This is a genomic window from Providencia sp. PROV032 (assembly GCF_028484875.1).
Taxonomy (GTDB): domain Bacteria; phylum Pseudomonadota; class Gammaproteobacteria; order Enterobacterales; family Enterobacteriaceae; genus Providencia; species Providencia rettgeri_E.
The window spans coordinates 173,015-230,685 of record NZ_JAMPSX010000006.1 but is presented as its reverse complement, the minus strand read 5'-3'; the positions used below and the strand labels follow the sequence as shown (position 1 = coordinate 230,685).

General features: G+C 40.9%; 56 protein-coding genes and 1 tRNA gene (2 of these 57 running past the window's edge). 38 read left to right on the top strand and 19 right to left on the bottom strand.

Going from position 1 to position 57,671, the window contains the following annotated elements; genetic code table 11:
- A protein-coding gene (ychF, locus tag PSF42_RS07475) for a redox-regulated ATPase YchF (protein WP_272679743.1) crosses the window boundary here: on the bottom strand, positions 1-247 show its start. 845 nt of this gene lie to the left of the window's left edge; only the first 247 of its 1,092 coding nucleotides appear in the window; the start codon lies at positions 245-247; its stop codon lies off the left edge, out of view.
- 102 nt (positions 248-349) lie between these two features.
- Positions 350-940, bottom strand: coding sequence for an aminoacyl-tRNA hydrolase (gene pth / locus PSF42_RS07470; protein WP_125891044.1), 591 nt, complete (start codon positions 938-940; stop codon positions 350-352).
- A gap of 299 nt (positions 941-1,239) precedes the next feature.
- Here pth and ychH point away from each other — a divergent pair, with 299 nt between their 5' ends.
- Positions 1,240-1,512 carry a stress-induced protein YchH gene (gene ychH / locus PSF42_RS07465; protein WP_125891045.1) on the top strand — a complete coding sequence of 91 codons (273 nt, stop codon included), beginning with the start codon at positions 1,240-1,242 and terminating at the stop codon, positions 1,510-1,512.
- A 290-nt stretch (positions 1,513-1,802) separates the two neighbouring features.
- On the opposite strand, the gene prs is transcribed toward ychH, so the two are convergent.
- The 3 genes from prs to lolB are packed head-to-tail and all read right to left on the bottom strand — an operon-like array spanning position 1,803 to position 4,335.
- Positions 1,803-2,750, bottom strand: coding sequence for a ribose-phosphate diphosphokinase (gene prs / locus PSF42_RS07460; protein WP_004910604.1), 948 nt, complete (start codon positions 2,748-2,750; stop codon positions 1,803-1,805).
- Between the two features lie 56 nt (positions 2,751-2,806).
- Positions 2,807-3,682: a 4-(cytidine 5'-diphospho)-2-C-methyl-D-erythritol kinase gene (ispE, locus tag PSF42_RS07455; protein WP_272679742.1), complete on the bottom strand. Its 876-nt coding sequence runs from the start codon at positions 3,680-3,682 to the stop codon at positions 2,807-2,809.
- The gene (lolB, locus tag PSF42_RS07450; RefSeq protein ID WP_125891047.1) at positions 3,679-4,335 is read right to left on the bottom strand and encodes a lipoprotein insertase outer membrane protein LolB; all 657 of its coding nucleotides are present in this window, start codon (positions 4,333-4,335) and stop codon (positions 3,679-3,681) included. Before lolB ends, ispE begins: the two co-directional genes overlap by 4 nt.
- Before the next feature lie 622 nt (positions 4,336-4,957).
- On the opposite strand from lolB, the gene hemA reads away from it, so the two are divergent.
- From hemA to PSF42_RS07415, 7 genes are read left to right on the top strand one after another with little or no spacing between them, the layout of a single operon-like run.
- On the top strand, positions 4,958-6,220 hold the full coding sequence (gene hemA, locus PSF42_RS07445) for a glutamyl-tRNA reductase (RefSeq protein ID WP_272679741.1): 1,263 nt from the start codon (positions 4,958-4,960) through the stop codon (positions 6,218-6,220).
- Between the two features lie 31 nt (positions 6,221-6,251).
- The gene (gene prfA / locus PSF42_RS07440) at positions 6,252-7,334 is read left to right on the top strand and encodes a peptide chain release factor 1 (protein WP_125891049.1); all 1,083 of its coding nucleotides are present in this window, start codon (positions 6,252-6,254) and stop codon (positions 7,332-7,334) included.
- Complete coding sequence (gene prmC, locus PSF42_RS07435) at positions 7,334-8,167, top strand: peptide chain release factor N(5)-glutamine methyltransferase (RefSeq protein ID WP_125891050.1); 834 nt, start codon at positions 7,334-7,336, stop codon at positions 8,165-8,167. Before prfA ends, prmC begins: the two co-directional genes overlap by 1 nt.
- A 22-nt stretch (positions 8,168-8,189) precedes the next feature.
- Positions 8,190-8,999: an invasion regulator SirB1 gene (gene sirB1 / locus PSF42_RS07430; protein ID WP_125891051.1), complete on the top strand. Its 810-nt coding sequence runs from the start codon at positions 8,190-8,192 to the stop codon at positions 8,997-8,999.
- A 46-nt stretch (positions 9,000-9,045) separates the two neighbouring features.
- The gene (gene kdsA, locus PSF42_RS07425; protein WP_004255137.1) at positions 9,046-9,900 is read left to right on the top strand and encodes a 3-deoxy-8-phosphooctulonate synthase; all 855 of its coding nucleotides are present in this window, start codon (positions 9,046-9,048) and stop codon (positions 9,898-9,900) included.
- 12 nt (positions 9,901-9,912) lie between these two features.
- Positions 9,913-10,815, top strand: coding sequence for a TIGR01212 family radical SAM protein (locus PSF42_RS07420; RefSeq protein ID WP_125891052.1), 903 nt, complete (start codon positions 9,913-9,915; stop codon positions 10,813-10,815).
- Positions 10,816-10,835: 20 nt separating this feature from the next.
- Entirely contained in the window at positions 10,836-11,570 is a 735-nt protein-coding gene (locus PSF42_RS07415) for a tetratricopeptide repeat protein (RefSeq protein ID WP_272679740.1), read from the top strand.
- 50 nt (positions 11,571-11,620) lie between these two features.
- Here PSF42_RS07415 and dauA read toward each other — a convergent pair whose 3' ends face one another.
- Both dauA and PSF42_RS07405 read right to left on the bottom strand, forming a co-directional pair.
- Positions 11,621-13,351: a C4-dicarboxylic acid transporter DauA gene (gene dauA, locus PSF42_RS07410; RefSeq protein ID WP_125891054.1), complete on the bottom strand. Its 1,731-nt coding sequence runs from the start codon at positions 13,349-13,351 to the stop codon at positions 11,621-11,623.
- 386 nt (positions 13,352-13,737) lie between these two features.
- Positions 13,738-14,541: a helix-turn-helix domain-containing protein gene (locus PSF42_RS07405; RefSeq protein WP_213912801.1), complete on the bottom strand. Its 804-nt coding sequence runs from the start codon at positions 14,539-14,541 to the stop codon at positions 13,738-13,740.
- Between the two features lie 153 nt (positions 14,542-14,694).
- On the opposite strand from PSF42_RS07405, the gene PSF42_RS07400 reads away from it, so the two are divergent.
- The 5 genes from PSF42_RS07400 (at position 14,695) to PSF42_RS07380 (ending at position 20,887) form a co-directional block, all read left to right on the top strand.
- Entirely contained in the window at positions 14,695-15,645 is a 951-nt protein-coding gene (locus tag PSF42_RS07400; RefSeq protein WP_125891056.1) for a 4-hydroxyproline epimerase, read from the top strand.
- Positions 15,646-15,654: 9 nt separating this feature from the next.
- Positions 15,655-16,902, top strand: coding sequence for an NAD(P)/FAD-dependent oxidoreductase (locus PSF42_RS07395; protein ID WP_272679739.1), 1,248 nt, complete (start codon positions 15,655-15,657; stop codon positions 16,900-16,902).
- Positions 16,903-16,919: 17 nt separating this feature from the next.
- Positions 16,920-17,786 carry a 4-hydroxy-tetrahydrodipicolinate synthase gene (dapA, locus tag PSF42_RS07390; RefSeq protein ID WP_272679738.1) on the top strand — a complete coding sequence of 289 codons (867 nt, stop codon included), beginning with the start codon at positions 16,920-16,922 and terminating at the stop codon, positions 17,784-17,786.
- Between the two features lie 8 nt (positions 17,787-17,794).
- Positions 17,795-19,279 (top strand): aldehyde dehydrogenase, encoded by a 1,485-nt coding sequence (locus tag PSF42_RS07385; protein ID WP_272679737.1) that lies wholly within the window; start codon positions 17,795-17,797, stop codon positions 19,277-19,279.
- A gap of 87 nt (positions 19,280-19,366) precedes the next feature.
- Positions 19,367-20,887, top strand: coding sequence for an alanine/glycine:cation symporter family protein (locus PSF42_RS07380; RefSeq protein WP_272679736.1), 1,521 nt, complete (start codon positions 19,367-19,369; stop codon positions 20,885-20,887).
- An 8-nt stretch (positions 20,888-20,895) separates the two neighbouring features.
- Here the strand turns inward: PSF42_RS07380 and PSF42_RS07375 are convergent.
- Positions 20,896-20,983: transfer RNA gene (locus PSF42_RS07375), tRNA-Ser, on the bottom strand.
- A 338-nt stretch (positions 20,984-21,321) separates the two neighbouring features.
- Between PSF42_RS07375 and ghrA the strand changes: the two genes are divergently transcribed.
- Positions 21,322-22,263, top strand: coding sequence for a glyoxylate/hydroxypyruvate reductase GhrA (gene ghrA / locus PSF42_RS07370; RefSeq protein WP_213912798.1), 942 nt, complete (start codon positions 21,322-21,324; stop codon positions 22,261-22,263).
- Between the two features lie 136 nt (positions 22,264-22,399).
- Positions 22,400-22,951: a TorD/DmsD family molecular chaperone gene (locus PSF42_RS07365; protein WP_248468368.1), complete on the top strand. Its 552-nt coding sequence runs from the start codon at positions 22,400-22,402 to the stop codon at positions 22,949-22,951.
- A gap of 153 nt (positions 22,952-23,104) precedes the next feature.
- On the opposite strand, the gene PSF42_RS07360 is transcribed toward PSF42_RS07365, so the two are convergent.
- Positions 23,105-23,665 (bottom strand): lipoprotein, encoded by a 561-nt coding sequence (locus PSF42_RS07360; protein ID WP_213912796.1) that lies wholly within the window; start codon positions 23,663-23,665, stop codon positions 23,105-23,107.
- Between the two features lie 38 nt (positions 23,666-23,703).
- Positions 23,704-24,909, bottom strand: a complete 1,206-nt coding sequence (gene mdtH, locus PSF42_RS07355; protein WP_248468369.1) for a multidrug efflux MFS transporter MdtH — start codon at positions 24,907-24,909, stop codon at positions 23,704-23,706.
- A gap of 323 nt (positions 24,910-25,232) precedes the next feature.
- Here mdtH and rimJ point away from each other — a divergent pair, with 323 nt between their 5' ends.
- From rimJ to PSF42_RS07340, 3 genes are all read left to right on the top strand, one after another.
- Positions 25,233-25,820, top strand: a complete 588-nt coding sequence (gene rimJ / locus PSF42_RS07350; RefSeq protein ID WP_272679735.1) for a ribosomal protein S5-alanine N-acetyltransferase — start codon at positions 25,233-25,235, stop codon at positions 25,818-25,820.
- 83 nt (positions 25,821-25,903) lie between these two features.
- Positions 25,904-27,442 carry a murein biosynthesis integral membrane protein MurJ gene (gene murJ / locus PSF42_RS07345; protein WP_272679734.1) on the top strand — a complete coding sequence of 513 codons (1,539 nt, stop codon included), beginning with the start codon at positions 25,904-25,906 and terminating at the stop codon, positions 27,440-27,442.
- Positions 27,443-27,617: 175 nt separating this feature from the next.
- Positions 27,618-28,103 carry a helix-turn-helix transcriptional regulator gene (locus PSF42_RS07340; protein ID WP_272679733.1) on the top strand — a complete coding sequence of 162 codons (486 nt, stop codon included), beginning with the start codon at positions 27,618-27,620 and terminating at the stop codon, positions 28,101-28,103.
- A 20-nt stretch (positions 28,104-28,123) separates the two neighbouring features.
- Here the strand turns inward: PSF42_RS07340 and argS are convergent, their stop codons facing one another.
- Positions 28,124-29,854 (bottom strand): arginine--tRNA ligase, encoded by a 1,731-nt coding sequence (gene argS / locus PSF42_RS07335; protein WP_125891067.1) that lies wholly within the window; start codon positions 29,852-29,854, stop codon positions 28,124-28,126.
- Positions 29,855-30,022: 168 nt separating this feature from the next.
- Here argS and PSF42_RS07330 point away from each other — a divergent pair, with 168 nt between their 5' ends.
- The 5 genes from PSF42_RS07330 (at position 30,023) to PSF42_RS07310 (ending at position 35,640) form a co-directional block, all read left to right on the top strand.
- Complete coding sequence (locus PSF42_RS07330; protein ID WP_272679732.1) at positions 30,023-30,577, top strand: VOC family protein; 555 nt, start codon at positions 30,023-30,025, stop codon at positions 30,575-30,577.
- Positions 30,578-30,758: 181 nt separating this feature from the next.
- Positions 30,759-31,520 carry a copper homeostasis protein CutC gene (gene cutC / locus PSF42_RS07325; RefSeq protein WP_125891069.1) on the top strand — a complete coding sequence of 254 codons (762 nt, stop codon included), beginning with the start codon at positions 30,759-30,761 and terminating at the stop codon, positions 31,518-31,520.
- Between the two features lie 290 nt (positions 31,521-31,810).
- Positions 31,811-34,234, top strand: a complete 2,424-nt coding sequence (locus PSF42_RS07320; protein ID WP_213912793.1) for a DMSO/selenate family reductase complex A subunit — start codon at positions 31,811-31,813, stop codon at positions 34,232-34,234.
- Positions 34,235-34,244: 10 nt separating this feature from the next.
- Positions 34,245-34,862: a DMSO/selenate family reductase complex B subunit gene (locus tag PSF42_RS07315; RefSeq protein ID WP_125891071.1), complete on the top strand. Its 618-nt coding sequence runs from the start codon at positions 34,245-34,247 to the stop codon at positions 34,860-34,862.
- 1 nt (position 34,863) lies between these two features.
- Complete coding sequence (locus PSF42_RS07310) at positions 34,864-35,640, top strand: dimethyl sulfoxide reductase anchor subunit family protein (RefSeq protein ID WP_248468372.1); 777 nt, start codon at positions 34,864-34,866, stop codon at positions 35,638-35,640.
- A 61-nt stretch (positions 35,641-35,701) separates the two neighbouring features.
- Here the strand turns inward: PSF42_RS07310 and cmoB are convergent, their stop codons facing one another.
- The 5 genes from cmoB to PSF42_RS07285 form a co-directional block, all read right to left on the bottom strand.
- The gene (gene cmoB / locus PSF42_RS07305; RefSeq protein ID WP_213912791.1) at positions 35,702-36,673 is read right to left on the bottom strand and encodes a tRNA 5-methoxyuridine(34)/uridine 5-oxyacetic acid(34) synthase CmoB; all 972 of its coding nucleotides are present in this window, start codon (positions 36,671-36,673) and stop codon (positions 35,702-35,704) included.
- Positions 36,674-36,675: 2 nt separating this feature from the next.
- Positions 36,676-37,425: a carboxy-S-adenosyl-L-methionine synthase CmoA gene (gene cmoA, locus PSF42_RS07300; RefSeq protein WP_125891074.1), complete on the bottom strand. Its 750-nt coding sequence runs from the start codon at positions 37,423-37,425 to the stop codon at positions 36,676-36,678.
- A gap of 131 nt (positions 37,426-37,556) precedes the next feature.
- On the bottom strand, positions 37,557-37,955 hold the full coding sequence (locus PSF42_RS07295) for an MAPEG family protein (protein ID WP_125891075.1): 399 nt from the start codon (positions 37,953-37,955) through the stop codon (positions 37,557-37,559).
- A gap of 149 nt (positions 37,956-38,104) precedes the next feature.
- A complete protein-coding gene (locus PSF42_RS07290) occupies positions 38,105-38,509 on the bottom strand; it encodes an NUDIX hydrolase (RefSeq protein WP_272679731.1) in 405 nt (134 codons plus the stop codon).
- Between the two features lie 108 nt (positions 38,510-38,617).
- Positions 38,618-38,941, bottom strand: a complete 324-nt coding sequence (locus PSF42_RS07285) for a DUF4377 domain-containing protein (protein WP_272679730.1) — start codon at positions 38,939-38,941, stop codon at positions 38,618-38,620.
- A gap of 509 nt (positions 38,942-39,450) precedes the next feature.
- Here PSF42_RS07285 and aspS point away from each other — a divergent pair.
- The 6 genes from aspS (at position 39,451) to ruvB (ending at position 45,028) form a co-directional block, all read left to right on the top strand.
- The gene (gene aspS, locus PSF42_RS07280; protein ID WP_272679729.1) at positions 39,451-41,220 is read left to right on the top strand and encodes an aspartate--tRNA ligase; all 1,770 of its coding nucleotides are present in this window, start codon (positions 39,451-39,453) and stop codon (positions 41,218-41,220) included.
- Positions 41,221-41,225: 5 nt separating this feature from the next.
- Entirely contained in the window at positions 41,226-41,657 is a 432-nt protein-coding gene (nudB, locus tag PSF42_RS07275) for a dihydroneopterin triphosphate diphosphatase (RefSeq protein WP_125891079.1), read from the top strand.
- A 30-nt stretch (positions 41,658-41,687) separates the two neighbouring features.
- Positions 41,688-42,431 (top strand): YebC/PmpR family DNA-binding transcriptional regulator, encoded by a 744-nt coding sequence (locus PSF42_RS07270; RefSeq protein WP_125891080.1) that lies wholly within the window; start codon positions 41,688-41,690, stop codon positions 42,429-42,431.
- 268 nt (positions 42,432-42,699) lie between these two features.
- Entirely contained in the window at positions 42,700-43,221 is a 522-nt protein-coding gene (gene ruvC, locus PSF42_RS07265; RefSeq protein ID WP_125891081.1) for a crossover junction endodeoxyribonuclease RuvC, read from the top strand.
- A 162-nt stretch (positions 43,222-43,383) separates the two neighbouring features.
- On the top strand, positions 43,384-44,001 hold the full coding sequence (gene ruvA / locus PSF42_RS07260) for a Holliday junction branch migration protein RuvA (protein ID WP_272679728.1): 618 nt from the start codon (positions 43,384-43,386) through the stop codon (positions 43,999-44,001).
- 16 nt (positions 44,002-44,017) lie between these two features.
- On the top strand, positions 44,018-45,028 hold the full coding sequence (gene ruvB / locus PSF42_RS07255; protein ID WP_125891082.1) for a Holliday junction branch migration DNA helicase RuvB: 1,011 nt from the start codon (positions 44,018-44,020) through the stop codon (positions 45,026-45,028).
- Positions 45,029-45,129: 101 nt separating this feature from the next.
- On the opposite strand, the gene znuB is transcribed toward ruvB, so the two are convergent.
- Both znuB and znuC read right to left on the bottom strand, forming a co-directional pair.
- The gene (gene znuB, locus PSF42_RS07250) at positions 45,130-45,915 is read right to left on the bottom strand and encodes a zinc ABC transporter permease subunit ZnuB (protein WP_213912787.1); all 786 of its coding nucleotides are present in this window, start codon (positions 45,913-45,915) and stop codon (positions 45,130-45,132) included.
- On the bottom strand, positions 45,908-46,675 hold the full coding sequence (gene znuC / locus PSF42_RS07245) for a zinc ABC transporter ATP-binding protein ZnuC (protein WP_004910688.1): 768 nt from the start codon (positions 46,673-46,675) through the stop codon (positions 45,908-45,910). Before znuC ends, znuB begins: the two co-directional genes overlap by 8 nt.
- Positions 46,676-46,751: 76 nt before the next feature.
- On the opposite strand from znuC, the gene znuA reads away from it, so the two are divergent.
- From znuA to PSF42_RS07200, 9 genes are all read left to right on the top strand, one after another.
- On the top strand, positions 46,752-47,711 hold the full coding sequence (znuA, locus tag PSF42_RS07240; RefSeq protein ID WP_125891084.1) for a zinc ABC transporter substrate-binding protein ZnuA: 960 nt from the start codon (positions 46,752-46,754) through the stop codon (positions 47,709-47,711).
- A gap of 20 nt (positions 47,712-47,731) precedes the next feature.
- Entirely contained in the window at positions 47,732-49,072 is a 1,341-nt protein-coding gene (mepM, locus tag PSF42_RS07235; protein ID WP_125891085.1) for a murein DD-endopeptidase MepM, read from the top strand.
- A gap of 115 nt (positions 49,073-49,187) precedes the next feature.
- Positions 49,188-50,162, top strand: a complete 975-nt coding sequence (gene lpxM / locus PSF42_RS07230) for a lauroyl-Kdo(2)-lipid IV(A) myristoyltransferase (protein ID WP_272679727.1) — start codon at positions 49,188-49,190, stop codon at positions 50,160-50,162.
- A 441-nt stretch (positions 50,163-50,603) separates the two neighbouring features.
- Entirely contained in the window at positions 50,604-51,461 is an 858-nt protein-coding gene (locus PSF42_RS07225) for a LysR family transcriptional regulator (RefSeq protein WP_125891087.1), read from the top strand.
- 171 nt (positions 51,462-51,632) lie between these two features.
- Complete coding sequence (locus PSF42_RS07220; RefSeq protein WP_125891088.1) at positions 51,633-52,154, top strand: fimbrial protein; 522 nt, start codon at positions 51,633-51,635, stop codon at positions 52,152-52,154.
- 57 nt (positions 52,155-52,211) lie between these two features.
- A complete protein-coding gene (locus PSF42_RS07215) occupies positions 52,212-52,883 on the top strand; it encodes a fimbrial biogenesis chaperone (protein WP_272679726.1) in 672 nt (223 codons plus the stop codon).
- Position 52,884: 1 nt separating this feature from the next.
- Positions 52,885-55,371, top strand: a complete 2,487-nt coding sequence (locus tag PSF42_RS07210) for a fimbria/pilus outer membrane usher protein (protein ID WP_272679725.1) — start codon at positions 52,885-52,887, stop codon at positions 55,369-55,371.
- 8 nt (positions 55,372-55,379) lie between these two features.
- On the top strand, positions 55,380-56,402 hold the full coding sequence (locus PSF42_RS07205; protein WP_272679724.1) for a fimbrial protein: 1,023 nt from the start codon (positions 55,380-55,382) through the stop codon (positions 56,400-56,402).
- 155 nt (positions 56,403-56,557) lie between these two features.
- Positions 56,558-56,986 (top strand): DUF7832 domain-containing protein, encoded by a 429-nt coding sequence (locus PSF42_RS07200; RefSeq protein WP_272679723.1) that lies wholly within the window; start codon positions 56,558-56,560, stop codon positions 56,984-56,986.
- Positions 56,987-57,038: 52 nt separating this feature from the next.
- Here the strand turns inward: PSF42_RS07200 and pyk are convergent, their stop codons facing one another.
- On the bottom strand, positions 57,039-57,671 hold the final stretch of the coding sequence (gene pyk, locus PSF42_RS07195) for a pyruvate kinase (protein ID WP_125894851.1). Its footprint extends 810 nt past the window's final position; 633 of the gene's 1,443 nt are visible here — the last part of the coding sequence; its start codon lies beyond the right edge, outside the window; it ends in the stop codon at positions 57,039-57,041.

Below are 57,671 nucleotides of genomic sequence, written 5' to 3'. Positions count from 1 at the left end.
CTTTGGAGGCGCCTTTTACTAAGCCCGCGATATCCACGAACTCCATGGTCGTTGGTAAAATACGCTGTGGCTTCACAATCTCAGCTAATTGATCAAGACGTGGGTCTGGCATTGGCACAACACCCGTGTTTGGTTCAATCGTACAGAAAGGGAAGTTGGCTGCTTCGATGCCGGCTTTGGTCAATGCATTAAATAGAGTGGATTTACCCACGTTAGGCAGACCAACGATACCGCATTTAAAACCCATATGTTTCTCACCTTAATAGCAAGGGGCAGCCACGTGCTGCACCCAGTGTTTAGAAATTGGCGCTGATTATACACAAAAAGTTGATTCGGATGAAATGAACTCTTATGTGGTTGCTTTAAAACCATGTAAACGATTAATGGCCTTGTCCATACCCTCTTGTAGAAGAATATCTGTACACCTAGCGGCTTCATCAATCGCATCATCAATGAGTTTTTGTTCAGATAAAGGTGGTTTTCCCAAAACAAAGCCAACGACTTTGTTTTTATCACCAGGGTGGCCAATGCCAATGCGTAAACGATAAAAATTCGGGTTATTGGCGAATTTACTTTGAATATCTTTCAAACCATTATGACCGCCATTACTGCCACCTAACTTCATTTTAGCCACACCAGGTGGTAAATCGAGCTCATCATGGGCGACTAAAATTTCATCGAGATTGATGCGATAAAAATTGGCGATAGCGGCGACAGATTTACCACTTAGGTTCATAAATGTGGTTGGAACCAACAGTCGAATGTCATTACCGCCCATATTAATGCGTGCGGTATAACCAAAAAATTTAGCTTCTTCTTTCAGTGGCTGATTATGGCGCTCAGCCAATAAATCAACATACCATGCACCGGCATTGTGGCGCGTTTGTGCATATTCAGCACCCGGGTTGGCAAGTCCAACAATTAACTTAATTTTGCTCACGGTGGTGATTTCACTATCAGTTATGAAAATAATGCCCTAGTTTACCTTGTGAAATGCAGGATGTACAAAATTGTAATAGATAAAATCACCATGATTATAATTGCCATAAAAACTATTCGGGTTTTCTGATTTTTTGATGAAAAGCACTTTTTGTGTAGATATTCTTGCCAACTTCCTTCCTTGTGATGCTCATCGCAAAAAATTTTACTTAATGCACTATAATCATTACATAAATATAAAGTACGACCGAATTTATTTACACATGCTTACTTATCAGTTTACTGGTACTGGAGGTATATATGAAACGGAAAAACGCATATATTCTTGGTAATGTCTTTATGGGGATCGGAATGGTGTTGATGATCGGGAGTATCGGTGTCAACTTATTCTCTCATATCGTTAACTTAGGCCTTTCAGAACTTATCACTAATGGTTCCTTATTCGGCATTTTTATTGGTGCGATGGTATGGTTAGTGGGAGCTAGGATCGGCGGCCGTGAAAAAGTTGCAGACCGTTACTGGCAGTTAAAACAACATTATCATTCACGCAGAGATAATCACCGCTATCCATAAATAATCTAGAGCAATTAATTGTTGATAATGGTGGACGAGTTTGATAATTAGGCATTAAGAGGAGTAAAACTCATAAGAGTTTTGCTCTTCTGTCGAGAATGCTGTGAGTTTTTTAGATGGTTATTTTTATGCCATGATAAGCTGAAAATTATCGATTGGTTGGCTATAAAGTATAAAAATAGGTATTTATCTTTGTAATCATAAAGCCCCTGCAAATGTTATTGCAGGGGCTTATATTTTTATTGTGACTTTTTCATCACGATTGCACGCTAAAACTCAATACTAGAGAATTAGTGCTCAAACATTGCCGAAATTGACTCTTCGTTGCTGATACGACGGATAGCTTCAGCTAACATACCTGAAAGTGTTAAGGTACGAACATTGCTCAGCGCCTTGATTTCAGGAGAAAGAGGAATAGTGTCACAAACAATGACTTCATCAATGACTGAATTTTTGATGTTGTCTACAGCATTACCTGAGAAAATCGGGTGTGTTGCGTATGCAAATACACGTTTTGCACCACGTTCTTTCAGCGCTTCAGCTGCTTTGCACAGAGTACCACCGGTATCAATCATATCGTCCACTAAGATGCAATCACGGCCTGAAACATCACCAATGATATGCATAACTTGAGAAACGTTCGCACGTGGGCGACGTTTGTCAATAATAGCCATATCAGTGTCGTTCAGGAGTTTTGCGATAGCTCTAGCACGTACCACGCCGCCGATGTCTGGAGATACAACAATTGGGTTTTCCAAATTCTTCTGCAACATATCTTCCAGAAGAATAGGGCTACCAAATACATTATCCACAGGAACATCAAAGAAGCCCTGGATCTGCTCTGCGTGTAAATCGACAGTGAGCACACGGTCTACACCTACACTTGACAGAAAATCGGCAACAACTTTAGCGGTGATTGGTACACGGGCAGAACGTACGCGACGATCCTGTCTTGCGTAACCGAAGTAAGGGATAACAGCGGTAATACGACCAGCAGATGCACGGCGTAGGGCATCGACCATAACAACCAGTTCCATCAGGTTATCATTGGTTGGTGCACAAGTTGACTGGATGATAAAAATATCACCACCGCGGACATTTTCATTAATTTGAACACTGACTTCGCCGTCGCTAAAACGACCAACAGCCGCGTCTCCAAGATTAGTGTAAAGGCGGTTAGCAACACGTTGTGCTAGTTCCGGTGTAGCGTTACCAGCAAAAAGCTTCATATCGGGCACGAGAAAAACCTCAGGCTTGCGTCCAGAGAGATATTGTTGACCAACAGCGACAAGGCTTATTGGTGCAATACACGGGTTATCCCAGCGCGGAACTTGTGCAGTGGGGAAACGTTAACGCCTTGAGCGACGAACCCTTGCACCCACGATGGGGCTTTATTTAACACCTGCAGGGCATCCGCTTGTGTTTCAAATTCAGAAAAAACACATGCGCCTGTTCCTGTAAGGCGAGACGGAGCATATTCTAACAGCCAAGAAACAAGCTGTTCAACCTCACGAAAACGTTTTCTTGCGATTGGTTCGCAGTCATTTGCGTACGGAGCCAGTAATAATGCGGCTAGAGAGAGTTTTGGAGAATTTCGATTTAATTGTGGATCTGTGAAGATCATCGGGGTTGATATTTCAATTCCGGGATGAGCGACCAGATACCATTTCTCTATAGGGGAAGCTTTGGTTAAAATATCGCCAACCCCTTCGGCGAAAGCAGCATGCCCGTGAACAAACACAGGGACATCTGCACCTAATGATGCGCCTAATTGCGCAAGGACTTCATCAGAAAGCTGTGTGTTCCAATGTTCGTTAAGCGCAATTAAGGTGGTTGCTGCGTTTGATGAGCCCCCACCAATACCACCGCCCATGGGTAATATTTTATGGATATGGATATCAGCACCTAATGGGGCTCTGTGCTGTAAGGTCTCACGGCAATAGGACTGTAATAATTTAGCTGCGCGTAAAATTAGGTTTTTCTCGGGGGGAACCCCTTGCATATTGGTCAATAAATTTAACTGGTCATCATCACGTGTTGTGATGGTGATTTCATCGCCATAATCAACAAATTGAAATAGAGTTTGTAACTCATGATAACCATCAGGGCGTTGGCCTGTGATGTATAAAAAAAGATTTAATTTTGCCGGAGAAGGCCATGTTAACGTCATTTTTTCAGTGTCCAACTATCCATTTTCAATTTGATAAGCCTGTCCCCTTGGCGTAACTCAAGGTAATTCGGCAGCATTGGTGTTGTTTTGCTGTCATAGGAAATATAGTTGAGTTGCCATGTTTCACCATTACTTTTAAAGGTGACACTTTTTAGCAGGTGATTTTCATCTAAGGTGAAATCAGTAGCACGCCCAGGGGAGCCTGTTAACCATGCGGTTAGGTCATCAATTGGAATTTCCATACCAGTGAGCTGATAAATAAGTTCGCTTGGTACGTCACTCATATGAGTTTGGCCATCTTTAGTGGTGAGTCGAGCTAAATCAGGTTCAACGGTCAGTTCAAGTTCGCGGGAGCCTAACGGATTAGTTAACAATAAACGGTATTTTTCTGGCGTATATTGTTGCCAAAAAAACTTAGCGTACGTTTTTGTCTCCCCTCCATTATAGGCAAAGGAGCCACGTGTCTGGTAGTCACGTAACTGACTCAATTCTTGTTGATGTGCTTTCCACTTAGCATCGGATGCGGAGCTGGTTCCTTTAGTGGTTGTTTGTGACGTTGTCACGCAGGCGGTTAGCAAGACACATGAAAGTGGCAATAGGCGAAAAAAATGTTTATTTATGTGCATAAAGGGCAAAGTTTGAGTTAATTGCATATCAAATCTCAAAGTTGTATTGGGCGCTGATAGCAGTCTCTAATTGAGTTACTTGCATTTAAAGATGTTCAGTTTAGCGCATTAAGGCCATCAGAGTCATTTATTGCACCAGATGATATACCTTGCGGATAAAAACCTGTAAATGATTTACCGTTTGTATACAAATAACATAGTGTATTGACAGGGGAGATGGTTCCCAAAAAATGTTATTAGGCCAATCCAGTTTGGTCTCATGTGACGTTAAGTTATCAGGATAGACTTCACCCGTCACCATTTGCTTTCTGTGCGAAATAATAGCATCCTCTATGCATCTTATCGCAGTTAATTTATTATAGTTAATAATGATATGGCTGATAATCAGTTTTATATAACATAGATAAACGATAAAATTATGTTCGGTTTTGATTGATAAAATCGTCATTACGTCTATTTTTTCGGTTTATTTTTTGGCGTGGGTCATCTTTCTGAAGGATAGGCTTATGCAAACCGTAGAAAGAGAGACGCGGATCATCTACAATAGAACAATATAAATAACAATATTACTTAATCGGTGGGAAAGACCCATTAAATAATATTGAAAATAATTAGCACTGTAAGCAATGTGAGTAAGTCGTAAAGCACAATGACCTTATTAGCCTTAGGCATCAACCATAAAACAGCACCAGTAGCCCTGCGTGAGCGGGTAACATTTGGTCCTGAAAAAATTGACCATGCACTTGAGGAGCTTCTCAAACAGCCTCAAGTTAATGGTGGTGTTGTGCTGTCTACCTGTAATAGAACTGAGCTTTATTTGAGCCTTGAATCACAAGAGCGAGCTCAAGAACAGCTAGTAAAATGGTTGTGTGATTTTCATGGTATAACCCAAAAAGATTTACAGCCAAGTTTATATTGGCACCAAGACGACCAGGCTGTTAGTCACCTAATGCGTGTGGCGAGTGGTTTGGATTCCTTGGTTCTGGGTGAACCGCAAATATTAGGGCAAGTAAAAAAGGCATTTGCACTTTCGCAAGGTAACCATTCGTTATCGAGCGAACTTGAACGCCTTTTCCAAAAATCGTTTTCTGTTGCAAAGCGTGTGCGTACAGAAACCGATATTGGTGCAAATGCCGTTTCCGTAGCATTTGCGGCTTGTACGCTTGCTCGTCAAATATTTGAATCACTTAAGCATTTAAATATTTTGTTAGTTGGCGCAGGGGAAACTATTGAACTTGTGGCTCGTCATTTGCGTGAACACGGCGTACAAAAAATGATGATAGCGAACCGAACACGTGAGCGAGCGGAGCTATTGGCCAATGAGGTCAATGCGCAAGTCATTTCGTTATCGGATATTGATAATCGTTTAGCTGAAGCGGATATTGTCATCAGTTCAACGGCGAGTCCTTTACCTATCATTGGGAAAGGGATGGTCGAGCGTGCAATGAAAGTACGTCGTAGTAAGCCGATGTTATTAATTGATATTGCCGTTCCTCGTGATATCGAACAAGATGTTGAAAAATTAAGAGATGTTTATCTCTATACTGTGGATGATTTAGAGTCTATCATCGCACAGAACCTTGCTCAGCGAAAAGCCGCAGCCGTTGAAGCTGAATACATTGTTGAGCAAGAAAGTAGCCACTTTATGGATTGGTTGCGCTCACAAGCGGCAGTGTCTACAATTCGCGATTACAGAGAACAAGCTGAGGCCATTCGGGCAAACATGGCTGAAAAGGCTTTGACGGCTATCCGTCAAGGTACAGATCCTGAGCAAGTGATCATGCAATTATCGCAACAATTAACCAACCGCCTTATTCACGCTCCAACTAAATCTTTGCAGCAAGCTGCAGGAAATGGCGATATTGAGCGTCTAAATCTACTTAGGGACAGCTTAGGGCTGGACCATCAATAACCACATTTTAATCATAGGTCTTATATAACGAATGAAGCCTTCTATTGTCGCAAAACTAGAAGCATTACAAGAACGCTACGAAGAAATTGAAGCGCACCTTGCTGATGCAGGGGTAATCTCCGATCAAGACCGTTTTCGTGCTTTATCAAAAGAATATGCTCAATTATCTGATGTTGCTAAATGTTTTAGCGCGTGGCGCACAGTACAGGATGACATCGAAACAGCTGAAATGTTGTTAGACGATCCTGAAATGAAAGAAATGGCTCAAGAAGAGCTAAAAGAAGCTAAAGCGCGCAATGAAGAGCTTGAACAGCAATTACAATTGTTGCTGTTGCCGAAAGATCCTGATGATGAATATAACTGTTTCGTTGAAATCCGTGCAGGAGCAGGGGGAGACGAAGCAGCAATTTTTGCGGGTGATTTATTCCGTATGTACAGCCGTTATGCGGAAAACAACCGTTGGCGTGTTGAACTCATGAGCACGAGTGATGGTGAACATGGCGGTTTTAAAGAAGTTATCGCGAAAATTTCGGGTGATAGCGTTTATGGACGCTTAAAATTTGAGTCGGGCGGCCATCGTGTTCAACGTGTTCCTGAAACTGAATCTCAAGGTCGTATTCATACATCTGCTTGTACTGTGGCGATTTTGCCTGAGCTACCGGAAGCTGAGTTGCCTGAAATCAGCCCTGCGGACTTACGTATTGATACCTTCCGTTCATCAGGCGCGGGTGGTCAGCACGTTAACACCACCGATTCTGCAATTCGTATTACCCATATACCAACCGGTATCGTTGTTGAGTGCCAAGATGAGCGTTCACAGCATAAAAATAAAGCAAAAGCGATGTCTGTATTAGGTGCACGTATTCGCCAAGCTGAAATGGATAAACGTCAAGCCGCAGAGGCTTCTGAGCGCCGTAATCTTTTAGGTTCTGGTGACCGTTCTGACCGTATTCGTACCTATAATTTCCCTCAAGGCCGAGTGACCGATCACCGTATTAACTTGACGTTATACCGTTTGGATGAAGTAATGGAAGGAAAACTGGATTCTCTTATCCAACCTATCATCAACGAATATCAGGCAGACCAACTTTCTGCGTTGTCTGAGCAGGAATAATGCAGTATACCGAATGGGTCAAGCAGGCAGCTAATCGGCTGTCTGCAAGTGACAGCGCGAAGCGAGATGCTGAAATTTTACTGGAACATGTCACAGGCCGTAGTCGTACCTATCTTTTTGCATTTGGGGAGACAGAGCTCAACGTCGAAGAATTCCAACAGGCTGAATTACTTTTGCAACGCCGTGAGAAAGGTGAGCCTATCGCCTATATTGTCGGTGAACGTGAGTTCTGGTCCCTTCCTCTTTATGTCTCTCCTGCAACATTAATACCTCGACCAGATACAGAATGTATTGTTGAACAAGCCTTATCTCGGTTAACAGAGCAAAAAAATCACATTTTAGATTTAGGCACTGGGACAGGGGCGATTGCATTAGCCTTAGCATCGGAAATGCCGAAAAGTCAGGTTATTGGTGTGGATTTTAATCCTGATGCGGTTGCTTTAGCACAACGAAATCAACAGCGTTTGAATATTTCCAATGTCAATTTTATACAAAGTAATTGGTTTGCTTCACTATCAATTCAACAATTTGATATGATTATCAGTAATCCACCTTATATTGATGAAAATGATATTCACCTCAGTGAAGGTGATGTGCGATTTGAGCCGTTAACCGCTCTGGTGGCTAAGGATGAAGGCTTGGCCGATCTAATTTACATCATTAAAGAATCCAGAAAATATCTTAAAAATCAAGGGTGGCTGCTTCTTGAGCATGGCTGGACACAAGGTCTTGCGGTGCGTGATTTATTTAAAGTACATGGGTACACCAAAATTGAGACCTGTCTTGATTATGGTGGAAGAGAGCGAATTTCACTCGGTCAATGGAATGGTTAAGTGGCATAGCACTGGGAATGTAATGAAAACCATAGCGAATATAGAATTTAATCAACTCCCTTTAAGTGAAGGGATCATGACTGTTTCACAATGTATCCGTCATGATTTCCCGCTGATGAAAGTGCAAGCTCAGTTAGACGGCTTAGTCTCATCAGCCAAGTCTTGTATCGATTTAACCGCTGATAACGAAACAAAAATTCAGCAGTTAACCTCACTTTTTTACCAAGAATGGTCATTTGGCCCAGCTGAAGGTATTTATCTGTTATCAGATATGCTATGGCTAGACAAAGTACTGTCATCTAAGCAAGGTACGCCAGTGACACTCGGAGCCATCTTTTTGTATGTTGCCGAGCGCCTTGATATTGCGATTTATCCCGCTATTTTTCCTACACAATTATTATTTATCAGTGAAAGAAATGATGGCAGCCAATGGGTAATTAACCCTGTAAATGGTGAGTCTTTGTCATTACACACATTAAATTTATGGCTCAAAGGAACCGTTGATCCTTTTTCTGAATTTTACCATGACCAATTGGATGTCGCAGAAAACAGCGTTGTCATCCGTAAAATTTTTGACACATTGAAAGCGTCATTAATGGAAGAGAAAAAGATGGAATTAGCGCTGCGAGTTTGTGAAACGCTTCTGACGCTTGACCCTGAAGACCCTTACGAAATTCGTGATCGAGGGTTAATTCTTGCACATTTAGACTGTAATCATGTGGCGTTAAGTGATCTCAATTACTTTATTGAGCACTGCCCAGAAGACCCGGTTTCTGAAATGATTAAAATACAAATTTATTCGTTGGATAATCATCCAATCGTATTACATTAATTAACATACAGGCCAATGTCCCTGTTTCAATATTAAAGGTAAGAGTATGCAGCAGAAAGTAGTCAATATTGGTGATATCAATGTCGCGAACGACTTGCCGTTTGTGTTATTTGGTGGAATGAATGTATTAGAATCTCGCGATATGGCGATGAAAGTGTGTGAGCATTATGTCACTGTGACCCAAAAGTTGGGGATCCCTTACGTTTTTAAAGCATCATTTGATAAAGCAAACCGCTCATCAATCCACTCTTACCGTGGCCCAGGTCTTGAAGAAGGAATGAAAATTTTTCAAGAGTTGAAACAAACATTTGGCGTAAAAATCATTACAGATGTTCATGAGCCAGCACAGGCGGCTCCTGTTGCCGAAGTTGTTGATGTTATTCAATTACCGGCTTTCTTGGCTCGCCAAACAGATTTAGTTGCAGCCATGGCTAAAACAGACGCAGTAATTAATATCAAAAAACCTCAGTTTATCAGCCCAGGACAAATGGGAAATATCGTTGAGAAATTTATCGAAGGTGGGAACGATAAAATTATTCTTTGCGATCGCGGTGCAAACTTTGGTTATGACAACCTCGTTGTAGATATGCTTGGTTTTAATGTCATGGTTCAAGCATCAAAAGGCTGTCCTGTCATTTTCGATGTGACCCATGCACTGCAATGCCGCGACCCGTTCGGCGCAGCATCTGGTGGTCGTCGTGGCCAAGTTGCTGAATTGGCAAGAGCTGGAATGGCGGTTGGAATTGCCGGGTTATTCCTTGAAGCGCATCCAGACCCAGACAACGCACGTTGCGATGGCCCATCAGCACTGCCATTAGATAAGCTGGAACCATTCTTAAAGCAAATGAAAGCAATCGACGAAGTTGTAAAAAGCTTCCCTGAGTTAGATACGAGTCGCTAAGTTAGGCGGCTTATGCAACTCACTGAAGTCGTTTCTATGTTCGGCGCTGATTTGCAGCGCCGATATGGTGAAAAGATTTATAAAATTACCTTACATGGTGGTTTTAATTGCCCAAACCGTGATGGCACCCTCGGGCGAGGAGGCTGCACTTTTTGTAATGTGGCTTCTTTTGCTGATGAAAGTCAGTCATCTCAAACTATTAGTGAACAAATTCACCAACAGATCACCCGAATTTCCCGCGCAAAACGTTATTTAGCTTATTTCCAAGCCTATACCAGCACGTATGCCGAAGTGAGCCTATTAAAACAACTTTATGAAGAAGCCTTACTGCAAGCCGATATTATTGGTTTATGTGTAGGTACGCGTCCTGACTGTGTTCCTGATTCAGTGTTATCTTTGCTAAGCCAATATCAACAGCAAGGCTATGAAATATGGCTTGAGCTAGGTTTACAAAGTGCTCATGATAAAACGCTACATCGTATTAATCGCGGTCATGGTTTTGATGCATACCAACAAACAACGCAAAAAGCCCGCAGCCTTGGGCTAAAAGTGTGTACACATTTGATTTGCGGGTTACCCGGTGAAAATGCCCAAATGAATATGCAAACACTTGATAAAGTCCTTGAGTGCGGAACGGATGGCATCAAACTTCACCCTTTACATATTGTCGAAGGTAGTGTGATGGCCAAAAGTTGGCGAGCAGGACGTTTGGCAACGCTTTCTCTGGATGAATATACTGAAATTGCGGGTGAAATGGTGCGCCATACTCCGACTGACATTGTCTACCACCGTATCAGTGCCAGTGCAAGAAAGCCAACTTTGCTCGCCCCGAACTGGTGTGAAAATCATTGGGTGGGAATGAATAATTTATATCAATATTTCCTAAAATGGGGAGGGCAAGGCTCCGCGCTTTGACTTCTTTAATGAGAACAACTATGAAATCAAATTCTTATAAAGCTATTATCGTTTCATCTCTAATTACGCTTTCTTTTCAAGCCATAGCTCAACTTGATATTACTCCTGAAGATAAACAAAAATTTGTACAAACTCACCAAAAAGCAGTCAAGAAAGATGCCCTTGCTCAGTATCAACTTGCTCAAATGTATTTTTCCGGTTTAGGTGTCCTACAAAATCTTAACAGTGCGCGTTTATGGGCAAATGAAGCGGCAAAAAACGGTAATGGGGATGGTTATGCATTATTGGCGGATATCAATCTATTAAGTGATAGTTACTTTTCGCAGGAATTGGCTGATGCCCGTAAATACGCGACAAAAGCGGTTGAAATGGGCAGTACGCGTGGAAAAATCAGTTTAGCAGAGTCATTGATAAACCCAATTGCAGGCAAAACGGATTATCAACAATCGATAGAACTTCTTAATGAAGTTAATGCGTTAAATAACCCAGATTATTTCATTGCGCCTGTTTTGCTTGGTGTTATCTATTTAGATGGTAAAGGCGTTGCAAAAGACGAAAAGCAAGCACAGCAATGGTTTGATAAAGCAAATGAGATGACTTATCCGGGCTATGCAGAGTGGATGGCTGCATTTAAATTTTCTGAAGATAACACAGGAACAGTCACCATCGACCAAGCGAAAGCAAAAAAATTAAGAGAAATAGCCTGCGAAAAAGGAAAAAATGCAGGGAATGAGATGTTTTGTTTCAGTGAGTGATAGCTAAACCGCCATGCTATTTCACATGGCGGTTTGCTTTGACACCTAAGTTAAGGTGTTGTTGGTTTTTCTGTATCGATAGCTCCCGCCTGTTCGATAGCTTTAACGGCTTCAAGTGCATGATCTATTGAGTTATAAAAACTTAGCACGCCTTCAATAGGTGTCACTTTCGCTCTTGCCAATGTTTTTAATGGCTGGAATGGGATGTCACAAATTAAGATATGGGTATCTTGGCGTACGGCATCTATGAATTTTTCGAAAGCTTCTAAGCCCCCCGCATCCAACACAGGCACTGCGTCCCATTGCATAATAATCGTTTTATAGCCTGCGCTTTTGACACGTAATTCATCAAAAATACGCTCTGCCGCTGCGAAAAATAATGGGCCGTTAATTCTTACAACTAAGCGGCTTTGTTCTTCATCTGTTTCTGGTAGTTGCGTTGAACGGGTCATATTGGCAATACGACGCATAAATAATAAAGATGCGAGAACAATACCGACAGTGATGGCAATAACCATATCAAATAGAACGGTTAAGGACATGCACAGCATTAATACAATAATGTCATCTTTTGGCGCACGTTTAATCAGGTAAACGACTTTGCCTGCTGCACTCATGTTCCAAGCCACAATCAATAGTAATGCAGACATAGCGGCTAATGGTAGATAAGATAGCATTGGTGCAAGAACTAATAATGTAAGTATCACCAGTATTGAGTGAATAATTGCAGAAATAGGGGATGTTGCACCTGCACGAACGTTAGCTGCAGAGCGGGCTATTGCAGCAGTTGCGGTGATCCCACCAAAAAAAGGCGCCGCAATATTCCCCACACCTTGGCCAATAAGTTCACTATTGGAATGGTGCTTGGTTCCTGTCATGTTGTCTAATACTACGGCACATAACAGTGACTCAATTGCACCAAGTACCGCCATAGAAAATGCTGCAGGCATTAATGCGGTGATCATCGCCCAGTTAATTGGTGCACTTCCGGGGAGTTCCCACGGCAAAATAAATTGCGGTAGGATAGGGGGAATACCATTACCTTCAGTACCATCAGGTAATAAATAGCTAAATTCAGAGCCGATTGTCGCGACTTCCATGCCAAATAATGAAAGTACCCACATAACGAAAGTCCCGACAATAAGAGCGGGTAAATGACCGGGAAGTTTTAATTTTAATTTAGGCCAGAAAATAAGTACCAAAAGGGTTGAAAGCCCAATTAGTGTGTCACTGTATTGAAACGTGGGGAAGGTATTGCCAATAGCAATGAGCTTATCAACATAGTTTTCTGGGACATGCGCCATTTGCAAGCCAAAGAAATCTTTAATCTGCATAGTGGCAATGGTGATAGCAATTCCCGACGTAAAGCCTAGAGTGACAGAAACGGGGATGTATTCAATAAACTTACCAAAGCGAGCAAACCCCATTGCAAGGAGTATGACACCGGACATCAGCGTGGCGACTAATAACCCACTCAACCCAAATTGTTGAGAGACTGGGTAGAGGATCACCACGAAAGCAGCGGTGGGGCCGGAAACGCTATAGCGAGAGCCACCAGTTACCGCAATGATGATCCCAGCAATAGCCGCAGTATATAGCCCATATTGTGGCGGAACACCGCTAGCGATAGCCAAAGCCATCGCGAGGGGGATAGCGATAATACCCACGGTAATACCCGCGATTAAATCCTTAATAAAGCGGGTAGCCGTATATTTTTCTTTCCAACAAGAATCTATTAGCGCACTAAAAGGGCGCAACCTATTAATTTTTTTTGTACTCATTATACCCTACCAAATAACAGGGTGAAAAATAAACGAAAAATGTACCTATAAGGATACGCTTAGCAACCTGAAAAAAATCTGTTATGTATCAATAAATCTACAATTATCATAACGTTTTCAGTAACAAAAGTAAAAAAACGTTATATTATAAAGAAAAATAGTTAGAATATATTTTATATGGCTACGTCCCTGTTTGAGATATGTATATAGATAATAGCCATTGTATTTTTTAATCGTAAATATAAAAATGGCAGATTATAAATATAATTACATTGGCGAATAAAATATATTTAGAGTCATTTGAACAATAAAAATATTTAATAGTAGTGAAATAGAAGGGACTTGTTCGCGTTAAGGGATAACAGATTAACTGATATGATACCCGATCACGCTAATATCTTTTGTTTATCGATTCGTGAACGCATTCGCTTGAATTGGCTAGGTGTCATTGTGGTCATTTCTTTGAACTTTCGACAAAAAGCGCTGTGATCAGCGTAAGCACATTTACTGGAAATTTCAGTAATTGAAAAATCATCTTCGAGCAGTGCAATAGCATGTTCCAGCCGCATCTTTTGAATATATTGTTGGGGGGTTATCAAAAAAATCGCTTTAAATTGGCGGTTTAATTGAGAAAGCGAAAGGCCAGATATTTCAGCAAGCGTTGTCATTTTTATCGCAATATCAAAATGTTCACTGATATAGCGCTCAACACGGCTAAGTTGGTTATTCAGTTTAGGGCTGACCGATTTGACATCTTGTAAATCCACTGAAATTCCTGCAACCCCAATAACTTGGTTACGTGTATTAAAAATAGGAACTTTAGTTGTTAAACACCATCCCAACAAACCTGCTTTATACAGGTGCAGTTCAAGCTTATTAATGACGCTAATTTTCTTTTCCATCACTAAATAATCTTGAGAACTATAGCTTTGGCCGAGTTCTGAATGAAAAATATCCTCAGCACCTTTACCTACGAGATGGTTAACACTGTCGATTTTACAGCGGGTGGCTAAATTATCATTGGCCAAAACATACTTTGCATTATGGTCTTTCACAAAAAAGGTCACATTTGGCAAGGTATTAATGAGTGGCATAATCAAACCTAAATGGTTTAATAAAATATCAATATTATCAACGGGAAATAGCATGTTTTCCTGACTAATCAACAGCAATTTATTTAGATTGATCATGCCGCGCTCCGAAATATTAAATTAATTTTATTAATTCTGTTAAATATTTTTAGATTGTGCAGAAAACCGCATAAGTTTGTTAGAAAGATATCAAGAGTTGTTAACAAAAATCAAGCATTCTATTAACAATGATAATAGATAGGATGCTAACCAATGCAATCTCAATATACCAAAATTGAAGTTATCGACTCTCATACCGCAGGTGAGCCAACTCGGCTTGTTATTGATGGATTCCCCGATTTAGGGCAACAAAGCATGGCTGTTCGCTTAGATATTTTGCGTAATAGCCATGATGTCTGGCGTCGTACAACGATTTTAGAACCTAGAGGCAATGACATTCTAGTGGGAGCCCTATTGTGTAAACCACAAAACCCAGCGGCAACAGCAGGCGTGATTTTTTTTAACAATCAAGGTTATTTAGGAATGTGTGGTCACGGCACTATCGGCTTAGTGGCCTCGTTGCACTTTCTGGGGCATATCACTTATGGCAACCATCTTATCGAAACGCCAGTAGGAGATGTCACAGCACAATTACATCAAGATGGTAGCGTGAGTATTCAAAATGTGTATTCGTATCGTTATCGCAAAGCGGTACGAGTTGATGTCCCCGATCTCGGCACGGTTATTGGGGATATCGCTTGGGGTGGAAATTGGTTTTTTCTTGTTGAACAGTCGCCAGTTGCCATTGATTTCCAAAACATTAAATTACTGACAGAAGTCAGTTTAAAAATCAAGCAAGCCTTAGTTGACCAAAGTATCTACGGTAAAGATGGCCAAGAAATTGACCATATCGAATTATTCGGTTCACACCCCAATGCCAATAGCCAAAGTTTTGTGTTATGCCCAGGTGGCGCATATGACCGCTCGCCTTGCGGAACAGGGACTAGCGCTAAACTTGCCTGCTTAGCTGCAGATAAAAAGCTAGCGGCGGGTGAAATCTGGCATCAAGCCAGCGTGATTGGCAGCCAGTTTCAGGCCAGTTTTCAACAGGCGGATGAAAACGGCATTATTCCGACTATTCGCGGGCATGCCTATATCAGCGGAAAAAATACCTTATTGATCGATGAACAAGATCCATTTCGTTTTGGAATTTCGGTGGCATAGGGGAATGAAATGGAACGCAAATATCCAGTGATTGTCGTGGGTGGTGGCATTATTGGCCTGAGTATTGCTCTGACAGTGCAAGCGAATGGGTCACAAGTGTTGCTGCTTGATAAACATGAAATTGGCCAAGGTGCCTCATTTGGTAACGCAGGGCACATTGCGACAGAACAGGTTTTTCCGATTGCGGATCCGAGTATTTTAACATCAATTCCGAAAATGCTCCTTGACCCATTGGGCCCTCTGCGTCTGGATTGGCGTTACTTATTACCGCTAGCACCTTGGTTAATCAAACTATTAGGTAACATGCGTCATAAGCCTTTTACCCATATTCACCATACATTGATGACATTAAACAGTGCCGCTTTCGATTCATGGCAAGTATTTATTCAGAAATGGCAACTAAGTGATCTGGTCAAAATGAAGGGCTCTCTGTTGGTGGCTGAGAAAAAAGAAACACTTGATAAGCTAAGCCAGCACAGTGAGTACTTGCGCAGTGTTGGTGTAGCTAATCAATTGATTGATCAGGATGCGTTACTAACACGCGAACCTGCTTTATCCGAAAGCCAAATCGGGGGTATTTTTTATCCAGACACCGGCCATGTAGTGGATTTATGTGCGTTACACCAAAAGCTGACTGAGGCATTTTTACACGCAGGTGGACAGGTATTAACCCACTGTAAAGTAACCGAAATTACATCAACGTCGAATCAACAAGTGGTATTAACAACGACCCTAGGGCAGTTTACAGGGCAAAAAATAGTGATTGCGGGAGGGGCATTTTCCAAATCATTAGTGCGAATGGTTAGCCGCATCAATGTGCCGTTAGAAACTGAGCGCGGTTATCATTTGATGTTGCCCCATGAATTGGGGCGGTTATCAACACCCGTATCAAGTATGGATAGGCGTTTTATTATGACGCCAATGTCTCACGGGTTACGCCTTGCGGGCACAGTGGAATATGCAGGACTAAAACGTCCAGCCAATATGCAGCGCGCTCAACATTTTCTACCGTTAGCGCAGCCGATGCTGAAAACGCCATTGAACAGTCAACAATCTACACCGTGGATGGGATTTCGCCCATCAACGTCTGACTCTTTACCGGTGATCGACCATAAAGGCCCTTATATTTTTGCTTTTGGTCACCAACACTTAGGGCTAACCCAAGCAGCGATCACCGCAGATATCGTTAATAGTTTTATTCATCAGCAACCGACAAGTATCGATTGCACCCCTTTTTCCATTGAGCGATTTCTTTAATATTGAGGAGAATTCAAATGAATTTCCATGGCATTCTTGTTCCTTTAGTCACGCCATTTCATGATGATTTAACATTAAATATCAGTGCGCTTGCTGAGTTAACTGAAAAGCTTATTGAGCGCGGAGTTACCGGTTTAGTGGTCTGCGGAACCACGGGAGAATATTACGCATTAAATGAAGATGAACGTAAAACCGTACTGTCTACGGTTTGTAAAATTGCAAAAGGGCGAGTGACACTAATTGCGGGTATTAACGACCTATCAACCGAAGGGGCCATTGCACGAGCGAAACAAGCTCAAGAACTGGGTTATGAAGGCTTAATGTTATCACCACCACCGTATAGTTTACCGGACCAGCAAGGGGTCTATGCTCATTATGAAAAAGTCGCAAAATCAACACCACTGCCCATTATTATGTACAACTTCCCAGCTCGGATCGGCATTGAAATTGACATTGAAACGGTCATCAAGCTAGCTGAAATTGACAATATTGTCGCTATCAAAGAAAGCAGTGGAAGCTTTAGCCGAGCACTGCATCTATTACAAACACCATTCAAAAATTTTGAGGTCATTTGTGGTTGTGATGACCAACCAGTGGATTTCTTCTTTTGGGGTTCAAAAAGTTGGATAGCAGGAGCTGGGAATGTATTCCCAGCGGAGCAAGTTGCTATTTTTAATGCAGCGCAAGCAGGTGACTGGCAACTCGCTAAGCAGATTATGAATGAAATTTATCCTGCAATTTACTCAATGGAATCAGGAAACTATAACCAAAAAGCCAAAGCGGGCTGCTTGAATGGAACATTTTATGTAGGGCCGGTCCGTTTGCCGCTGTCAAATCTAGCGTCACAAGAACGCGATGAATTCATTAAATTGATTAAACGCTAGGGGGAAATATGACCATGACCCAACAGCAGGTATTTGAACATGCAAAACAAGGAAAACTGTGGGCTGGCAATTTAATTGCAGGGCATGCAGAACAGCAAAATAAATTAGAAAACCGGACTCCAATCGATAATAGCGTTATTGGTTTTATTGCTGATGGTGATGCGAACGATATTCATGCCGCGGTACAAGTAGCGCGTGACACCTTCAATCAAGGTGAGTGGCGTGGGTTATCACCTCAAGAGCGTAAAGCTATCATGCTTAAGTGGGCCAATCTCATTGAACAGCACAGTGAAGAGCTGGCGGCACTCGATTGTATAGATGCGGGTAAGCCTATCACTGAATGCTTAAATACCGATTTACCCGCAACCATTGAAACCTTTTATTGGTATGCCGAAGCAATTGACAAATTGTTTGGCAAAATTGCACCGACAAGCCATCAAGAATTGGGGCTGATAGTGCACGAGCCTATTGGCGTGGTTGGGGCGGTGTTACCGTGGAATTTCCCTGCTCAAATGTTTGCATGGAAAGTAGCTCCGGCTCTTGCTGTAGGCAACTCGGTGATTGTGAAACCTGCCGAATTAACCTCATTAAGTGCCTATCGAATGGTGGAACTGGCCTATGAGGCGGGTGTCCCTAAAGGCGCATTAAGTCTAGTTTGTGGATTAGGTGAAAAGGTCGGTGAAGCACTTGGTCGACATCATGATGTTGATGTTGTGTCATTCACTGGTTCGACAGATGTGGGACGTTTATTCTTAAAATATTCAGCAGAAAGTAACTTAAAAGAAATTGTACTCGAATGTGGCGGTAAAAGCCCTCAAGTGGTGTTTGAAGATGCCAATATTGAGGCTGCAATTCCACATATTATGGCGGCTGCCTTTTGGAATATGAGTGAAAATTGCAGCTGTGGTTCTCGTTTAATTGTGCATGAAAGCATCAAAAAAACACTATTAGACAAGCTTGCTGTAGCGGTTAAAGAATGGAAAGTGGGTGACCCAAGGCAAGTGGATGTTTCTATTGGGCCAATGGTCGAACAGGCTCATTTTGAGAAAGTAAAATCCTTTTTAGATACCACGGTAAAAGAGGGAGGAAAATTAATTGCGGGTGGGAAAATTCATCATGAATTGGGTGCTGGCTGGTACATCGAGCCGACAATTTTTGATGAAGTTACGCCTGAAATGTCGCTATTTAAGCACGAAGTTTTTGGCCCTATTTTAGCCGTTACATCCTTTAAAACAGATGATGAAGCGGTCGCTTTGGCCAATGACACTCAATATGGTTTAGCCGCTTCATTTTATAGCCAAAACATTCACCGAGCCATGCAAATTGCGCAGCGCATTAATGCAGGCACGGTTTCAGTTAATGGCTTTAGTGAAGGCAATATCACAACACCGTTTGGTGGCTTTCGTCAATCAGGTTTTGGCGGTAAAGATAACGGCTTAGAGGCATTTGAACAATATACTCAAACCAAGGTTATCTGGTTTATCCATCAGTAAAAACGTTGACCTGAGTACCCAAGTGGACTCAGGTTTTTTTTACCCTGCAAATACAAATAAACAATTACAATAACGAAGGAGTACAAAATGGAAGCCATCGTTAATACAATCGTTGGTTACATCTGGGGTAATGCATTAGTGGTATTATCGCTAGGTGTTGGGCTCTATTTTACATTAGCGACTCGCGGTGTACAGTTTCGCTACCTCATTAAAATGGTGTGTTTGTTAAAGGAAAATAAAGCGTCAAAAGAAGGCATTTCCTCCTTCCAAGCATTCTGTTTAGCGTTGTCAGGACGTGTGGGGGTGGGGAATATCGCGGGGGTGGCGACAGCCATTGCCGCCGGTGGCCCCGGTGCGATTTTTTGGATGGTTGTCATGGGGTTATTAGGTGGAGCAAGTGCATTTATTGAATCCACACTCGCTCAAATATACAAACAGCGCTCTGATGACCAATACCGTGGAGGTTCCCCTTACTATATCGAAAAAGGGTTAAAATTGAAGCCATTTGCCATTATGGTGGCTGCTGTTATTTGCCTATCTTATGGTGTGCTGGTTCCCGGTATTCAAGCCAATACCATAGCGGATTCCTTTCAATCCTCATTCAACTTACCCCCAATTGCCACTGGCGGCATTGTGACAGTGCTGATGGCATGGCTAATTTTTGGTGGTATAAAACGTATTGCGAGTGCAGCGGATAAGATTGTACCAATTATGGCATTGGCTTATATCGTCATGATGGTGATCATCTTGGGTAGCCATTACGAACAAGTGCCGGCTATGTTCAGTTTAATTTTCCGCAGTGCGATGGGAATGGACGCTGTATTCGGTGGTATTATTGGTACGGCTGTTTCATGGGGTGTGCGTCGTGCAGTTTTTTCCAATGTGGCCGGTGCGGGTGAAGCCACATTTAGTTCTGCGGCCGCTGAGGTAAGCCATCCTGTAAAACAAGGTTTGATCCAAGCATTTTCGATTTATATTGATACTGTCGTTGTGTGTACAGCATCGGGTCTGATGATCCTTGTCACGAATATGTATAACGTTTTTCCCGATGGCTCGGCAACGGCCTTAGTTGAATATGTCCCAGGGGTTGCAGCAGGAACTGCATGGACTCAGATGGCGGTATCAACCGTCTTTACTTCTGCAGGGTCAGGATTCGTCTCAATCGCTGTATTTTTATTCGCATTCACAACATTGATGGCTTATTACTATATCGCAGAAACCACAATTGTTTATCTTGATAGAAAATTGCGTTACCCCATTCTCAAATTGATACTGAAATTTGTATTTTTGATTATTGTTTTTATAGGAAGCGTGCAATCAGTCAGCTTAATGTGGAGTCTCGGTGATATCGGGTTCGGTAGCATGAGTTATCTCAATCTTATCGCCATTGTCTTCCTATCAAAACCTGCATTACGGGCACTGCGTGACTTTGAGCGGCAGGAAAAACTCGGTGTTGACCCAGTGTTTGACCCAAAAATAGCAGGAGTAGAAAATGCAGAACTTTGGGAAGATATAAGCCGCGAATATCACGAACAAGGAATTGGTATAGAACCGAAAGAGAAAAAAAATCAAGGGATGGCATATCAAGAAGAAGAGAGGAAAAACTAGAAGAAAAATGGCGGTGAGGGAGGGATTCGAACCCTCGATACGTTGCCGTATACACACTTTCCAGGCGTGCTCCTTCAGCCTCTCGGACACCTCACCGTTTTTCTAAAACTGTTGTGGAGTAGGAAATAAAAACCTGCTCTGCAACGGGGCGCTACTATAGGGAAAATAGCGTCTTACGTCAACTCCCTATTTCTCCTTTTTCCGACTTTTGTTGCTGTTTAGCTAAATAAAAAACAATTTGATTATTATCTAATCTTAAATGCAATCAACTAAGGTAAATAATACTTTTGATGTTAATTTTAAAACGGCAAGTCGTAGAGGTAAAAACCGTTAGCTAGTTAACAAAATTCTGATTGAGTAGCGTGTATAGGCTTGATTAACTTGAAAAGAAATGCCATTCGGCACACTCTGTTAGAAACCAAAGAGGAGTTGCCATGAATATTTTATTTTACCATCCATTTTTTGATTCAAAACAGTGGATTGACGGTATGAAAGCGCGATTACCCCAAGTGAATATTCGCCAATGGGAAAAAGGGGATAACCAAAGTGCAGATTACGCTATGGTTTGGTTACCGCCTTATGAATGTCTCGCTGGTCGCAGTGATTTAAAAGGTATTTTCGCGTTAGGTGCGGGTGTGGATGCTATTTTAAAGCAAGAACAAGACAAACCTGGGACTTTACCGGCAGGCGTTCCTGTCATGCGTTTGGAAGACACTGGAATGGCGATCCAAATGGAAGAATACGCTTGTGCAAAAGTGTTAAGCTATTTTCGTCGTATGGATGAATACCGCCAGTTACAATCACAGCGTCAATGGAAGCAATTACCAGCCTACCAACACGAAGATTTTGTTATCGGTGTGATGGGGGCTGGTGCATTAGGGCAAGCTGTTGCAAAGCGCTTAGTTAGCTTTGGTTTTCATGTAAGAACATGGAGCCGCTCTGAAAAGCAACTGGATAACGTGAAAAGTTATTTTGGTAATGACCAATTAGCCAGTTTTCTTTCTGGTACCCGCGTGGTTATTAACCTTCTGCCAAGTACGCCAGAGACCGTGGGTATATTAAACCAGCAACTGTTTAGCCAATTAGAGCAAGGGGCATATGTCATCAACCTTGCGCGTGGAGCCCATTTAGTTGAACAAGATTTGCTTGTCGCGCTTGAATCAGGGCAAGTGGCAGGTGCAGCACTTGATGTTTTTGCGAGTGAGCCACTATCGCAAATGCACCCGTTCTGGACACATCCACGCATCGCTATCACTCCCCATGTGGCAGCCTTTACAAAACCGAAAGAAGCCATGGATATGATTGTCAGTAATATCGAACGCATTGAAGCAGGCCAAGCCCCTGTTGGTGTGGTTGATATGCAACGCGGTTATTAGCCACTTTTTTGTTGTGAGTGGTCTTTGTGGCCACTTGCAATCATCTGTCCTAATCTTTTTCCTATTTTTTCGATATACTAAAGCCATTGCTTCAGTCACGAGGTGTGACTACCGGATCTGTAAAATAGGATAATATATGAACGAATTTTCAATTGTCTGCCGCATTTTGGGGACACTATTTCAACGTAGTCCCTCTGATAGCCTCGTAAAGCCGCTTATTGATATGATTGCTCAAGATAAATTAAAAGCATCATGGCCATTGGAACAAGATGAGTTGTGGTCACGCATGGCGAAAGATCTCGATATCAATGCGCTTAATGCGGATTACCAAGCTCTGTTTGCCGGTGGATCCCCAGCAGTTTCAATGTTAGCGAATGATTACGATTCTGAAATTACAGAAGCAGAGGTTCGCGAATTTTTAACGGTGAGAGGAATGTCTTTGACGAATGCGCCTGCTGATGCCTTTGGTGCTTTACTACTCGCAGCGTCTTGGTTGGAAGACCAAGCGGCGGAAGATGAAACCGCAGCTCAAGAAGAGTTATTTGATAGCTATATTCTGAGCTGGTATGGCAGCTTTTTAGGGAAGGTTGAAGCACATGCAACAACCCCATTTTACCGTACTCTAGCCCAAATTACCCGTGATGCTGTAATCGCACTGCGTGATGAACTTGACTCAGATGTGGAATGATTGTGATGCTGTCACTTTTTGGTGTGGGTGTTACTCGATTTTAGCCGACGATGTTGATTAATAATTTTGATTGAATTTGGCCTAATAAAAAAGGCAACAGATTTTCTTGTTGCCTTTAATGCTTTTATCAATCGAAATAATTTATGGTTAAAATCAATCGACTAGTGGAATGACCAGTTTACCTGGTTTGATTTCCAGCCCTTTAGCGAGTTTCTTCGCGGTTGCTTCAGCAGCACCATTATCTGGATTTAACACATAAACAGGCTGGGTTTCAAAGAAAGTTTCAAGTGAACTGTTTAAGTACGGAATAACAGCTGACATAGCGGTATCCATATTTTCTGGCGTCACTTTGTAATTGCTAATATTCAATTCTTTTAAGTAAATTGAGCCTGTTTTAGCGTCAAAGTAAGGGCGAGCAGTGAGTGTCAGGTTAATTTGTGCTTCTGCTTTACCAATAAGCGAGTCTAATTTAACGGTTGCATCCCCCGTTAATGCGACTTTCCCTGGTTCACTGCGGCCAATTTCTGATTTTAAATTCGCGAGCTGAATATCCGCATCAGCAAAACCCGTAATGCCGACTTTATGGTCATATTTTACTTTATTAGCAAGGTAATTATTAATTTGTGACTCACTAATACTAAACTCAGATAATTGGCTACAGCCCGATAACAGAGTGACAAAGCCCACCATAGCAGCGATTAAAAACTTCTTCATAAAGACTCCTTTTGCAGTAACACAGCTAGTTTAGCGCATTACTGCCCACTCAACATGACTGTTTCAATTTTTTTACGGTTAAATTGCTTATGAAGAGCCCATAAAGTAATAAAACCGATGATCCCTAATAAGAACCAAGGTAATTGTGGCATATTCCATTGGTGGCCAATATCGTACATCCAGCCCCCACCGGTATAACCGACAGCTCCCCCTAAAGCAAGGCCTAAGCGGCTAAAGCCCATATAGCTCCCACGAGCTCTTGGGTCAGCAAGTGACGCACTTAATGTTTCTCTAGCGGGGTCAGCGGTGATTGTGCCGAGATAAAAGAGGCAAATAAGGGCAAATAGCGTATTGAGTGAGGTTGTCATGCCAATTGGAAACATACTCAGGCTCATTAAAAATAGCCCAGCCATGAGCCGGTGTTCAAGGCGAAAATATTTTTCACTCCAACGTGCAATGGGATAAAGCAACGTTAAGGATATCGCAGCTTCAATAGCATACATCCATTTGACTGCGGTTGGCGTACCGGCTAACTCATTGACAACAATAGGGAACATTAGCATTACTTGAACTGACAACATAAAATAGCCCGCTAAAGTGACAACGTAACTCACAAAGCGTTTGTCTTTTAGTACGCGGCCCATACCTTCTTTGATGGGAGTTCTGACGGTTGAGATCCGATAAGCAGGTAATAACCATGCATTACAGATGGCAGCAATGATAAAAACCGCAGCGCCAACCCAGCAAACATAATGGAAGTCATATTGTAGTAGCCAACTTCCAATCAACGCACCGATAACAGCGCCAGCACTGTCTTGCATTAAGAGTAAAGAATAAAAACGGCCGCGTTCATAAGGGCGGGTCAATTTAATCACTAAGGCTGTCCGTGGGGGATCAAATAAGGTGCCACCCAGAGCAGAAAGTACGCAAGATAACCATAAAACCCAAGGGTCATGGGCCACTGCCATCACCGCAAAACCACTGGCGCGCAATAACATTCCAATGACAATCATGGGTTTTGCGCCAAATCGGTCAGCAATAGCACCGCCAAAAATCCCCAAACCCTGTTGAACAAACTGACGAAGTCCTAAGGCAAAACCCACCACGACGGCAGCCCAACCCAGTTGATCAACAAATCGAATAGAAATTAGTGGAAAAACAACAAAAAAGCCGAGGACAACCAACATGTTGTCAAGCAAAAGGAAATACTTACCAAGGCTTCTTGCCCGTGACACCTGCGCCATGAGACACCATCAGAAAAATAGCAAAGAGGGAATGTTTTTTTAAATTACGTATCAATAATATCAGTATATTGCGGGGTAATAGATGATATATTTTTATCGATAAATATTCGTCATACTTCACTCTGTGACGGTGTTGACTGCGTTCGGCTACTTGGGTCACATAGTTATGTATGCTGCACAACGAAGAAATCTAGTGATGTATTGGTATTTTAATTTACGTAATATGTTTTTCGTCAACGCATTGTAAGCTACACTTTAGCGTTCTAAGTTATTGGCTTGGAAAGAGAGAAAATATCTGGCTTTTTATTAATTAAGGGTTAACGATGTTTGGTTATCGTTCAAATGTACCAAAAGTGCGACTTGTCACTGATAGAATGGTTATCCGTTTGACTTATGAACGTGATAACTATCGGCTAGCTGATTATTACAGCCTGAACAAAGACTTTTTAATTCCGTGGGAACCCATCAGGGACAAATCTCATTATCAGCCAGCAGGTTGGCAGAATCGGTTACAAGTCATGAATGAGCTGCATCGGGAAGGCAGTGCTTTCCATTTCGTACTATTAGATAAAGAAGAAAACGAAGTGATGGGAGTCGCGAATTTTAGTAATGTATTGCGTGGCTCATTTTATGCATGTTATTTAGGTTATTCTCTCGGTGAAAAATGGCAAGGTCAAGGTCTAATGTATGAGGCACTAACCCAAGCGATCCGTTATATGCAGCAACACCAAAAAATGCATCGAATTATGGCAAATTATATGCCTCATAATATGCGTAGTGGTAATTTATTGACCAAGCTTGGCTTTGAACGGGAAGGCTATGCAAAGCAATACTTACAAATCAACGGTGAGTGGCGTGACCATGTATTGACGGCACTGACCGATAACACTTGGGCATTGAATAAAGCCTAAATTCCTAATTTACTTTTCAATCGTAGTCAGTTGCAGTGCACACTGTTAAACTGATGCGATTGTATTCTTTTAGTTTATCAATCATGAATTTATTAAAATCATTGGCGGCAGTAAGCTCCATGACCATGATGTCTCGTGTGCTTGGGTTTATTCGTGATGCCATTATCGCCCGAGTGTTTGGTGCTGGAGCCGCGGCTGACGCCTTTTTTGTCGCCTTTAAATTACCGAATCTTTTACGTCGAATTTTTGCTGAAGGTGCCTTTTCACAAGCCTTTGTTCCAATATTAGCGGAATATAAAAACCAGCAGGGAGAAGAGGCCACCCGTACATTCGTCGCTTATATTGCTGGGATGCTAACCCTCGCTTTAGCGATCGTAACTATCCTTGGTATGATTGCCGCCCCTTGGATCATTTATGTCACCGCACCTGGTTTTACCGATGATGCTGACAAATTTGCGCTGACGACAGATCTTTTACGAGTCACATTCCCTTATATCTTTCTGATCTCACTGGCCTCTCTTGCAGGCGCAATCCTGAATACTTGGAACCGTTTTTCGGTCCCTGCATTTGCGCCAACGTTGCTCAATGTCAGTATGATCATTTTTGCTGCTTTCGCTGCTCCTTACTTTAACCCACCCATTATGTCATTGGCGTGGGCGGTGTTGGTTGGCGGTGTTTTGCAACTTGTCTACCAACTACCCCATCTTAAAAAGGTGGGTATGTTAGTGTTACCACGCCTGTCATTTCGTGATAGTGGGGTTTGGCGTGTAATGAAAATGATGGGGCCAGCAATTATCGGGGTTTCAGTCGCGCAAATTTCTTTAATTATCAACACAATATTTGCTTCTTTCTTACAATCTGGTTCAGTGTCATGGATGTATTACGCGGATAGACTAATGGAATTGCCATCTGGGGTACTTGGTGTGGCCCTTGGGACAATTTTATTACCATCATTAGCGAAAAGCTTCACGAGCGGCAACCAAAATGAGTATCGCCAATTAATGGACTGGGGATTACGCCTTTGTTTATTACTTGCTCTACCTTGTGCGTTAGGGTTGGCAATACTCGCTGAAGCATTAACGGTATCATTATTTCAATACGGTAATTTCACAGCACATGACTCATTAATGACGCAATACGCTTTAATTGCCTACTGTGTAGGGTTAACAGGCATGATTTTGGTGAAAATTTTGGCGCCAGGTTTTTATTCGCGCCAAAATATTCGTACGCCAGTGAAGATTGCGATTGTCACTTTAATTTTAACCCAATTGATGAACTTAGCCTTTATTGGCCCTTTACAACATGCTGGTTTAGCCTTATCTATTGGGTTAGCTGCATGTTTTAATGCGGGCGTTCTCTATTGGCAGCTGCGTAAGCAAGATATTTTTCAGCCTTTAGCCGGCTGGAAAGGGTTCATATTTAAATTATTGATAGCGTTAATTGTAATGGGCGCTGTGCTGTTTGGTGTTTTACACTTCATGCCTTCTTGGCAAGACGGTAATATGTTGATACGTATGCTACGTTTGATAGGCGTCGTGATTATTGGTGCTGGAAGTTATTTCGTAGCTTTATATGTACTGGGGTTCCGCCCTCGTGATTTTATGAAACGTAGTGTTGCCTAATTAATAAGCCGTCAACGACCTTAAAAGCCCAATTTTAATGAGAAAATTGGGCTTTTTTATCTCTGTAATCTGCGTCGTTAAGGAAAAAATAACCATAGATCTGTTTCCTTCAATTTCTAGTGAGTTCTTAAATTAATGCCCATAGTAACTGAATTATTAATTTCAAAATTATTTTATGAAATTTCAATTAATTGTTTTTATTGATAAAAATAATAACCTACTCTATTTTTGGGGTACATTGACAGGGTTGTTGTTACAACAATCAAGTGACAGGGAGATATTCAATTCATTGAATATAAAAGTGGAATCTATTGATTCCGCTTTAGTTGGGTTAAGTGATATTGCCGAATTGACAGGACTAACTCGTCAGGCAGTGGCTTTATTAAAAGATAGTGCTCGAGGGAAAGGCCATTTTCCAGCACCCGTACAACGCTTGAATGGCGCATCGCCGTTATGGGACTTGGCGAGCGTTGCTCATTGGTTACAACAGAATAACCGGTTGTCGCATAACCCTGAACTTTATGAACAAGCAAAAACACTTTGCAAATGGAACTTAGTACTCCGTAATTGCGCGAATGAATATATCGATGAATTGCAAAAACTACCATCAAAGTTAGCAAAGCAACGCAAACAAAAACGGCTCACCGAAGTGAACCGCTAATAGGCTATTTATTGGTTTGATTACATTCTTTCAACGGTTTCAATACCTAGAGTGTCTAAGCCCGTTTTTAACGTTCTTTGGGTTAATGCAGCCAATTTCAAGCGGCTTTGGCGTTGGGCTTCGTCATCAGCTGACAAGATAGGGCAGTGCTCATAGAAACCAGAGAATAAACCGGCTAATTCATACAAATAAGCACACATAACATGAGGTGTGCCATCACGTGCAACAGTGAGAATGGTTTCTTCAAACTGTAATAAACGTGTTGCAAGTGCAATTTCACGCGGATCTTGTAATGAAATAGGCAGAGTGAGGTCTGCGTGGGTTAAATTGGCTTTCTTGAAAATAGAAGCCACACGAGTATACGCATATTGCATATACGGCGCGGTATTTCCTTCGAAAGCTAACATGTTATCCCAATCGAAAATATAGTCAGTCGTTCTGTTTTTGGACAAGTCAGCGTATTTAACGGCGCCAATACCGACAACATTTGCGACATTGAGCAATTCATCTTCAGGCATATCTGGGTTTTTCTCACGGATCAGCGCTTGAGCGCGTTCAACAGCTTCATCCAGCAAGTCTGATAAACGAACGGTACCACCGGTACGAGTCTTAAACGGTTTACCATCTTTCCCTAACATCATCCCGAACATATGGTGCTCAAGCGCCATCGATTCAGGGATGTAACCTGCTTTACGGACGATGGTCCATGCTTGCATCAAATGTTGATGTTGGCGTGAGTCAATATAGTAAAGAGAACGGTCAGCGTGCAGGGTTTCGTAACGGTATTTAGCACAGGCGATATCGGTTGTTGTATACAAGAAGCCACCATCTTTTTTCTGGACGATCACGCCCATAGGTTCGCCTTCTTTATTTTTGAATTCATCAAGGAAAACAACCGTTGCGCCTTCACTCTCAACAGCTAAACCTTTAGCTTTTAAATCTGCAACAATACCCGGTAGCATGCTGTTATATAAGCTTTCACCCATCACGTCATCTTCGGTCAATGTGACATTTAAGCGGCGATAGGTTTCTTGGTTTTGTTGCATGGTGATATCAACCAATTTGCGCCACATTTGGCGGCAATATTCATCACCGGATTGCAATTTTACAACGTAGCCACGAGCACGTACTGCGAACTCTTCATCTTCGTCGTAGTGTTTTTTAGCTTCGCGATAAAACTCTTCGAGGTCAGCAAGCGCCATATCGGTGGCATCTTCATTTTGCACTTTTTCAAGATAGGCAATTAACATGCCAAATTGCGTACCCCAATCACCGACGTGGTTGGCACGAATGACTTTATGACCAATAAATTCTTGGGTACGTGCAGCTGCATCACCAATGATGGTTGAACGCAAATGACCCACGTGCATTTGTTTTGCAACATTAGGCGCTGAATAGTCAATGACAATTGTCTCAGGCTTGACTGGCGCGACGCCTAGGCGTTGTGAGGCTAATGCCTCTTCAACGTGTTTTTCAACCCACGTTGGCTCAAGGAAAATATTAATAAAGCCAGGGCCGGCAATTTCAACTTTGCTGGCAATCCCTTCCAAATCTAAGTGATTAACAAGCTGTTCAGCCAGTTGTCGCGGAGCTATCCCCATTTTTTTAGCCGCGCCCATCACTCCATTCGCTTGGTAATCACCAAACTGAGCTTTAGCGGATTGACGCACAAGTGCATCACTGTCTTCTGGAGCACCCGCTGCTAACATCGCAGCACTAATTTTATCTGAAAGAATCGCCTGAATATTCACCGAATTACCTTAAATTGCGAACCATAGTTACCACATTGTGCCATCACATGCGTATAACTAAAAGGTTGAAGAGAAAAATCGGCAGGTTTTATACCATATTTTGGGGCTCTCATGCTACAGTCTGCGCCATTGTTTAGTAGATAAGTTTTTGTAAAGAGGGGGCTTTAGATGCCACAATTTAGCAAAATTTCGCAATTACAAGATTTATGGGATGACCTACCTGTGTTTATGGATAAATTACAACAGTTAGCGCAGGAACTGAACTTATCATTGTCATCTTTTCCGATAGATCATATCTCGGTGCGTTGCCATCATATGGCAACCGCAGAACGTTGGCATCAAGGGCTAATGGAATGCGCTGAGCTTTTATCTGACAATGTTATCAATGGTAGGCCAATTCGTTTATATGAGTTAAGAGAGCCATTAAATGTCGCGGGTCAAGAGGTATTTATTATTGAGTTGCCTTTCCCAAAAGACAAAATTTACCCGAAAGAAAGCTGGGAACATATCGAAATGGTGATTGATATTGATCCGAGTCAACTAGAAACCACAGCATTTCAGTTATTACCAGATCCTTTACCCCAAGGGTATCGTATTAAGGTAAGCCAACCCAAAGGGCAGCAAGAAAGGTTGCCAAATCCAACATTAGCAGTGTCAAATGGCGAAATAACGGTTAAATACCATCCTTTTACGCTAAAAAAGATAATTGAAAGTGAAAAATAAGTGATGCAATTAACGTTATTGATTAATAGTACAGGTTAACTTTTAGTGATGTGATATCCATCCGATAACATTTTTTAATAAATGGCATTATTAAGCGAATTGTTAACGTTTTGGATTAAAGCGTTTCATTATTTTTGGGCACATAAAGCCAGTGTTTTATTGCTCTATTTCGGAGGTCGTAATGGCAAAACTGGAAATCTGTTGTTTCGGAATTGAATGTGCCCAAGTGGCTCAAGAATATGGTGCAGATCGTATCGAACTCTGCTCTGGCGCTGCAGACGGTGGCCTGACCCCCAGTTATGGTTACCTGAAATTAGCCAAAGAGAAACTACATATTCCAGTTCATCCTATTATTCGTCCTCGCGGTGGTGATTTTTGCTATAACATTAGCGAATTTGACGTGATCCGCGAAGATTTAATTATGATTAAGGAAATGGGTTTTTCAGGTGCCGTTATCGGTATATTAGATAGCGAAGGGCGTATTGATATCAACAGAATGCATACGTTGATGGAAATAGCACAAGGGATGAATATTACCTTCCACCGAGCATTTGATATGTGCATTAATCCATTGTTAGCTTTAGAACAATTAAAAGAGCTCGGTGTTGCGCGTATTTTAACTTCTGGGCAGCAACAAAGTGCAGAGTTAGGTTTACCACTTCTAAAAGAGCTACATGAAAAAAGCCAGCAAATTAATGGCCCACAAATTATGGCGGGTGCGGGAGTGCGTTTAGCCAATTTAAGTAAATTCATGGAGATTGGCTTATCTGAGGTACACAGTTCTGCAGGGAAAACGGTGCCATCAACCATGAATTACCGTAAAGTAGGGGTCACAATGGCCTCTAATAGCGAAACGGATGAATTCTCCCATTATTGTGTGGATGGCCCTACGGTAGAAGCGATGAAAGACTTTATTTCTATTACAGAAAAAGTGTTGGTTTAATTGCCGCTAGCCACAATAGGCAGCTTGACGATAGAAATTTAAATAGATTGTTATTCTCTAAGGAAAATCAATTAGTTGGTTTTCCTTGTTATTTTTCAGTCAACCAATGGCTAGTTATCATTAAAATATCAGCTAAGTAAATTTATAATATTGTTTATTTGTCATTAATAGCTCAATTATTGCTTGTATTGATACACATCAATTAACCCTTGTTTTTATAAGGTTACCATCTAATTACTATAAGAATACTCAGTAATTCAATTTATAATAATTAATGAGGTAGCAATGTAATGATCAATAAAATCAGGGAAAAAGCGCTGAGTCGGAGACAGTTTATTCAAGCCTCTGCCTCTGTCGCCACGACAACGGCTATTGCCAGTTCCATCTCTCTACCTTTTTCCGCTCAAGCAACACCCACCATCACAATCCAACCAGATGAAGTCAGCGAAAAAATCAAATACAGTGCGTGCTTAGTCAATTGTGGTAGCCGCTGCCCACTCAAAGTGCATGTAAAAGATGACGTTATTACGCGCATATCGAATGAAACCATGTATGACGACACCCAATTTGGCTTACATCAAATACGCCCCTGTTTGAGAGGGCGCTCTGTTCGTTGGAAAACCTATAACCCAGACCGCTTGAAATACCCATTATTGCGTACCGGTAAACGGGGAGAAGGGAAATTTAAACGGATCAGCTGGGATGAAGCGACGACGATTGTGGCTCAAAAGCTGCGCTCAACTATTGATACTTATGGCAATGAAGCCATTTACTACCAGTATGGTTCAGGATCTACCGGTGCTAATTTGCAGGGACGTAATGCCTGCAAGCGTCTATTAAACCAACTAGGTGGGTTTCTTGATCAACATGGAACTTACTCAACAGCACAAATAAACGGTGTTATTCCATATGTCTATGGCAAGTTAGATGATTCATTACTGTCTGAAATAGCCAATAGCGATTTAGTCGTGATGTTTGGCCATAATATTGCGGAAACGCGGATGTCCGGTGGTGGTCAGTTCTACGAAACCTTAAAAGCATTAGAAAAAAGCCAAGCTAAAGTCATTATTATTGACCCGCGTCGTACTGATAGCGTAACAACGCTAGGCGCTGAATGGATCCCGATTTACCCGGGCACTGACGGAGCGCTTGTGGCTGCGATTATCCATACATTAATTAAAGAACAATTGACGGATGAGGCCTTTCTAGCGAAATACTGTGTAGGCTGGGATAGCCAGACACTTCCTGAGTCTGCGCCACAAAATGGCTCATATAAGGATTATATTTTAGGACTTGGTGATGATGGTATTGAAAAAACGCCGCAATGGGCAAGCCAAATTACAGGCGTTTCGCCCACTCGTATTATTCAATTGGCTCGTGAGTTGGGTAATGCAAAGGCCGCGTGGATTTCTCAAGGCTGGGGATTGCAAAGAACCGCCTCGGGAGAACAAGCGGCTCGAGCTGTGATGATGTTGCCGATTGTCACGGGGCATATTGGACGCCCAGGAACGAATGCGGGTGGATGGGGAGGCAACGTAGCGTACTCTGTGCCTGGTTTTGCTATCCCGAACCCAGTTAAAACGCAGATCCCGTGCTTTATGTGGACTGATGCGATTGCACGCGGAACCGAAATGACCGCGACAAATTCAACACTACTCGGTAAAGAGCGCCTTGAAACTAACGTGAAATTTTTATGGCACTATGCAAGTAATGTCACGGGTAATCAACATTCTGATTTGAACAAGACCCATAAAATTTTAACGGATGAGTCCCTATGTGAATTCATTTTAGTTTGGGATACGCATATGACGCCGTCGACTAAATATGCGGATTTGATCCTACCCGATGTGACCAGTGTTGAATCGAATGATTTAATTAATAATTCGTATGCAAGCGGTGCTTACCATTATGCTATTCGTCTACAAAATGCGATTACGCCATTATGGGAGTGTCGCCAATCCTATGATGTTTTAACCGATATTGCTGAAAAACTGGGGATTAAAGACCAATTTACCGAAGGTCGTACTCATGAGCAGTGGATAGAACATTGCTATAACTTGATGCGAGAAAAAAATCCCCATTTGCCAACGTTTGAAGAAACGAATGACATGGGAATTGTTGATAGAAAATTGGCGGATAGTGCTGATTATATTGCATTAAAACCATTTAGAGATTCGCCTGAAACTGCGCCATTACCAACCCCATCGGGTAAAATCGAAATCTATTCAGAAAGGCTCGCTAAGATAGCAAAAGAGTGGGAATACCCGACTGACCAGCGAATTCCTGCGGTGCCTGAATATTGTGTAAATACGGAAGGCGTTGAAAATAAAGAAACTAAACAGAAATATCCGCTGCAAATGACGGGGTATCACGATAAAGGCCATGCGCATTCATCGTATTTTAATATTGCGATATTACGTGAAGCCGTGCCTCATCAATATTGGATTAACCCAATTGATGCATCGGCTCGAGGTATTCAGAGTGGCGATATGACTGAAATTTTCAATGATCGTGGACGTATGCATATTAAAGCGAAAGTGACTGAGCGTGTATTACCTGGTGTCATTGCGGTTCCGCAAGGTGCTTGGCGGGAAGTTAATGAGGAAGGGGTCGATATTGGTGGTTGTATCAATACATTAACCACACAACAACCCTCAGCTCTTGTTAAAGGGAATCCACAACATACTAACTTAGTTGACGTGAAACGTGCATAAGGAGCGACAAATGAAACAGTATGGTTTTTATTTCGACTCAACAAAATGCACAGGATGTAAAACGTGTCAGGTGAGTTGTAAAGATGAGAAAGACCTTGATTTAGGGCCTAAATTTCGTCGGGTATATGAGTTTGGTGGTGGTAGTTGGCAGCAGCAAGAGGGGATATGGCAGCAGAATATTTATAACTACTATCTATCAATTTCCTGTAATCATTGTTCTAACCCAACATGTGTTGAAGGTTGCCCAACAGGGGCGATGCATAAACGTGAGCAAGATGGGTTAGTCGTGGTAGATCAAACCATTTGTGTTGGATGCCGTTACTGCGAGTTACGCTGTCCATACGGCGCACCGCAGTATGACGAAAAGAAAAAATTGATGAGTAAATGCGATGGATGCTATGAACGTGTCGAAAAAGGGATGAAACCGGTGTGTGTTGACTCCTGTCCACAACGTGCATTGGATTTTGACGATATCAATCTTCTACGTGAGCGTCATGGCAATATTAGCGGGGTCGCCCCCATGCCAAATCCGTCTCTTACTCATCCTAACATTGTGATTAAGCCGCATAAAGATGCTAAACCTTGTGGTGAAAAGAGCGGTAAATTACAAAATCCAGCAGAGGTATAATATGCACGAACTTCCACTCGTTTTTTTCACCGTATTGGGGCAGTCAGCGGCAGGTTTATATTTGTTGGCGTATGCAAGTCGAAAACTGGGCATGTTGAGCGAAACCCAATTGCGTCATTCCAATATAGCGGCATTTGTCATTATGATCATTGCGCTAGCCATCGGTGGGCTACACGTTGGGCAGCCTCTGCGCTTCTTTAATATGCTTTTAGGTGTAGGCCGTTCACCAATGAGTAATGAAGCTTTGCTTAGTGGTATTTTTGTTGCTTTTGGGGCAGCAACTTTATTATTCACCTTGTTTATTAAAAATAAAGCGCTGAGTGAACTGTGTAATGTTGCCACGGTTATTTTTGGTTTGGCATTCGTATGGTCAATTCCTCAAGTGTATAATATTGCCACGGTAGCGAACTGGTTTACTGTTTTCACGACATTACAAATGTGGATGACACTGTTAGTGGCTGGTGGCGCATTAGCGATTTTATTCGGCTCTCTGCGCTTGGGGGCGATGGCATTTTTGATTGGCTCAATTATGATTTTTGCCACTCGTGCAGCTTATGTCGCATTTTTAGGTGAGACAGGGCCTGAAATTAGTGCCGAACAAGCAGGTTTTTGGAGCTTCCAGTTAGTCGTATTAGCGGTGATGCTGTTTGTTTATCCGGCTCTGTTGTATCGCGGAAAAAATTCATCCGTCATATTAGGTCTCGGTGCGCTAGCGGTTATTTTAGCGGAGTTATCCGGTCGAATTGCCTTTTATAATTTGTGGCAAATAACAATGTAATCGCTTGTTAATTACTATGATAATAAATGCCTATGACTTGATTGCCATAGGCATTTTATCTTTATGGCTTACGAGCAACTAAAATTGCACGTAGTGGTGCGGGGTAACCTTCGATAGTTTTAGTTTTATCATTTGGGTCTAAAAATTCAGCCAGTGAATCTGTTTTCATCCACTGTGTGCGGCGTTGCTCTTCCAAAGAGGTGACTTCTTGGTCAACAATTCGCACATCAACAAAACCACATTTTTCTAACCAAACTTTGAGCATTTTAGCGGAAGGAATAAAATAGACATTACGCATTTGGGCGTAACGGTCACCGGGGATCAAACACTGAAATTCATCCCCCTCAATAACCAGGCTCTCTAATACCAATTCGCCTTCACTCACTAATTGGTTCTTAAGTTGCCATAAATGGTCGAGCGGTGAGCGGCGGTGGTAAAGGACACCCATTGAAAATACGGTGTCAAATGCCTTCAATTCGGGCAGTTGTTCGATACCTAAAGGCAATAAGTGAGCACGTTGGTCATCACCTAATAGTTTTCTGACGGCTTCAAATTGACATAAAAATAGTTCAGTTGGGTCGATACCAACAACAAATTTGGCATCTTGCCCTAACATACGCCACATATGGTAGCCACTGCCACAACCTACATCTAAGACATAACGGTCTTTGAGTGATGAAATATGAGGTAGTACGCGATCCCATTTCCAGTCTGAGCGCCACTCAGTATCAATATTCACGCCATAGAGAGAAAAAGGGCCTTTACGCCATGGCATTAATTGTTCAAGAATATTATTCAGACGTCGCGTTTCGCCAGCAGTGAGCTCGGGTTCACGCGTTGCTGTCACGCTATTGCGTAAATCCAAATGGGTAGGCGCCATAACAGGTAGGTTATCTAGCATTTTTTCCCATGAGGAAAATCCACCGTGTAACCCTCGTTTTTTCCATTCTGAAAGTTGTGCCGGAAGCGTTTCAAGCCAATGGCTTAGAGGGCCAACTGCAATTTGTTGGTAAAAACGACCAAAATCAATCATGTCTAGGCCTCTTTAACCGCTAACAGTGAACCAAAATTAAAGCACTGGAACCAAACTTCACAGTGAGTAAAACCGACACTTTTTAAACGCGCTTTATGGGCTTCAACAGAATCTGTGAGCATCACATTTTCTAACATACTGCGTTTTTGGCTAATTTCTAATTCACTATAGCCATTCGCCCGTTTGAAGTCGTGATGCATATTGAACAATAACTCACCGATTTCCTTGTCTTCGAAGTTGAATTTCTCCGAAAGCACTAAAATACCGCCGGGTTGTAGCCCTTGATAAATCTTACTGAGTAATAATTGGCGATCTTCTGGGTTGAGAAACTGCAAGGTGAAATTGAGCACAACCATGGAAGCGTTTTCAATATTTACATCACGAATATCGCCTTCGATAACATCAACTGGTGTGTCGGCACGATACGCATCAATATGGCGGCGGCAACGTTCAACCATTGCAGGGGAGTTATCAACAGCAATAATTTTGCTTTTTTCTACTGTAATATTACGCCTTATCGATAAGGTTGCAGCACCTAAGGAACAGCCTAAATCGTAAACATGGCTGTTGGGTTTGACAAAACGACCCGCTAGCATGCCAATCATCGTAATAATATTAGAGTACCCTGGCACGGAGCGTTGGATCATATCAGGGAATACTTCAGCAACTTTTTCATCGAATTGCCAGTCACCAAGGTTAGCGATAGGCGCAGAGAAAAGGCGGTCTTTTGAGGTTGGATCCGAATTTGACATAAGTTCTGTATTAAGCAAAAACAAAAGTAGTGGAGGATTGTATCAGAAAGGCAGTCTACTGAAAATCAATCCATAAGCAATGAAATAATAAGCGGCACATTAATAACTCGTGCCGTTACAGAGAATAAAAACTAAAGATTAAATGAAACGATCTGCAGCCAAGGTAGGTAATAGGTATTGGCGATAACCATCAGTGTCATCGCGAGGTAAGTGGCTACCATGCCGGAGCGACGATATGAGTGGTCATGATTTTTCAAGCCGTAAGAGTGCAGTAGTCGGCCTGCAATTAAGATCAAACCACAAATATGAATCATCCATACTTGGGCGCCATTCATTTCCATTAAGAGCAATAAAATTAAAGCAATGGGAATGTATTCGATGGCATTACCATGAACGCGGATGGCGGTTTGTAATTCATAAAAACCGCCATCGCCATAGCCTATACGGTATTGGTTACGCAGCTTCACAACATTTAAGGATAATCTAAGCAGCAGTAAGGCACCCAGTACAGCATACAAAGAGCTGACCATTTTTTACTCCACCATAAAACGAATCAAACTATGAAAACACCTAAAAATATAAGTTATAGTAATGGGTATTGACAATATTTTGTGAATTGTAAATCCTAAAAAGCTGTTAGACAAATGAAATCACAACTTTTTTGAGTCAGTCTTACACTCTATTTAATCAAACCTTCTTTTTTTAAGCGAGTTAAAATAGTCACCGCTGTGCTTGAGCAACGAGGTAAATCGTGAATGCTAAACCAGTCTAATTCTGCAATCTCAGCAGCGGGTTGTGGCTCCCCAGTATAGTCGGCAAAGTAACAACGAATACGGACGAGTGTTCCATCTGACTTACCGTCCGCTGGGCCAATAAATTCGCCATAAAACCGGATAGAGCCGACAATTAAGTCTAGTTTTAATTCTTCAGAAATCTCACGGCAGAGCGCTTGCTCATCGCTTTCACCTTGCTCACGTTTTCCACCGGGTATATAAAATAAACTTTTGTTATGGGAACGCACCATTACAATTTTGTGTTCGGATAAGGTGATTAACCCAAGCTTATCGATGATTTTAACACTCATAATAGGGACACTCTGTTATTTATCGATGCTTAAAGAATTATGGTTATAAGCGAGTCATTAAGTAAACTGATAAAATTACTTAATGACTTAAACTATATTGTTTAAAAATTATTTTTTCTCAACGATTTTTACCAATTCATAACGAATACTAGGTGCATCAGCGGGTGGGTTTGGTACATCGAATTGCTTCACTTGCAAGGTGTAAGTGTAGCCAGGTTGGTATTCGAAACCTTGAATTGAGCTATAAAAAAGTTGCCAATCATCATTTGGATTTTCTTTCACTTTCATACACTTCATTGGGGCGACACCCATGCAATCAGCAAGTGAAGAATCAACATAAAACGTTTTTGTATTATCAGTCTCTGCGGGGTTCATATTTTGGCATCCTGCAAGTAATACGAACATGGAAGTAGCGAGTAATAATTTTTTCATTGGCAATCCTTAAATAGCAGATGATGATGAATTCAGCGTGTATCTATAGATTGCGATTATAGCAAACTGAAAAAGGTAACGATTCCGAAATAGAAATATTCATGATTAAAGCGATATTTATTAACCAATAATTGAATTGGAATACATTAAGTGGTGATATTTCACTCAAAAAGGTATCGAACTAATAAAATAAACCTTTGCTGCAATATGTACATGGTGCAGATAGTCCCTTAAAATTGATAGGGTCATCGTGATAGACGTCTATCTCGTTATTCAATTTTATTGTTGTTGATTAGAAAAACAATAATTGATGAAAATATGATTAAAAACAAAATGGTTTACGCGTTATGTAGAATACGTAACTATTTGTCTAACAGAATTTCCTGTATAATGTCTGCCTTTTTGACATTCTGAATTTTCAGCCCGTGTTTCGCAGATAAATAGGGTTCAGCAAAATGCCAAAATCCCGCAGCAAGCAAAAGCACAACAGCTGAGTAAAAGGATATTGTATGCGTACTAATTATTGTGGGCAGTTAAACATCGCTCACGAAGGCCAAAAAGTCACTCTTAGTGGATGGGTAAACCGCCGTCGCGACTTAGGTGGTTTGATTTTTATCGATATGCGTGACCGTGAAGGGATCGTGCAAGTTTTCTTCGACCCCGATCGTAAAGACATATTTGAAAAAGCGTCAGAACTGCGCAATGAGTTCTGTATCCAAATCACAGGGACTGTACGCGCACGTCCAGATAGCCAAAAAAATAAAGATATGGCAACGGGCGAAATCGAAGTTTTTGCTGAAGAACTGAATATTTTCAATAAGTCAGAGCCGCTACCATTAGATAGCAACCAAACGAATACAGAAGAGCGTCGTTTAAAATATCGCTATTTAGATTTGCGCCGCCCAGAGATGTCTGAGCGTCTGCGCACACGTGCCAAAATCACCAGCTTTGTTCGTAGCTTTATGGATAACGAAGGGTTTTTGGACGTTGAAACGCCAATGCTAACCAAAGCAACACCAGAAGGTGCTCGTGACTATTTAGTGCCAAGTCGTGTTCATAAAGGTAAATTCTACGCATTACCGCAATCACCACAACTGTTTAAACAATTGTTGATGATGTCAGGCTTTGACCGTTATTATCAAATCGTAAAATGCTTCCGCGATGAAGATTTACGTGCAGACCGCCAACCTGAATTTACTCAAATCGACGTTGAAACTTCATTCATGACCGCAGAACAAGTGCGTGAAATCATGGAACGCATGATCCGTAACTTATGGTTAGAGGTTAAAGGCGTTGATTTAGGCAATTTCCCCATCATGACCTTTGCGGAAGCTATGCGTCGTTATGGTTCAGATAAACCAGACTTGCGTAACCCGATGGAGCTGGTGGATGTTGCTGATATCGTTAAAGATGTTGAGTTCGCGGTGTTCTCAGGTCCAGCGAACGATCCGAAAGGCCGTGTCGCAGCGCTGAAAGTGCCCGGCGGCGCAGCAATGACCCGTAAGCAAATCGACGAATATGGTCAATTTGTTGGTATTTATGGCGCAAAAGGCTTAGCTTGGATGAAAGTCAATGAGCGCGCTAAAGGCCTTGAAGGTATTCAAAGCCCGGTCGCAAAATTCTTGAATGAAAACGTGATTAACCAGTTACTAGACCGTACTGGCGCAGTTGATGGCGATATCTTGTTATTTGGTGCGGGTGCGAAAAATGTGGTGACCGACTCTATGGGCGCATTGCGCTTGAAAGTTGGCCGTGACTTTGAAATCACTAATTTGAATAGCTGGCAGCCACTATGGGTGATTGATTTCCCTATGTTCGAAGAAGATGGCGAAGGCGGCTTAACGGCGATGCACCATCCATTTACATCACCTAAAGACTTCACACCAGAAGAGTTAGCAAGCAAGCCTGAAGAAGCCGTTGCTAATGCGTATGATATGGTCATCAATGGTTACGAAGTTGGTGGTGGTTCAGTCCGTATTCACCGCAACGAAATGCAACAAACCGTATTTAGTATTTTAGGTATTAATGAAGAAGATCAACGTGAGAAATTTGGCTTCTTATTAGATGCGTTGAAATATGGCACCCCACCACACGCAGGTTTAGCATTTGGTCTTGACCGTTTAGTCATGTTGTTAACAGGAACGGATAACATTCGTGATGTTATTGCCTTCCCGAAAACAACAGCGGCAGCTTGCTTAATGACGAATGCACCGAGCCATGCGAATCCAGATGCACTAACGGAACTCGCTATCGCGGTGGTTGCGAAAGACGAAGAGTAAGTTCAATGAAAAAATATAAGCGCCCGGAATCTGTATTAGTCATTATTGTGGCTCAAAGTAGTGGGCGGGTGCTTATGTTACGACGTAAAGACGACCCAAACTTCTGGCAATCAGTGACTGGCAGTTTGGAGCCTGATGAAAAGCCGTATGAAACGGCGTGTCGTGAAATTAAAGAAGAAACCGGTTTTGAGGTTGAACAAAACCAGCTACAAGATTTGTCGCACAGTATCATCTTTGAAATTTTCCCGCATTTCAGGCATCGTTATGCACCTGATGTTACGCATTGCAAAGAACATTGGTTTAAAATGGTGCAAAGTGAAGAAAAAATGCCATTACTGACGGAACACAGTGAATTTCGTTGGCTAGCCCCCGATGAAGCAGCGAGCTTAACGAAATCCTGGAGCAACAGTCAGGCTATTTTAGAATTTGCTGTTTAATTATTTATTGACGTTTTTTGGAGATATTTCATGGCAGGTCATAGTAAATGGGCCAACACCAAACACCGTAAAGCGGCACAAGATGCTAAACGCGGTAAAATTTTCACTAAAATTATCCGTGAATTAGTGACTGCAGCTCGTTTAGGCGGTGGTGATCCCGCAACTAACCCGCGTTTACGTGCGGCTATAGATAAAGCATTATCTAACAACATGACCCGTGACACCTTAAACCGTGCTATCGCACGTGGTGTTGGTAATGATGAAAATGATAATATGGAAACCATCATTTATGAAGGTTATGGCCCAGGCGGAACGGCTGTTATGGTTGAATGCTTAAGTGATAACCGTAACCGTACTGTTTCTGAAGTGCGCCACGCATTCACTAAAACGGGTGGTAATTTAGGTACAGACGGTTCCGTTTCTTACTTATTCACTAAACGTGGCGTGATCACTTATGCACCAGGCGTTGATGAAGATGCCATAATGGAAGCGGCATTAGAAGCAGGCGCTGATGATGTTGAAACTTATGATGATGGTGCAATCGATGTTTACACAACGCCAGAAACGTTTGGTGAAGTGAAAGATGCATTAGATGCTGCGGGTTTCACCAGTGAAGCTGCAGAAGTATCGATGATCCCATCGACTAAAGCGGAGTTAGATGCAGAAACGGCACCTAAATTATTACGCCTTATTGATATGTTAGAAGATTCAGATGACGTACAGGAAGTTTACCACAATGGTGACATTTCTGACGAAGTCGCTGCCACACTGTAAGTCGTGAGGCACTAAATGGCGGTATAGTCATTTAGTATAATCCGCGTAGAGAAAGCGGGCTGGTGCAGCCTGTTTTCTCTAACGCCTTCGATGCTTTCCTTCCTTTTATTCGCTATACTTGGCTAAGTATCAGTGCCATAACTCGCCTTTATTATCACTATTCTGAATGTTTGATTTGATATTCAAATAGCTATTTAATTGAAATTGATAGTATTATGAAGCTTATGAGAACAACATGATTAATATAAAGAGGCATAAGTAAATTTATATGGCGATTATTTTAGGTATTGACCCTGGCTCTCGCGTTACGGGATACGGTGTTATTCGCCAACAAGGCCGGCAACTACTGTATTTAGGTAGTGGATGTATTCGTACCCAAGTTGATGATTTACCAAGTCGTCTGCAACGAATTTATGCGGGTGTCTCGGAAATTATCACCCAATATCAACCTGATGTGTTATCTATTGAACAAGTTTTCATGGCGAAGAATGCGGATTCTGCATTAAAACTCGGTCAAGCTCGAGGCGTTGCAATTGTTGCGGCTGCAAACATGAATATCCCCGTATTTGAATATGCAGCTCGTCAGGTCAAACAAACGGTGGTAGGCACAGGAGCCGCAGATAAAAGCCAAGTACAACATATGGTTAAATCGATTCTGAAGTTGTCAGCGAGTCCACAATCTGATGCGGCAGATGCTCTGGCAATTGCGATTACACATTGCCACTTCAATCAAAACCTTTTAAAAGTTGGCGATCCACGGTTAGTTTTAACGCGTGGTCGTTTAAGATAGCGAGTTTATCTTAAACAGAATCGCTTATTAATAAATAGCGTGCAACTGGATATGCATCCAGCATTTTTTGTGGTATAAACAACGGTATTAATGATAATAAACCAACCTGTTCAGGGTTTAAATAGCATGTTCAGGGTTGAGAGAGCAATAGAGGGCTTCAATGTGATAGGTCGTTTACGTGGTATTGTTTTAGAAAAGCAACCTCCAATCGTATTATTAGAGCTACAAGGTGTCGGTTATGAAGTCCATATGCCGATGACTTGTTTCTATGAATTACCCGAAATTGGTCAAGAAGCGATTGTTTTTACACATTTTGTTGTACGTGAAGATGCCCAATTATTATATGGCTTTAACGATAAGCAAGAAAGGGCGCTATTTAAAGAGCTGATCAAAGTTAATGGGGTTGGCCCAAAATTAGCCCTAGCAATATTATCTGGAATGTCTGCTCAACAATTTGTTTCTGCGATTGAGCAAGAAGCTATTGTATCACTGGTCAAATTACCTGGAATTGGTAAGAAAACGGCAGAACGTTTAGTGGTCGAAATGAAAGACCGCTTCAAAGGCTTAAATGGCGATTTATTTAATCAAAATAGCGACATTAACCTGCCAAGTGTTAACAGCAAGGTGCCAAGCATGGCAGATATTGAGGCGGAAGCCGCTGCTGCATTGATTGCTTTAGGCTATAAACCACAAGAAGCAAGCCGTATGGTGAGTAAAGTCGCAAAACCGGATAGTGACTCTGAAACATTGATCCGTGATGCCCTTCGTGCCGCACTTTGATTGAGAGACGTTGAATATGATTGAAGCTGATCGCCTAATAACGGCTGAAGTATTACAGTCAGATGAAGAAGCTATTGACCGTGCGATCAGGCCAAAGCTATTGAATGAATACATTGGTCAGCCTCAAGTTAAAGGCCAAATGGAAATCTTTATTCAGGCAGCTAAGATGCGAGGCGATGCACTTGATCATTTGCTAATCTTTGGCCCACCTGGGCTAGGTAAAACAACGTTGGCAGGGATCGTTGCGAATGAACTCGGTGTTAATCTACGCACAACTTCAGGGCCTGTATTAGAAAAAGCTGGCGATTTAGCGGCTATGTTAACTAATCTAGAACCCCATGATGTCTTATTTATTGATGAAATCCATCGATTATCTCCAGTTGTTGAGGAAATACTTTATCCCGCAATGGAAGATTACCAACTAGATATCATGATAGGTGAAGGGCCTGCTGCGCGCTCTATTAAAATTGATCTTCCCCCTTTCACATTAATTGGTGCAACGACCCGGGCAGGGTCACTCACATCGCCATTACGTGACCGCTTTGGTATTGTGCAACGCCTAGAATTTTATCAGGTCGATGATTTACAACATATTGTCAAACGTAGCGCCCAATATATGGGGCTAGATATCACCGAAGAAGGTGCGTTACAAGTTGCTATGCGATCGAGGGGGACACCACGTATTACCAACCGCTTGTTACGTCGTGTACGGGATTTCGCTCAAGTAAAAGGTGATGGCTCAATTGATGAGCTAATTGCTAATCAAGCATTAGACATGTTAAATGTTGATGCGGCAGGCTTTGATTATTTAGACCGTAAACTATTAGTGGCAATTATTGATAAATTTATGGGCGGTCCTGTTGGTGTTGATAACCTTGCAGCTGCCATCGGGGAAGAGCGTGAAACCATAGAAGATGTTTTAGAACCTTATCTTATCCAGCAAGGTTTTATTCAGCGTACCCCTAGAGGCCGAATGGCGACGGTTCATGCATATAACCACTTTGGTTTAACCCCTAAAGAAATTTAATTATATTAAATAAAAATGGCCCCAACATTGAAAGCAATGTTGGGGCCATTTGCATCAAAAATTGTATGTAACAACTGAAATTATGTAGCTCATGGCTTAAATTAATTTTTCACTTTTATTACTAAGCTAAATACGAACAGAATAGCGGATACCAACACCACAGACGGCCCTGCAGGAGTATCGTAAAAAGCCGAGAATGCTAACCCGCCAGTCACTGCTATCATACCAATTAAAACAGCGATAAAAGCCATTTGTTCAGGTGTGCGAGCAAAACGTCGCGCTGTTGCCGCTGGAATAATCAATAAAGACGTAATAATTAACGCCCCGACAAATTTCATTGCAATACCAATTGTTAGTGCGGTAACTAACATCAGTAATAAGCGTAGCCTTTGAATATTAATCCCATCAACAAAAGCCAGTTCAGGGCTAACCGTTATCGACAAAAGTGCCCGCCAACGATAAAAAAGCAACCCGCAAACGACAATAACGCCAATAAAAATCGTTATAATATCCTCATAGCTGACTGAAAGTAAGTCACCAAACAAATAAGCCATTAGGTCAACTCGGACATTAGCCATTAAGCTCACAACAACTAAGCCTAGAGAAAGTGAACTGTGCGCCATAATACCCAGTAGCGTATCAACGGCAAGTTGTGGCCGTTTTTCTAGCCAAACTAAAATTAAGGCCAATAACAATGTGACTGCAATAATGGCATAGAATGGGTTGATATTTAATAGAAGCCCAAATGCGACACCTAGCAATGAAGCATGGGCGAGTGTATCGCCAAAGTAGGACATACGGCGCCACACAACAAAAGAGCCTAGAGGACCTGCCGCAATGGCAAGTAGCATACCTGCTATCCAGCCGGGTAATAGTAACTCAATCATGTTTGCAGTCCTTGCTGTGTTGGTGACCAACAATAATATTGCCTTCTAAATCGTGTTGATGATTATGTTGATGGCGGTATACACCGAGTTGTTGAGCACCGCGATAACCAAACATTGCCACAAACTCAGGGTGGTTTGAAACAACGTCTGGTGCGCCAGAACAGCATATATGGCCATTAATGCAAAGTACTTTATCTGTTTTTGCCATTACGAGATGTAAGTCATGGGAAACCATTAATACTGCACAATTTAGTTCTGTTCTTAACTGATTGATTAAGTCGTAGAGAGCAACTTGACCGGTGATATCAACCCCTTGAGCAGGTTCGTCAAGTACTAGCAGGTCAGGTTTATTGAGTAGGGCACGAGCGAGTAAAACGCGCTGAGTCTCACCGCCTGATAATTTTTGCATTGGTTGTTCAAGTAAATGCGTCGCCTTGACCCTCTCGAGGGCAGGCAACAAATGCTCTTTACGGACACCAAGCTTTAATAACATAAAGCGTTTAACCGTCAGAGGGAGCGTCGTATCTAAGTGAAGTTTTTGTGGAACATAACCAATAGCGAGAGAAGAAGGACGCGTAATGGTACCTGATGTAGGGGCAAGTAGCCCAAGTACAACACGTACAATTGTTGATTTTCCAGCGCCATTTGGGCCTAAAAGGGTGACGATATCACCTTTATTCAGTTCAAAGGTAACATCGTTAAGAACCTGTTTTTCGCCAAATGAAACAGAAATTTTATTTAAAGTCAGTAATGGTTGCATATGAAAAACATCTTGCAGAATTCATGTTATGTTATATTATAACATTTCAAAGTTAAAATCACGGAAAAAGACTGCTATGATACATAAATCGAAAAACATTGCCTGCAAATTTCTTTTCGGGGCGGTGGCGAGCTCAGTATTAAGTGCAACTATGGTATCAACTGCTAATGCAGATGTTGTAACGTCAATTCGCCCACTGGCCTTTATTGCCGCGGGTATTGCTGACGGTGTCACTGAGACGCAAGTTTTATTACCAGATGGTGCTTCGCCTCACGATTATGCACTTAAACCTTCTGATTTGAAAAAAATTAAACAGGCTGATTTATTTGTGTGGGTAGGGCCTGATATGGAAATGTTTTTACAAAAGCCAATCAATACATTACCACAGAATAAACGCCTAGCATTGGCTGAGCAGAAAAACATTAAGCCACTACTTATGGCGGAGTCACATGAAGATGAACACGACCATGAACATGGAGATGAAGCTAACCATGACAGGGATCACGAACATCATCATCATGGTGAGTATAATATGCACGTTTGGTTATCACCAGAGATCGCAAATTTTGCTGCGCAAGACATTTATGGACGCTTAGTAGAGCTTTATCCTGACCAAAAAGATAAGCTAGACGTAAACCTTCGTAAATTCAAAGAAAATATGGCGCAAAATGATCAGAAAATTGCTAAGATTTTGCAGCCAGCTAGAAACAAGGGTTATTTCGTTTTTCACGATGCTTATGGCTACTTTGAAAAACACTATCAACTCGCTCCTTTAGGGCATTTTACGATAAACCCAGAAATACAGCCAGGCGCGCAAAAATTACATCAAATACGAACACAATTGGTTGAGCATAAAGCGCAATGTGTTTTTGCTGAGCCACAATTCAGGCCTGCTGTGATTGAAAGTGTAGCACGTAATACGGGGGTGAAAATGGGAACTCTCGACCCATTAGGGATTGGGCTGGCTATAGGGCCGGATAGCTACATGAAGTTTTTGACTCAATTATCAGAGCAATACGCCAGCTGCCTGGATTAAAAATAGAAGGAATTGTTTAAGTGCAGCAAATGGCCAAGAGTCTGGTTCAGGTATATGGTAGCCTGTCTAGAACACATAAGATTGTATTAAGTGCGCTCACTGTAGCGACTATGGCCGTCGCAGTTTGGCGGCCAGTTCATATACCAACGACGACTGAAAATGATGGAACACCAGATACCATCATTCCGCTTTCATTATTACCTGCAAGTGATGCAACCGACGATATAATTCAAGATAGTAGTGAACAGCTGCCTGATGAAGGCCTCGCTGATACTGACGCTGAAGCCGCAGAGACGGGTGGGGCAGCAGCCCCACTTGCTCATGAATATGTTGTTGCAAGTGGTGACAATTTAACGACTATCTTAACTCAATTCGGTATTGAAGCGGGTGATGTTGCAACGCTATCCAATCAACATAAATCGCTGAGAAACCTGAAAATAGGCCAATCTTTAAATTGGTCGTTAACTGATCAAGGTGAATTAGAATCATTGACATGGGAAGTTTCTCGCCGTGAGACCCGTGTATTTACCCGTGTTGGAACGACTAACAAATTTGAAGAAGCCAAACAAATTCGCGAAGGTGAGTGGACTAACAGTGTTTTAAAGGGCACGGTTGACGGTTCATTTGCACAAAGTACAAATAAAGCTGGCTTAACACGCAGTGAAGGCCGTGAGGTAATTAAAGCCTTGCAATGGCAAGTTGATTTTAAAAAATTGAAAAAAGGCGATAAATTCAGTGTGTTAATGAGTAGGGAAATGCTGAATGGCCGTAGTGAACAGAGCCAACTCATTGGTGTTCGTTTACAAACAAATGGAAAAAGCTATTACGCTTTTCGCGCTGAAGATGGGCGATATTATGATAGCGAAGGGAATGGCTTAGAGCGTGGTTTCTTACGATTTCCAACCGCTAAACAATTTAGAGTTTCTTCACAATTCAACCCTCGACGAGTTAACCCAGTCACTGGGCGTGTAGCACCACATAAAGGTGTGGATTTCGCAATGCCAGTCGGCACGCCAGTACTTGCAGTAGGTGATGGTGAGGTCATTGTTTCAAAATACAGTGGTGCTGCAGGTAACTTTATTGCGATCCGCCATGGGCGTCAATATACCACGCGTTACATGCACTTACGCCAGTTATTGGTTAAGCCAGGTCAAAAGGTTAAGCGCGGTGATCGAATTGCACTATCGGGCAATACTGGGCGTTCGACTGGGCCTCATCTACATTTTGAAATGTGGGTTAATCAACAAGCGGTAAACCCACTCACTGCGAAATTACCTCGTTCTGGTGGTTTGACAGGGAAAGAGCGTAAGGAATACTTAGCGCTAGTAAAAGAAACGAAACCACAACTTAAACTACAGTAACTTAAGTTTCCATTTATATCGCTGGCAGGTACTTGTATCTGCCAGTTTTCTTTGTAATGCTCCCATAAACTATTATAAGCTATAGAAATATGGCTATTATTCACTTGAGTACAGCATGAATAAAGATCAAGACACTGATAGTAAAAAAGGCTATGTGCCAACGTTTCACCGCTCTTACCTTTTACCTAGATATTGGGGAGTGTGGTTAGGGGCTGGTATTTTAGCAGGATTAGCGTTCATTCCAGTTAAAGTCCGTGACCCTTTATTGGCTAAAATAGGGAAATGGGTGGGGCGACTCGCAAAAAGTGGTCGTCGTCGCGCTAAAATTAACTTACTTTACTGCTTTCCTGAATTGACAGAACATCAACGAGAAGAATTAGTTGATCGAATGTTTGAAACTGCACTACAGTCCTTTGTTATGTTGGCAGAGCTATGTCTTCGTGGAGCGAACAAAACGCTAGCTAGAACGCATTGGCATAATCAAGAAGTTATAGAACGTTTAAAGCAACAGCAAAGTAATGTTATTTTTATGGTACCACATGGGTGGGGCGTTGATATCCCTGCGATGTTATTAGCAGCCAAAGGCCAGCAAATGGCTGCCATGTTTCATCACCAAAAAAACCCCGTTGCAGATTATTTATGGAATAAAGCAAGATACCATTTTGGGGGGCGCTTACATTCAAGAGAGGCGGGGATTAAGCCTTTCATTGCTTCTGTTAGGCAAGGTTATTGGGGGTTTTACTTGCCTGACCAAGATCATGGTGAAGAGCATAGTGAATTTGTTGATTTTTTTGGCACATATAAAGCAACTTTACCTGCAATCGGTCGGCTAATGAAGGTATGTAAAGCGAAAATTGTGCCACTATTTCCTGTTTATGACCATAAAACGCATCAACTGCATATTTATATCCGTGAACCGATGGATGATATCGATGGAAAGGATGATAAATATATAGCACGAAGAATGAATGAGGAGCTGGAGTATCTGGTTGCTCCGAACTTAGAACAGTACACATGGATATTAAAATTATTGAAAACGCGAAAAGAGGGAGAAATAGAACCTTATCAGCGAAAAGATCTCTATCGTTAGTGCACTTAAATACAGAATCAATTTTAAACCATTACTTTTTAGTAATGGTTTTTTTATCTAAATGTATACATTTATAGAAATACCCCCTTGAAAGTCAATGATTTTAAAAATGGTGTACGATTATCCGTAATAGAAATTTAGAGTAATATATTAATAATTGATAGTGACTTCATTCCTCTTTAGATATGTCACTAATTTTTTGTAAAGTAGTGATAAAAGTAAGTAGCGTATATTTTTTATTTATTTAGCAGTAATCATAAAAATAAAGCACTCATATTAAAAATAATTCTTTACCTATCAAAAAAAATAACGTAAACACGCTTAAAAATATGAACAAATACCAATCATCATGTATAATCACTTATTGGTGACGTATAAAATATGTTTCGATATTTTGATTACATAATAAAAGTAACTCCCAGATGAATACTTGGAGGCTTAATGGAAAAAACTCGAACTACGTTAGACCAATGGGTAACTTTACAGGCGGTAGTTGATTATGGTGGTTTTGCTCAAGCTGCTGAAATTTTGCATAGGACGCAATCATCAATTAGTTATACCATCAGTAAATTAGAGCAAACATTGGAAATTGAAATATTTTTTTTAGAAAAACGCCGTGCAGTATTAACTAAACAAGGAGAACAATTATTAGCGTTATCGAGAGAGGTAATAGATAAAGCTATTTCACTAGAAGAGGTTGCTAAGTCATTCAACCATGAACGAAATAATAAAATAAATATTGTTATAGATTCCCTATACCAAAGTGATGAAATACTCGAAAAAGTTGGCGTTCTAAGCCGCTACAGAAAAGGCTATCATCTTGATTTTCATCAGCTTTCACTAGCCAAGTCAGATATATTTACACTTGAAAATTATGATTTACTAATTACTCATCATTACATTGAATCGTTAAACCCCATATTTCTTGAACAAGTTGAAGCTATATTTGTAACCCATCCAAATCATGAACTCCAACATTGCGTAGTTGATAATGTATTGGAATTAATGAAAAAAATGACGTTAATTTCGTTGGGGACTACAGATATAGATAGGGCAAGAAGCATTCAAACCATCCATGTTTCTAATGTGGCATTAGCTATTAAATTAACTGAAAACTCCCTCGGGTATTTATGGTTACCTAAAAATTTAATCCAGAAAGAATTGAATAATAACTCATTAAGAGAGCTAAAAACACCAAATAAAAAATCATTCTATAGTTTTTATATGTATGTTAATAAAAACTCGATGGCGAATGAAATTTTAAAATATTATCTAATTGATGATGAAAAAGGTAAATGAATGCTGGAGATAAATATAAATATTTTAGATGTAATTTAAAAAGATTCAATGTATCCATGTGTTAACTTAATTAAAAGTAAATGATATATTTTCCTCGCTCACCAGAGTGAGTAAGCTATTTATTCATAAAGCAATGATTAATTATTAAAGAACTATATTATAGGAACTATTATGAGTATTCTAAAAAAATCCCTAACAGTAATAGGGATTGCTTTAGCTGTTACATCTGCGCCAATTGTATTTGCTTCAGGTACAATTAACTTTACTGGGGAAATAACTGACATAGCTTGTACAGTTGATAGCAACTCCAAAAATTTAAATGTTGACCTTGGAAAGGTATCTGTAAAGAGTTTAGCCACGCAAGGTGAAGTGGCAGGTTTAAAAGATTTCACGATTAAACTTGTAGATTGTCCAGCAAATTCCAAAGTAACTGTACAATTTAGTGGTACACGTGATACTTCAGACCGTGATATTCTTGCCATTAACCAAGCTGCTGGTGTTGCAAATAATGTTGGTATAGCCTTATTTGAAAAAGATGCAACAACACAAATAAAATTATTTGAAAATTCAAAACAGGTTGAACTCAATGGTTCAACAGTAGATTTAGATTACGTTGCTCGCTATAAAGCGACAGGCGTAGCCACTGCGGGTCCTGTTAATAGCAGTGCAGTATATAGCATTCAATACCATTAATTACTGGAGGGTGACAATGTTTGCCCTCCTTCTAGCATCAATATCATGGTTATTTTTATGAGAAAAATATTTTTTTCAATCTGTATATGTTTACTTTCTATTTCTAATATCTCTAAAGCATCAGGCATTAGTGTCGGTGGAACACGTTTTGTCTATGAAGAAAATAAACGTGAAATTGATATTCCGATTTTTAATAGCGATAAAGAAAAGCCTTTTTTAATTCAAAGCTGGGTTTCTCTCTTTGAAGGTGAGGGGAAAGCGCCATTTATTGCGACTCCACCATTATTTCGCATTGAACCAAATACACATGGTTCAGCTAGGATTTCATACATAGGTGAATCTATTGGCTCAAATATAGAGAAAATTTATTTACTGAATATTAAATCAATACCACCGAAAGATGATAGTATTGAAAATGAATTACAGATAATTATAAACTCACAATTTAAACTATTTTTAAGGCCGAAAGATATAGCGTCTTTTGATTTTGAGAAGGTTTTTTTAGTTGAGAAGTCAGATGGAATTATGATTGATAACCGAACCCCATACCATTTGTCAATAAAAAATATAATTGCTAATGGTGAGATTGTTGATGGCGCCAGATTAATATATCCATTTAAAAATGATTATATTCTTAAGAAAAAAATGAGTAAGGGTAATTCAATAGTTGTTGAGTTTATTAATGACTATGGTGCTCTCATAGAGAAAAAACTAATTAAAAGTATCTAAAATGTCAGCTTTCCGTATCAAGAGTAGGCTTATCTATACTGAAGTTTTCACTGCGGTCAGTATTATATTATATGCAAACAATATAATTGCTGAGGATATATTTGATATTAATGCGATTAATACTGGAATTGAAAATCAAATTGCTGATGTGAATAGTTTAGGCTATCTATCTTCTGCAGGAGGACAATTACCTGGTGATTATTTTGTTGATATTTACATCAATGATAAACTGGTTGATAATAAAACAATTACATTTGTATTTGATAATAAAACTAAAAAATTACGTCCTGAGATAACAAAAAAAATGTTGTTAGAATGGGGTGTGAAAAATTCTGCGAGTGAAAGGTTTTCATCAAGTGGAGAAAATGAATATTTAAGAAATATAGAACAAGTTATTCCTAGTGCTAACTATCATTACAAATTTGAAATGAAAAAATTGCAAATAAGTATTCCACAAATTGGACTAAAAAAGACAAGTCGGGGTTACGTTGAAATAAACGAATGGGACGATGGAATTAATGCAGTATTTGCTAATTACACAGCAAGGTTTAATCAGTATTGGTATCAAGATAGAGACAACAGAGATAACTTATTTTTAGGATTAAGAAGTGGTATCAATATAAATGCTTGGCGTTTACGTAACTATAGTACATATAAAAAAATAAAAAATGAAAAAAATTGGAATCATTTACAAACTTATATAGAACGTGATATTAGACGTTTAAATAGTCGATTAACCATAGGGGAAACATCTTCAGATAACGGTGTGATGGAAAGTAACCCTTATCGTGGGGTGAGATTAGCATCTGATGAAAGTATGCTGCCTCAAAGTGAAAGAGGCTTTGCACCAACAGTGAAGGGTATTGCTCAATCAAATGCGATTGTCACGATCAGACAAAATAGTCATATAATTTATCAAACAACAGTACCGCCGGGCGAATTTTCGATTAATGATTTATATCCAACGTCATTCAGTGGTGACCTTGACGTCACTATAGAAGAAACTAATGGGATAGTCAGGTCGTTTATTCAGCCATTTTCAGCAGCACCGATGATGCAAAGAGCAGGCGCGTTAAAATATAGTGTGGATATTGGTAAATATAATGTTGATAGTGCACGGCGTAAGCCTAATTTTACACAAGTATCAGCAGCTTATGGGTTACCATGCAATTTATCTGTTTATGGCGGTTTTTTAGTTTCTCAAGACTATCAAGCATACACAATAGGTACCGGAGTCAATTTGGGTAATATGGGGGCAATATCGACAGATATTACACAAGCATCGACAAAATTGATTGATAAAAATAAGGTAGAAGGGCAATCGTATCGGGTTCAATATTCGAAATATATTTCTGATACAGGAACTTCTTTTTCTTTAGCCGCATACCGTTATTCAACGAGGAATTATTATGATTTTTCTGATTCGAATAATTATTTTTATCATATAGGGCGAAAAAAACAACAGTTTCAGGCGTCAGTTTCTCAATCATTTAATGGAATAGGTTATTTATCGGTGAATGGTTATCAGCAATATTATTGGGATAAACATGGTTCTGATACAAATTTAACTGTGAGTTTTAGCTCTAATTATAATTCGATGAATTACAGTATTGCTTATTCTTATACTAAACAAGAATACTCAAAAACAAATAATCAAATGATGTCATTGAATTTAAATATTCCTTTTTATTTAGGAAGAAATAATAATTGGGCCAATTATAGTTATAACACCAGTAAAAATGGTGACTCTATTAGTTCATTAAGCTTTAATGGTACGCAGTTAGAAGATAACAATTTACAATATGACCTAACACAGCGTTATAACCATAATCGTGATGAATACAGCAACTCGGTCAGTACAAACTATATCGTTTCATCGGGGGAATACAGCGCAGGTTATAACAATGATCCTAAATATCACTCTATCGACCTTGGTGCTACAGGGGCGCTATTATTGCATTCTGGTGGAATAACGACCTCACGTACGATATATGATTCAGCAGTACTCATAAAGGCAGAAAATATTGATAATTTAAAAGTAAATAATGCACAGTCACTTTATACGAATTCGTCAGGTTTTGCAGTAATTCCTACTGTTACTCGCTATGAACGAAATAAAATTAGTGTCGATACTGCAACACTAAGTGGTCACAATGATATTGCTATCAATACAGCGACAGTTGTGCCTACCAAAGGCGCAATTGTATTAGCCAATTTTCAAGCAAAACGTGGCGCTAGAGTACTATTAAAACTGGAACATGCAAACAAACCGATTGCATTTGGTACACAAGTTTCTGTTATAGAAAATGAAAAGCACGTGACAGGAGGTATTGTTGCAAATGGTGGCGAAGTTTATTTAAGTGGCGTCCCAGAGAAAAGTGTCATCATTGTGAAATGGGGGAATAACCATAATCAGCAGTGTAAAGTTCCACTTTTACTTTCATTAAAAAATGAAAAAATTCAGATTATAGAACGAACTTGTGAATAGGAGTCGTCATGAAGAATTTAGGATTAAAAATCGGCATTTCGTTACTTTTATATTTATATTCACAATTCGGAATTGCAGAATTTAGAGCTGAATTTACCAATCAAACTGTTTATTCGAATAAAACACTTTATGTCTCACGGACATCACCTGTCGGTACATTCATTGGTTCTGTTGATTTAGGAGCCCATTCACCATGGGTGTGGTGGAATGTGACAGGTAATACAGAAGTTGGAATATATTTATTAAGAGGATTAGGAAGCTCAAGGTATATTTCTGGTGTAGGTTCTGTCAGAGAAGTGGATAGCTCAGGTGTGGGTTATGCTTTACATGGTACAGTATTAAGCCCTTGTTCTGGTTCTGCGTATGTAGATGGAGTAAACACGAAAGATGGAAATATGAGTAATAGGGTAATCTGTGGGTCTAATGCATCTTCAGCGTTGTATGCGGTAAAGCTAAGGGCGGATTTTTATAAACTGAGTAATTATGTTAAAAGCCAAACTTTACCAACAACTAATGCTGCAATGCTAATTTTATTTCATAATGGTTTTATTACTACAGATTTATATGGCAAAGGTGAACCAATAGTCAATATGGGGCCAATTAATATTATTTCGAGTGGTTGCGAGGTTAAAAATAAGTCAATAGATATACTCTTCGGTAAAGTCAGCAAATCGTCATTTACGGGTGTTGGCTCAACGAGTCCAGAGAGTAAGCAAAATATTCAAATTCAATTAGATTGTGACCCGATATCACCCATAAAAATGACGTTTATTGGAACTCAAGATACAAGCCAAACACCAGGGACAATCGCACTGAATAATTTAACTGATGAAAATACAGCGAAGGGTTATGGGATCCAAATAAAATACAACGGCCTACCAATAAAGCTTAATCAGTTAATGCCTATCGTTGAAAATAATAATGCAGGTCAATATAACATTCCTTTAGAAGCCGCTTATATTCAAACACACACAGCAACAAAGGCCGGAAAGGCAAACGGTACGTTGCAATTTAATTTACAATACCATTAAGTTCAACTCGCTCGACATGTCGCATCAGCGTAATGAAGAGCTTAACTTTTTTGCATAACTTTTTTTTTAACCATTATTTTGCGCTTTATCTTAACTCATCAATAACCTGAGGTAGGTTATAATTAGCTTTTTCAATAACTAAGTTGGGGAAGACTATGGCATTTGATCGTATGGATTGGCACTACGGTGGTGATTATCCTGCAGAACTACCTACTGTGAATGGAGGCACCCATATTGGCTTTTATTTAACATGGATAATTCATAATGATTTAATCGGAGAATTTCATGTTGAGGAATCAGCGGAAGAGCTGGAATTAGTTAAAACTCGAAAGCTCGATGGACGTGAATTTTTGATAACAATGTGTGATGAAAAATTTATAGATGAAGATTTAAGTGATGAAGGTAACGCTTTTACTCAGTTCTATTATGCAGCGGAAGAAAAGGGTTACTTTGAAGATTATGAGCGTGTTCTTAAAGGTAATTTACCGACAACTTACCATATAGAAAATTCATGGGAAAATTACGATAAAATTGCACTTGTGATTAGTGAAGCATATACCAAATGGAAACAAGCTCAAGGTTAGATAGAGTATCAATATACAAGAAAGCCCCCACCCATAGGCGAGGGCTAAAAGATTATTCAACTTCTAGAATACGGCAAGTGTTCGTACTACCGACAGTACCCATTAAGTCACCTTGGGTGACAAGCACCACGTCGCCACTCATTAAATAGCCGTTATCACGCAAACGCGTCACGGCCTCGTTGGCAGCCGCAATACCATCTGTGTGGGTACTACAGAAAACGGGAGTAACACCACGATAGAGGGAACATTGGTTAAGCGTTTTTTCATGGCGAGACATTGCAAAAATCGGTAAGCCAGAGCTGATCCGAGACATCATACGAGCAGTACGACCAGACTCAGTCATTGCAATGATAGCTTTAACCCCTTTAAGGTGGTTAGCCGCATACATTGTTGACATGGCAATCGCTTCTTCTGGGCTACTAAACTCTGCCTCTAAACGGTGTTTAGATACATTCAGGCCAGGCATTTTTTCTGCGCCAAAACAAACTTGAGCCATCGCAGCGACAGTTTCTGCGGGGTACTGGCCTGCAGCTGTTTCAGCGGAAAGCATAACGGCATCAGTACCATCCAACACCGCGTTCGCAACGTCCATAACTTCGGCTCGCGTTGGCATTGGATTAGTGATCATTGATTCCATCATTTGTGTTGCGGTTATAACAACACGATTTAATTGGCGAGAACGGCG

Excerpts from the sequence above, each read along its gene's own strand:
- znuB (WP_213912787.1), bottom strand. The coding sequence starts at position 45,915 with ATGATTGAGTTACTATTACCCGGCTGGATAGCAGGTATGCTACTTGCC.
- dapA (WP_272679738.1), top strand. The coding sequence starts at position 16,920 with ATGAATTTCCATGGCATTCTTGTTCCTTTAGTCACGCCATTTCATGAT.
- kdsA (WP_004255137.1), top strand. The coding sequence starts at position 9,046 with ATGCAGCAGAAAGTAGTCAATATTGGTGATATCAATGTCGCGAACGAC.
- PSF42_RS07215 (WP_272679726.1), top strand. The coding sequence starts at position 52,212 with ATGAGAAAAATATTTTTTTCAATCTGTATATGTTTACTTTCTATTTCT.
- PSF42_RS07225 (WP_125891087.1), top strand. The coding sequence starts at position 50,604 with ATGGAAAAAACTCGAACTACGTTAGACCAATGGGTAACTTTACAGGCG.
- cutC (WP_125891069.1), top strand. The coding sequence starts at position 30,759 with ATGGCAAAACTGGAAATCTGTTGTTTCGGAATTGAATGTGCCCAAGTG.
- lolB (WP_125891047.1), bottom strand. The coding sequence starts at position 4,335 with ATGCAATTAACTCAAACTTTGCCCTTTATGCACATAAATAAACATTTT.
- PSF42_RS07200 (WP_272679723.1), top strand. The coding sequence starts at position 56,558 with ATGGCATTTGATCGTATGGATTGGCACTACGGTGGTGATTATCCTGCA.
- PSF42_RS07380 (WP_272679736.1), top strand. The coding sequence starts at position 19,367 with ATGGAAGCCATCGTTAATACAATCGTTGGTTACATCTGGGGTAATGCA.
- znuA (WP_125891084.1), top strand. The coding sequence starts at position 46,752 with ATGATACATAAATCGAAAAACATTGCCTGCAAATTTCTTTTCGGGGCG.
- PSF42_RS07340 (WP_272679733.1), top strand. The coding sequence starts at position 27,618 with ATGAAATTTCAATTAATTGTTTTTATTGATAAAAATAATAACCTACTC.
- aspS (WP_272679729.1), top strand. The coding sequence starts at position 39,451 with ATGCGTACTAATTATTGTGGGCAGTTAAACATCGCTCACGAAGGCCAA.
- ychH (WP_125891045.1), top strand. The coding sequence starts at position 1,240 with ATGAAACGGAAAAACGCATATATTCTTGGTAATGTCTTTATGGGGATC.
- PSF42_RS07220 (WP_125891088.1), top strand. The coding sequence starts at position 51,633 with ATGAGTATTCTAAAAAAATCCCTAACAGTAATAGGGATTGCTTTAGCT.
- PSF42_RS07385 (WP_272679737.1), top strand. The coding sequence starts at position 17,795 with ATGACCATGACCCAACAGCAGGTATTTGAACATGCAAAACAAGGAAAA.
- PSF42_RS07310 (WP_248468372.1), top strand. The coding sequence starts at position 34,864 with ATGCACGAACTTCCACTCGTTTTTTTCACCGTATTGGGGCAGTCAGCG.
- ruvB (WP_125891082.1), top strand. The coding sequence starts at position 44,018 with ATGATTGAAGCTGATCGCCTAATAACGGCTGAAGTATTACAGTCAGAT.
- cmoA (WP_125891074.1), bottom strand. The coding sequence starts at position 37,425 with ATGTCAAATTCGGATCCAACCTCAAAAGACCGCCTTTTCTCTGCGCCT.
- sirB1 (WP_125891051.1), top strand. The coding sequence starts at position 8,190 with ATGAAAACCATAGCGAATATAGAATTTAATCAACTCCCTTTAAGTGAA.
- dauA (WP_125891054.1), bottom strand. The coding sequence starts at position 13,351 with ATGAGTACAAAAAAAATTAATAGGTTGCGCCCTTTTAGTGCGCTAATA.
- PSF42_RS07405 (WP_213912801.1), bottom strand. The coding sequence starts at position 14,541 with ATGATCAATCTAAATAAATTGCTGTTGATTAGTCAGGAAAACATGCTA.
- PSF42_RS07365 (WP_248468368.1), top strand. The coding sequence starts at position 22,400 with ATGAACGAATTTTCAATTGTCTGCCGCATTTTGGGGACACTATTTCAA.
- PSF42_RS07285 (WP_272679730.1), bottom strand. The coding sequence starts at position 38,941 with ATGAAAAAATTATTACTCGCTACTTCCATGTTCGTATTACTTGCAGGA.
- ghrA (WP_213912798.1), top strand. The coding sequence starts at position 21,322 with ATGAATATTTTATTTTACCATCCATTTTTTGATTCAAAACAGTGGATT.
- ispE (WP_272679742.1), bottom strand. The coding sequence starts at position 3,682 with ATGACGTTAACATGGCCTTCTCCGGCAAAATTAAATCTTTTTTTATAC.
- nudB (WP_125891079.1), top strand. The coding sequence starts at position 41,226 with ATGAAAAAATATAAGCGCCCGGAATCTGTATTAGTCATTATTGTGGCT.
- PSF42_RS07395 (WP_272679739.1), top strand. The coding sequence starts at position 15,655 with ATGGAACGCAAATATCCAGTGATTGTCGTGGGTGGTGGCATTATTGGC.
- PSF42_RS07330 (WP_272679732.1), top strand. The coding sequence starts at position 30,023 with ATGCCACAATTTAGCAAAATTTCGCAATTACAAGATTTATGGGATGAC.
- murJ (WP_272679734.1), top strand. The coding sequence starts at position 25,904 with ATGAATTTATTAAAATCATTGGCGGCAGTAAGCTCCATGACCATGATG.
- prfA (WP_125891049.1), top strand. The coding sequence starts at position 6,252 with ATGAAGCCTTCTATTGTCGCAAAACTAGAAGCATTACAAGAACGCTAC.
- rimJ (WP_272679735.1), top strand. The coding sequence starts at position 25,233 with ATGTTTGGTTATCGTTCAAATGTACCAAAAGTGCGACTTGTCACTGAT.
- ruvC (WP_125891081.1), top strand. The coding sequence starts at position 42,700 with ATGGCGATTATTTTAGGTATTGACCCTGGCTCTCGCGTTACGGGATAC.
- PSF42_RS07400 (WP_125891056.1), top strand. The coding sequence starts at position 14,695 with ATGCAATCTCAATATACCAAAATTGAAGTTATCGACTCTCATACCGCA.
- PSF42_RS07210 (WP_272679725.1), top strand. The coding sequence starts at position 52,885 with ATGTCAGCTTTCCGTATCAAGAGTAGGCTTATCTATACTGAAGTTTTC.
- PSF42_RS07270 (WP_125891080.1), top strand. The coding sequence starts at position 41,688 with ATGGCAGGTCATAGTAAATGGGCCAACACCAAACACCGTAAAGCGGCA.
- prmC (WP_125891050.1), top strand. The coding sequence starts at position 7,334 with ATGCAGTATACCGAATGGGTCAAGCAGGCAGCTAATCGGCTGTCTGCA.
- PSF42_RS07360 (WP_213912796.1), bottom strand. The coding sequence starts at position 23,665 with ATGAAGAAGTTTTTAATCGCTGCTATGGTGGGCTTTGTCACTCTGTTA.
- PSF42_RS07420 (WP_125891052.1), top strand. The coding sequence starts at position 9,913 with ATGCAACTCACTGAAGTCGTTTCTATGTTCGGCGCTGATTTGCAGCGC.
- PSF42_RS07205 (WP_272679724.1), top strand. The coding sequence starts at position 55,380 with ATGAAGAATTTAGGATTAAAAATCGGCATTTCGTTACTTTTATATTTA.
- znuC (WP_004910688.1), bottom strand. The coding sequence starts at position 46,675 with ATGCAACCATTACTGACTTTAAATAAAATTTCTGTTTCATTTGGCGAA.
- PSF42_RS07290 (WP_272679731.1), bottom strand. The coding sequence starts at position 38,509 with ATGAGTGTTAAAATCATCGATAAGCTTGGGTTAATCACCTTATCCGAA.
- PSF42_RS07320 (WP_213912793.1), top strand. The coding sequence starts at position 31,811 with ATGATCAATAAAATCAGGGAAAAAGCGCTGAGTCGGAGACAGTTTATT.
- cmoB (WP_213912791.1), bottom strand. The coding sequence starts at position 36,673 with ATGATTGATTTTGGTCGTTTTTACCAACAAATTGCAGTTGGCCCTCTA.
- hemA (WP_272679741.1), top strand. The coding sequence starts at position 4,958 with ATGACCTTATTAGCCTTAGGCATCAACCATAAAACAGCACCAGTAGCC.
- PSF42_RS07295 (WP_125891075.1), bottom strand. The coding sequence starts at position 37,955 with ATGGTCAGCTCTTTGTATGCTGTACTGGGTGCCTTACTGCTGCTTAGA.
- PSF42_RS07415 (WP_272679740.1), top strand. The coding sequence starts at position 10,836 with ATGAAATCAAATTCTTATAAAGCTATTATCGTTTCATCTCTAATTACG.
- mdtH (WP_248468369.1), bottom strand. The coding sequence starts at position 24,909 with ATGGCGCAGGTGTCACGGGCAAGAAGCCTTGGTAAGTATTTCCTTTTG.
- PSF42_RS07315 (WP_125891071.1), top strand. The coding sequence starts at position 34,245 with ATGAAACAGTATGGTTTTTATTTCGACTCAACAAAATGCACAGGATGT.
- lpxM (WP_272679727.1), top strand. The coding sequence starts at position 49,188 with ATGAATAAAGATCAAGACACTGATAGTAAAAAAGGCTATGTGCCAACG.